This window comes from Streptomyces sp. NPDC026575 (assembly GCF_055567415.1).
Window position 1 is genome coordinate 54,173 of sequence record NZ_JBVHQM010000032.1, and the last position, 43,281, is coordinate 97,453.

The window sequence follows — 43,281 nt, forward strand, 5'->3', positions numbered from 1 at the left end:
CTCGACTTCACCCCCGCCCGACGGCGCCGACGGCCCGCCGCCGCACCGGGCGCACCGTCCGCGGTGCCCCGCGAACGCGCCGTCCCCGTCCTGTCCGCCACCCCCTCCGCCCTCGGCTCCTGGGCCCGGCTCGCCGCCGCCGACGCCGGTCTGTCGCTGCGCGGCGCGGCCTGCGTCGTCCGCGCCGACCACGGCGCCGAGCCCCCGGCCGGACCGCCGCCGGCGCCCGAGCCGGACGCGCCCTCCCGTATGGTCGGCGCGTTCGAACGGCAGGCATCGCCCGCCGCCCGGCTGCTGGCCGTCCACCTCTCGGCCGTGCCGCTGGCGCTGCCCGTCATCCAGCTCGTCCAGCGTGCGATGCTGCCGCAGACCGGACCGGCGGAGCTGGCGGAGGTGCTGCTCAGCGGCCTGGTGGCACAACTCGCCCCGGAGCAGCTGCCGTCGGGGGAGCAGGCCGCCGGCGGCCCGTGGTACGACTTCGTGCCGGGCGTGCGCGACGAGCTGCTCCGCCGGCTCAGCGCGGGCGAGGCCGCCCTGGTCCTCAAGCACTGCTCGCTCTACATCGAGCGCACCTTCGGCCGCAGCGCCCGCAACTTCCCGGCCGTGGCGGTCGCCATGCTCTCCGGCAGCGGCCGCGAGCCGGAGACCGGCCAACGGGCCGTGCCCGAACCCTTCGCCCGGGTCTCCGAACGCGTACTGCGCCGCTTCGAACCCGCGCTGCGCCCGCCCGACCGGCGGCCGTACGTCCCCGACGGCCCGGCCGCGGAAGGCGCGGCCCTCCTGGAGCGCTACGAACACGACCGCGCCGTCCGCGATCTGGTCGAGGCCGTCCGCCTGCTGCGCGCCGCCGCCGAACGCCGGCCGCAGGCCGGCACCGACCTCGCCCGCGCCCTGCTGCACGCCTGGGCTAAGTGGCGTCAGCCGGACGCCCTGGAGGAGGCCGAGCGGGTGGCCCGGGCGGCGGAAGGGGCGGGCGACGGCGACGACGCCGGGGAGGCCGAGCGCACCCGGGCGCTGATCGTGCTCGGCCGGGTCGCCCACGCCCGCGCCCGGGAACGCCGCCTGGCCGACGACCCGGACGGGGAGCGCACCGCGCTCACCGACGCCGCCCGCCGACTGCACACCGCCTGCGGGCTGATGAGCCTGCTCGACCCCCGCGTCCTGGAGAGCATGGTGCTGCGCACCGAAGTCCTGCGCCGCCTGGCCGCCCTGCCCGAGGTCCCCGGAACCCCGGTGGACGCGGCGGAGCCGTCGTCCGGCGACCCCCTCGACGAGGCGGAACGCTCCCTGACCACGCTGCTGGACCAGTGGCCCAGCGGCGAGCAGGTCCCCGGCGAGGTCTACGCCGCCCGCGGCGGGGTGCTGCTCGACCAGGCCCGCCGGGCCGCCGGCGACCCCGACGGGGCCCGCCCCGCCGACGCGCTCGCCGTTCGCGCCGCCGACGACCTCGACACCGCCACCGTCCTGCTCCGCCGCCGCGGCGACGGGGCCGACCGGCTGGTCTGCGAGACCCTGCTCGATCTGGCGGCGGCGCGCCAGATGAACGGTCGCGCGGGCCTGCCGTCCGTGCTGCCCACCCTCGAACGCGCCCGCGAGATGGCCCACGCACTGGGCGACGAGGCCCTGGAGGCCGACAGCCTGCGCCGGACGGCCGCCGCCCAGCGGGCCGTCCACACCCGAACCGGCGCGCCGGCCGCCCTGGACTCCGCGATCGCCGCGCTGGCGGCCGCGCTCCGTCTGACCGCTCCCGACTCGCCCGAGCACAGCGCGCTGCTCGCCGAACGCGGCGCGGCGCTGCTGCTGCGCGCCCGCCTGGAGCCCTCCGACGAGCCGGGCAAGCGGCTGGCCAACGAGGCGGTCCATGTACTGCGCGAGGCGCTGGCCAGGGTCGCGCCCCAGGACCCCGACCTCGGCAGCCACCGGCTGCTGTTCGGCCGCGCCCTGCGGCTGCGCTACGAACGCCAGCCCTCGCTCGCCGATCTGCACGAGGCCGACTGGATCCTGGAGCTGGCCGCCCGGGGCGCGGACGTGCCGGACGCGGTCTGCGCCGAGGCATGGCTCGAAGTGGGCGATGTCCAGCTGCTGTTGGACCGCCGCTTCGACTCCCGGGAACGGCACGACCGGGCCGCGGCGTGCTACCGTCGCGCCGCCGCGGCCGCCGGCCGGGCCGGCAGCGCCCTGCTGGCCGCCCGCGCCCACCACCGCCGTGGCGAGGTCCTGGAGGTCACGGCGGGCCCCCGCTCCGCGCTGCACGCCTACCGCGAGAGCTGGGAGCAGTGGCAGCGCGCCGCCGAGTCCACCGGCCCCGAGGCCCAGCGCACCCGCGCCCGGATGCGTGCCCTCGCCGACCCCGCCTGAGCGCCCGGTGGGGCCACCCCGGCCGGCCGTCTGGCCGTCCACCGTCCGACGTGTTTCTGTGGACAGCAGTTCGGGAACACCACCGTCCAGCCGGCCTGAGGAGAGCAGCGTGGCGACTACCCCCCGCACCGAACCGGCTGCGGCCGCCCCGTTCGAGCCGTCGGCCGAGCCGCTGCCGGATTTCTCCGGGGTCGACGTGGGCGCCCTGGCGGTCCGGACGGACCATGCGGTGCTGGGGGACGTGGCGGCGCTGCTGCTGCGCAACTGGCCCACGGGCAAGGACGCCGTGGCCTACTACGAGGACGGACCGGGCGCGCTCCTGCGGTGACGGGCCGAGTGGATCCCCGCGCCGTTCCGACGTGGGGCAGCGGGTTTTTGGGCAAACGCGCAAGGAAACCGGCCAGTTGTCGGCGTCTTTCGATTCTTTGATCGATGGCGGAGCCAAGTAACCAGACGGAGCCGAGTAACCGGACAACGGGCCGAAGCGGGCGATCGGAGACCGCCGACCGCACCTCGGCGAAGGCTGACGGGGGCAGGGGGGCGACGCCGTGGCGGGGGAGCAGACCGGCCGGAGCGCTGCCGTGCCCTTCCGGCAGTTCGTCCTGAAGGTCCACAGCCGCTGCAACCTCGCCTGCACCTACTGCTACCTCTACACCGGCCCCGACCACAGCTGGCGCGAGCGCCCCCCGACCGTCGCCGACGCCACCGTCCGGCAGACCGCCCTGCGCATCGCCGAGCACGCCCGCACCCACCGGCTGCGCGAGGTGCGCATCGATCTGCACGGCGGGGAGCCGCTGCTCACCGGTCCCGGCCCGCTCCTGGCCCAGGCCGCCGCCCTGCGCGCCGTGCTGCCCGCCGGCTGCACCGCCGAGTTCGGCGTGCAGACCAACGGCACCCTGCTCACCCGTAAGACCGTCGACACGCTCGGCGCCGCGGGCTTCCGGCTCGGCCTCAGCCTCGACGGCGGCACCCCCGGCCTCAACCGCCGCCGCCTCGACCACGCCGGACGGCCCTCCTGGCCCGCGGTCTCCCGGGCCGTGGGGCTGCTCAACGACCGGCCCGACGCCTTCGCCGGCATCCTGTGCACCATCGACATCACCGCCGACCCGGCCGAGGTCTACGGCTCGCTGCGGGCACTGGACCCGCCGATGCTCGACTTCCTGCTGCCGCACGCCAACTGGACCAGCCCTCCCCCGGCCACTGCGGGGAGCGGCCCCCGGCCCGGCCCCCTGGGCCCCGCCGGCCGCACCCCGTACGGCGACTGGCTGTGCACGGTCTTCGACCTGTGGTGGGACGGCGGGCCCGGACCCCGGGTGCGGGTGTTCACCGAGATCCTGGGCCTGCTCCTGGGCCGCCCCAGCTCCAGCGAGGCGGTCGGTCTCTCACCGGTCGTCGCCCTGGTCGTCGACACCGACGGCGCCATCGAGCAGGTCGACTCGCTCAAGTCCACCTACGAGGGCGCCGCCGCGACCGGCCTCGACGTCTTCCACCACACCTTCGACCAGGCCCTGGCGCACCCCGGCATGGCCGCCCGCCAGCGCGGCCGGGACGGGCTCGCCGCCCAGTGCCGGGCCTGCGCCCTGGTGGAGGTCTGCGGCGGCGGCAACTACGCCCACCGCTACCGCGCGGACGCCGGCGGATTCGCCAACCCGTCCGTCTACTGCGCCGACCTGGAACGGCTGATACGGCATATCGCCGCCCGCCTGGACGCCGCCGTCTCACCCAACTGCCGTGCCACGGACATGACCTGACGCACTGTCGTCATCTGGAGCGATACTTGGGCTATCGTGCGAAAGAACCAGGGCACGCCCCAGCCTCCGCACGCGCGCACCATCGCATCTCAGGGAGACGGTCGCATGGTCGATCAGTCCATTTCTTCTGGTTCTTCTGGTTCCGCCGGCACTTCTGGCCGGCCCGGCCCGGCCGGCTCCCGCGAGCACATCACCATCAGCTATGCGGGCTTCGCCCGGCCCTGGGCCGCGTGGATCTCCCACCAGCTGGAGCAGCAGGGCCACGGCACGACCCTGCTCCGCTGGGACCCCCAGGTGGACACGGCGCTGGCCGCCGAGCTGTCGGGGCTGCTGGAGGCCGAGGGCCGGCTGCTGATCGTGCTCGACGACTGGTACTTCCGGCTGGGCCCCAAGACGCAGGAGGAGTGGACGGCCGCACTGCGGGAGGTGGTGCCCCCGCACGCCGACCGGTTCGCCGCGGTGAGCGTGGCCACGCAGAGCCTGCCGGCCACGGCCTCCCTGCTGCGCCCCGCCGACCTGCGCGACCTGGACGCCCGCGAGGCCCACCGCCGGGTGCTGCACCGGCTGGGCATCGCCGCCCCGGCCCGGACCCCGGACGAGGAGGCCCCCGGCGAGCCCCGCTTCCCGAACAACCCGCCCGAGGTCTGGAACATCCCCCGCCGCAACAACCGCTTCACCGGCCGCGACCACGTCTTCGAAGAGCTGCACGGCAGGCTCGCCGGCCCCGGGGTGGGCTCGGCCCCGCCGCTGGAGACCCGGATCGCGCTCTACGGCACCTCCGGCGTCGGCAAGAGCCAGATCGCCGCCGAGTACGCCCACCGCTTCGGCAACGACTACGACGTGGTGTGGTGGATCAGCGCCACCAACCGCGGCGCCGCCCGCGAGCAGCTCGCCGAACTCGCCACCCGGCTCGGCCTGCCGGTCGGCCGGGAGCTGGGCGACCGCATCCGCGCCGTCCACGAAGCGCTGCGCGTCGGCCGCCCCTACCGCCGGTGGCTGCTGATCTTCGACAGCGCCGACGACATGGAGCAGATCGAGGACCTGATCCCCGACGGCCGCGGCCATGTCCTGATCACCACCCTCACCCGCGACTGGTCGGGGTCCGGCAGCGCCCAGGAGATCGAGGTGCTGCCCTTCAACCGGGTCGAGTCCGTCGCCTACGCCCGGCGTCGGGCACCCCGGCTCACGCCGGTCGAGGCCGATATGCTCGCCGAGTCCGTCCAGGACCTGCCGCTGCTGCTGGCCCAGACCGCCGCCTGGCTCGACGCCAACCCGATGTCCCCCAAGGAGTACATCGAACTGATCCGGCGCGGCGAGCCCAGCCTCGTCGGCATCCGGATCTCCTCCGACTACCCCATGGCCTTCCAGACGAGCTGGGCCATAACTCTCAACACCCTGCGCGAGCGCAGCCCCGCGGCGGTCGAACTCCTCAAGCTGTTCGCCTTCTTCGCCCCGGACGCCATCCCGGTCCCGATGCTCGCCAGGGCCCGCCGCGGCGATCTGCCCGAGCACCTCGCCGATCTGGCCGCCGAGCCGATCAGCTGGAACACCGCGCTGCGCCGGCTGACCGAGTCCACCGCCGTACGCCTGGACTACCAGGTCTCCCAGGACTCCGACCCGGCCGTGGAGACCGCGCAGATGCACCGGCTCTACCACCGGTTCCTGCGCAGCGACATGACCGAGGACGAGCGCGACCTGATGGCGGCCACCGCCTGCCGGGTGCTGGTCACCGCCGACCCGCAGAACCCCGCCGACACCCGCTACTGGGAGCGCTACGCCGAACTCATCCCGCATCTGGAGCCGGCCGGCGTCCTCGACAGCCCCGATGCGGCCGTCCAGCAACTGCTGCTCAACTGCGTCGAGTACCTACGGGTCCGCGGCGAGTACCGCATCGGCCTGCGGCTGTGCGAGCAGTTCATGTCCCGCTGGCGCACCCGCCTCGAACCCACCCAGCGCACCATGCTCGTGCTCACCCACCAGCACGCCAACATGCTGCGCCGGCTCGGCCGCTACCGCGAGGCCGAGGCGGTCGGCGGCGCCGTCGTCGACCAGCTCGCCGCCGAGCGGGACGCCTCCGACGCCGACCTGCTGCGCGCCCAGGACGGCCTCGCCGGCACGCTGATCGCGCTGGGCTCGTACGAGCAGGCCCACGAGCTCTTCGAAGCCGTCTGGCGGGCCTACGCCGCGCTGCTCGGCCCCGAGGCACCCCGCACCCTCTCCTCGCGGCACAACCTCGGAACCGTCCTCGCGCTGCTCGGCCGCTACGAAGAGGCCCTGGTCACCCACCGCGAGGTGCTCGCCTTCCGGGAACGCGAGCTGCGCGCACGCCACCACCTCACCCTCAACGCCGGCACCGCGTACGCCCGCACGCTGCGCCTGCTGGGCCGCTACCGCGACGCCACCTCCAGTCAGGAGCTCAACGCCCGGCTGCATCTGCAGGTGATGGGCGCGCACACCCCGCAGACCCTGCGCGCCGAGCACAACCTCGCGCTGTGCCTGCGGCGCACCGGCGAGGTGGCCCGGGCCGGCGCCCTGCTGGCCGACCTCGTCGAACGCTCCCGCCGGGTGCAGGGCCCGCGCCACCCCGAGACGCTGATGGTCCGCGCCGACCACGCCACGTTCCTGCGCGAGCACGGCGACCTCGGCCAGGCCCGGGACCTGGCCGAGGAGGTCGCCGAGCGCTATCAGGCGCTGGCCGGCGAGCGGCATCCGTACACCGTCGGCACCCTCGGGAACGTCGGCCTGGTCCGCGCGGAGTTCGGGGAGACGGCGGAGGCGCTGGACATCGCCGAACGGGCGCTGCACGGCATGACCCGGGCGATGGGCCCCGACCACCCCTGGACGCTGGGCTGCGCGCTGAACGCCGGCGCCGCCCGCAGCCGGGTCGACGACGAGGACGGCGCGGTGGAACTGGGCCGCGACACCCTGGAGCGGGCCAAGGCGACGCTGGGCGACGCCCACCCGATGACCCTCTCCGCGAAGACGGCGCTGGCCGAGGACCTGCGCGCACTGCGCCGCCGCGGCCAGGAGGCGGCGAAGCTGGAGCAGGAGGCGATCCAGCAGCTCTCCGAGACGCTGGGCGCCGAGCACCCGCACACCCTGTCGGCCCGGCGCCGTCGCCGCCCGTACTGGGACTTCGAACCGCAGCCCGTCTAGCGGGGACACGGCAGGACACACGGCAGGGCCCGCCCCCGCAGCAGCGGGGACGGGCCCTGTTCCGTACAGCGGTCCGTGACGCTTACGCGTCGAACACCTCGGCGACCAGCTGCGCCTGCTCCGCCTGGTGGCGCTTGGCGGAGCCGACGGCCGGGGACGAGGAGTGCGGCCGCGAGATGCGACGCAGGCGCTCACCGTGCGGGACGTCGGCGCCGACGGCCAGATCGAGGTGGTCGATCAGGTTGAGGCCGAGGAACGGCCAGGCACCCTGGTTCGCCGGCTCCTCCTGCGCCCACAGGTACTTCTCGGCGTTCGGGAACTTGGCGATCTCCGCCTGGAGCTCCTTGCCGGGAAGCGGGTAGAGGCGCTCGATGCGGACAATCGCCGTGGCGGCAGCATCAGCGTCGTTCGCACCGCGCTTGGCGCGCTCGGCCTCCAGGTCGTAGTAGACCTTGCCGGAGCAGAAGACGACCTTGCGGACGGCGCTCGCGTCCACCGCGCCGGAGGCGACCTGGGTGTCGCCGATGACGGGGCGGAAGCCGCCCGTGGTGAACTCCTCCGTCTTCGACGCCGCGGCCTTCAGACGCAGCATCGACTTCGGGGTGAAGACGACCAGCGGCTTGTGGTGCGGGTTGTGCACCTGCCAGCGCAGCAGGTGGAAGTAGTTGGAGGGGAGCGTCGGCATGGCGACGGTCATGTTGTTCTGCGCGCACAGCTGCAGGAAGCGCTCGATCCGGGCCGAGGAGTGGTCCGGGCCCTGGCCCTCGTAGCCGTGCGGGAGGAGCAGGGTGACGCCGGAGGTCTGGCCCCACTTCTGCTCGGCCGAGGAGATGAACTCGTCGACGACCGTCTGGGCGCCGTTGACGAAGTCACCGAACTGGGCCTCCCACATGACCAGCGCCTCCGGGCGGGCCAGCGAGTAGCCGTACTCGAAGCCCATCGCCGCGTACTCGCTCAGCAGCGAGTCGTAGACGTTGAAGCGGGCCTGGTCCTCGGAGAGGTAGAGCAGCGGGGTGTAGTCCTCGCCGGTCTCGCGGTCGATGAGGACCGCGTGGCGCTGGCCGAACGTGCCGCGGCGGGAGTCCTGGCCGGCGAGCCGGACCGGGGTGCCCTCCATCAGCAGCGAGCCGACGGCGAGGGTCTCGCCCATGCCCCAGTCGATGGTGTTGTCCTCGACCTGGGCCGCGCGGCGCTGCAGCTGGGGCAGCAGACGCGGGTGGACCGTGATGTGGTCGGGGATGTTGACCTGGGACTCGGCGATCCGCTTGACGACCTCCTGGGAGATCGCGGTGTCCACGAAGACCGGGAACTCGGCCTTGGGCTGCGGCACCTCGGGGACGGCCGGGGCCGTCGTGGCGTCGCGGACCTCGGTGAAGACCTTCTCCAGCTGGCCCTGGAAGTCCTGCAGCGCCTGCTCGGCCTCTTCCAGCGTGATGTCGCCGCGACCGATGAGGGACTCGGTGTAGAGCTTGCGCACCGAGCGCTTCTTGTCGATCAGGTCGTACATCAGCGGCTGGGTGAAGGCCGGGTTGTCCGACTCGTTGTGACCGCGGCGGCGGTAGCAGATCAGGTCGATGACCACGTCCTTGTTGAACGCCTGGCGGAACTCGAAGGCCAGCCGGGCGACGCGGACGACGGCCTCGGGGTCGTCGCCGTTGACGTGGAAGATCGGCGCCTCGATCATGCGGGCCACGTCGGTGGCGTACATGGACGAACGCGAGGACTCCGGGGCGGCGGTGAAGCCGACCTGGTTGTTGATCACTACGTGCACCGTGCCGCCGGTGCGGTAGCCGCGCAGCTGGGACATGTTCAGCGTCTCGGCGACCACGCCCTGGCCGGCGAACGCGGCGTCGCCGTGCAGCTGGATCGGCAGGACGGTGAAGTCCGTGCCGCCCTTGTTGATGATGTCCTGCTTGGCGCGGGCGACACCCTCGACGACCGGGTCCACGGCCTCCAGGTGGGAGGGGTTGGCGGTGAGCGAGACCTTGATCTGCTCGCCGTCCAGGCCGGTGAAGGTGCCCTCGGCGCCCAGGTGGTACTTCACGTCGCCGGAGCCGTGCATCGACTTCGGGTCGAGGTTGCCCTCGAACTCGCGGAAGATCTGCGCGTAGGACTTGCCGACGATGTTGGCGAGGACGTTGAGGCGGCCGCGGTGGGCCATGCCGATGACGACCTCGTCCAGGCGCGACTCGGCCGCGGAGTCGATGACCGCGTCCAGCAGCGGGATGACGGACTCGCCGCCCTCCAGCGAGAAGCGCTTCTGGCCGACGTACTTGGTCTGCAGGAACGTCTCGAACGCCTCGGCGGAGTTCAGTCGGCGCAGGATGCGCAGCTGCTCGTCGCGCTCCGGCGACTTGTGCGAGCGCTCGACGCGGTCCTGGATCCACTGGCGCTGCTTGGGGTCCTGGATGTGCATGAACTCGATGCCGGTGGTGCGGCAGTACGAGTCGCGCAGCACGCCCAGGATGTCGCGCAGCTTCATCATGGACCGGCCGGAGAAGCCGCCGACCGCGAACTCGCGCTCCAGGTCCCACAGGGTGAGCCCGTGCTCGGTGATGTCGAGGTCGGGGTGCTTGCGCTGGTGGTACTCCAGCGGGTCGGTGTCGGCCATGACGTGGCCGCGGACCCGGTAGGAGTGGATCAGCTCGAAGACCCGGGCGGCCTTGGTGACGTCGTCGTCGTGCGAGGCGTCGATGTCCCGCAGCCAGCGGACCGGCTCGTAGGGGATCCGCAGCGACTTGAAGATGTCGTCGAAGAACTCGTTCTCGCCGAGCAGCAGCTGGCTCATGACGCGCAGGAACTCGCCGGAGGCGGCGCCCTGGATCACCCGGTGGTCGTAGGTGCTGGTCAGCGTCATGACCTTGGAGACGCCCAGCTTGTTCAGGGCGTCCTGGGAGGTGCCCTGGAACTCCGCGGGGTAGTCCATCGCGCCGACGCCCATGATCATGGACTGGCCGGGCATCAGACGGGGCACCGAGTGGACGGTGCCGATGCCGCCGGGGTTCGTCAGCGACGCGGTGACTCCGGTGAAGTCGTCCATCGTCAGCTTGTTGTCGCGGGCCCGGCGGACGATGTCCTCGTAGGCCTGCCAGAACTCGAAGAACGAGAGCGTCTCGGCCTTCTTGATGGCGGCGACGACGAGCTGGCGCTCACCGCTCGGCTTCACCAGGTCGATGGCCAGGCCGAGGTTGATGTGCGGCGGCTTGACCAGCGTCGGCTTGCCGTCCTTCTCCGCGAAGGAGTAGTTCATCGACGGCATGGCCTTGAGGGCCTGCACCATCGCGTACCCGATGAGGTGGGTGAAGGAGACCTTCCCGCCCCGGGCGCGCTTGAGGTGGTTGTTGATGACGATGCGGTTGTCGAACAGCAGCTTCACCGGGACGGCGCGGACGGACGTGGCCGTCGGCAGCTCCAGGGAGGCGTTCATGTTCTTCGCGACGGCGGCCGACGGGCCGCGCAGCTGGACGTACTCGGGCGCGGCCGGGGCCTCGCCGTCGGCGGCCTGCTTGGCGGCCGGCTTCGCGGCGGCCTTGGCGGGGGCCGCCTTGGCCGGGGCCGGCTTGACGGGGGCCGGAGCGCTCGCGGCAGGCTTCGCCGGGGTGGCCGGCTGTGCTGCGGGCTGCGCGGCGGGGACCGGCGGCGTGACCGGGGCAGACGGCGCCGGGGCGGCCTGCGCGGGGGCCGCGGCCTCCGCGGGCTTGCTCGGCGCGGTGGCGCCGCCCGGCTTGTAGTCGGCGAAGAAGTCCCACCAGGCTCGGTCTACCGAGTTCGGGTCCTGGAGGTACTGCTGGTAGATCTCGTCGACGAGCCACTCATTGGGACCGAACGCGGCAGCAGGGCTCTTGCCCTGCCCCTCTTGGTCGGTCGAGATGCTCGAGCTGTTGGGGGACTGTAGCGACACGGCGGCAACCGCCCTCTTCCGCTTCCTAAGGTGGTGGACAGCGGGAATAAAGGCTACGCCTCTTGTGACCATTGGTGCAGTCCGGGAGGGCCACTCGTCGCGCACGTCACATTCCCGAAGGGGTTTCGGGGCATGACTTGGCGGGAAACACACGAGGTTTGCCCGTGTGCGGGTAGGGCTCACCGCCGTCGCACCCATGGGATGAGTGCTCCTACCACCGACCCTACGTCACCGAACGTCAACGCGGACGTCAGCTGCGCGCCGACTCCAGCCCCGGAAGAGTGACCCGGATCCGGCAACCCCGAGCGGATTCGGCCACGCCGATGCGTCCGCCGTGCAGATCCACCGCCCAGCGGGCGATCGCCAGGCCCAGGCCCGTACCGCCGTCGCTGCCGGGACCCGAGGGGGCCGGGCCGCCGCGGTTGAACCGCTCGAAGACCCGGTAGCGCTCGGACTCGGGGATGCCGGGCCCCTCGTCCTGCACCTCCAGCTCCAGGCTCTCCGGGCCCTCGCCGCGCCGGGCGTGCACCGTGACCCGGCCGTGGCGCGGGCTGTGCTTGATCGCGTTGTCGATGAGATTCGCCACGACCTGGTGGAGCCGCTCGGCGTCGGCGTGCGCGGTCAGCTCCGGCGGCGAGACGTCGAGGTGGAGGTGGACGTCCGTACGGGTGTGGGTGCCGGAGCCGGCCAGTCCGGACAGCGTGGAGGCGCCGCGGCTCATATTGGCCTCCTTGAGCACCCCGGACAGATACGGCCAGACCTCGAAGCGCCGGGCGTGCAGCGGCACCACGCCGTTGTCCAGCCGGGACAGGTCCAGCAGGTGCTCGACCAGGCGGCCCAGCCGCTCGGTCTGCTTCAGCGCCGTGCGCATCGTCTCCGGATCGGGCTCGCAGACCCCGTCGACGACGTTCTCCAGGACGGCGCGCAGCGCGGCGATGGGGGTGCGCAGCTCGTGCGAGACGTTGGCGACCAGCTCCTTGCGGTGGGTGTCCACCGCCTCCAGGTCGGCCGCCATCCGGTTGAAGGCGTTCGCCAGGTCGCCGAACTCGTCGCGGCGGGCCGAGCGCACCCGGCGGCTGTAGTCGCCGTGCGCCATCGAGCGGGTGACGTCCGTCATCTCGCCCAGCGGGGCGGTCAGGCTGTTCGCCACGAACTGGGTGAGCAGCAGCGAGGCGATGATCGAGAAGATCGTGATCACCCGCAGCTCGGTGGCCGAGTGCATCGCGACGAACACCAGCAGGGTGGTGATGATCACCGAAACGCTGACCAGCGCACCGAGCGCCGCCTTGACGGAGCGGTACGGGTCCAGCGGGCGCAGCGCGTCCCAGACCTGCTGCCACAGCTCGCGCAGGGGCTGCTGCCACCGCTTCATGCGGCCGGAGTCTCCAGCGCGTAGCCGACCCCGTGGACCGTGCGGATGCGCTCGGCGCCGATCTTGCGGCGCAGCGCCTTGATGTGGCTGTCGACCGTACGGGTCCCGGAGGCGTCCGCCCAGTCCCACACCTCGGCCAGCAGCTGCTCACGGGAGAGCACCGCGCGCGGCGTGTTCGCCAGGCAGACCAGCAGATCGAACTCGGTGGGCGTCAGATGGACGTCCGCGCCGCGCACCCGGACCCGGCGCTGGGCGTGGTCGATCTCCAGCTCGCCCAGCCGCAGGATGCCGCTGCGGGGGGTGTGGGCGGCCAGCGCGGCGCGCTCGACCCGGCGCAGCAGGACGTGCACCCGGGCGGCCAGCTCGCGCATCGAGAACGGCTTGGTCATGTAGTCGTCGGCGCCGACGCCGAGGCCGACCAGCATGTCGGTCTCGTCGTCGCGGGCCGTGAGCATCATCACCGGCACCGGGCGCTGCGCCTGGACGCGGCGGCACACCTCCAGGCCGTCGAAGCCCGGCAGCATCACATCGAGGACCAGCAGATCGGGCTGCCATGCCTCGGCGGTGTCCACGGCGGCCGGGCCGTCCGTGGCCGTCTGCACCTGGAAGCCCTCGGCGCGCAGCCGGGCCGCGATGGCGTCGACGATCGTCGGGTCGTCCTCCACGACCAGTACCCGGCGCTGGGCGCCCGGCGTGGCGGCGGCGCCGCCCTGCGTTGTCTGAGTCTGGTCCATCGCCCGCCCCTGCATGTCCCTGCGTGGTCGCGTACTAGCTGGGCAGCAGCGTACGGGCATGGTGTGACTGTCGGCTACGCGCCCTTCCGCGCGAGGTGGACCACGTCGGGGACGCCTCGGACAACGGGGATCTCTTCCGTACGTACCTCGCTGAACCCGGCATTTCGCAGGGCCTCCTCGAAGGCCGGCGAGGGCTGCGCGGACCATATGGCGAGCACTCCGCCGGGCGTGAGGCGGTCGCGGCAGGCGGCGAGTCCGGTGGGGGAGTAGAGGCTGTCGTTGTCCTCGGTGACGGTCCAGTCGGGGCCGTTGTCGATGTCCAGGCACAGCGCGTCGTAGGTGGCCTCGGGGCCGGTCCCGCGGCGCAGATGGGCGACGAGGTCGGTGTGCAGGATCGCGCACCGCGGATCGGCCAGTGCGGCCGCCGAGACGGCCGACAGCGGGCCGTCGCGGTGCCAGTCGATGACCGCCTCCTCGCGCTCGACGACGCTGATCCGGCCCCATCTCGGCTGCTCGGCGGCCCTGGCCAGGGAGAAGCCGACGCCCAGGCCGCCGATCAGCACCGAGGGCCGCTCGCGGTCGGCGGGGAGCCCGTCCAGCGCGGCGTCGATCAGCAGCCGTTCGGACCGGCCGTCGGAGGTGTCCATCAGGAAGCAGCCGTTGGCGATGATCTCGTAGATCACCGGGGTCGCGGGGCCTTCCGGTCCTGCCGGTCCGGTGGGGTCCTTGGCCCGCTGCCGCAGCACCACCTCGCCGTACGGGCCCTCGCGCCGGTCGATCGTGCGGGGGGCCGCTGCGGGGTCGGCCGTCTGCTGCGGAGTAACGGAAACCATGGCGCCCATGGTGGCCAACACGCCCCGCGCCGGGCAACGCGATACGGGGCGGGTGGGCCGCCGGGACCCTGACGCGGGTGCCGCGACGGCAGTTGTCTGGTGTGAGGCATATCACTCTCACAACTTCCTCATGGGTTGAGCAGGCAGGGTGGTCCGCGACGTTGTGCACAGCAGAACGAGCACGCACCGCCCGGGGGAGATGGGGCGTGGCTCACCGGATGAGCCATGGACTGGGAGGGACCGCCAAGTGAGCTGGCTGGGAACCGCCGGAGGGGCACGGGCCGATCGGGGCCCGGGCGACATTGCGGGAGCCGGTGCCGGGCCGGCGGCCGAGCGGCTGCGCCGGGCGAGCACCGGGCCGGCCGCCGAGCGGCTGCGCCGACGGGTCTGGCGGCTCCTCCCCACCCCCACCGGCACCCCCTTCACCCTCGGCTACGCCGTCCTGCTCGCCGCCACCTCCCTCTTCGCCGAACACGCCGACCCCCACCTGGTCTCCGAACTGCTGCGGGGCTCCAGCACGGACGTCGTCCACCTGACCAAGGCCCCGCTGCTGGTGCTGGCCGCCAGCGCCCTGTGGATAGCCGGCGGACTGACCTCCGCCTACGCCCTCGCCTTCCTCCTCGTCCTGACGGCCCTGGAGCGGCGGATCGGCGGACTGCGCAGCGCCGCGGTCTTCTTCGGCGGCCATGCGCTGGCCACCCTCGCCACCGAGGTGCCGGTGGCCTTCTCCGTCGCCGCCGGGCAGCTGCCGGAGAGCTCCCTGCACCGCCTCGACTACGGCATCAGCTTCGGCGTGATGACCTGCACCGGAGCCCTCGCGGGCCTGCTGCCGGCCTGGGCGCGCTGGCCCCTCCTGGCCGGCGTGGGCTGCCTGGCGCTGACCGATCTGCTGGCCTACCTGGACCCGATGACCGACTGGGGGCATCTGCTGTCCCTCGCCCTGGGCACGGCCTGCTGGCCCCTGCTGCGCCGCTGGCGCGCCTGCCGCACCGGCCCTCGGCCGCTCCTCGGCGACCTGGGGCATCCGGCGCTGCGCGGCGTGCGGACCTACTGACCCCGGCGCGACGGGCCCGGAGCCGGTCCGGTGGATCGGCCCCGGCGCCGGGTCAGCCAGGGGCCGCATTTCCGGACCGCATCTCCGGACCACCGGCACCCGCCCGCACCCCCTCCTAGCCGAGCCAGACGAGCACGGCGTCCCCCTGGTCCGCCGCCGCACGGAAGAACGGACGCAGCGCGTCGTAGTGCTCGCGCACATAGTCCAGGGGCTCGCCGCGCTCCCACACGATCGACGGATACACCGCCGCCAGGGCGAGGTCCTCCGGGCCGACGCCGGCCGTCAGCTCCGCGCCGGATATCTCCGCGAGCGCCTCGGCGGCGACCCGCACCCGCTCGGCGGTGAGGTAACGAGGCGGGCCGTAGCCCCAGTCGTCGGCCCCCGGGACGTCCGCCTCCCCGTACACGATCTCCACCGGGAAGGCCGCCCGGCGCAGCAGGAACCCGAGGGCGTCCCAGGCTTTGTCGACGTCCAGGCAGCGGGCCGCGGCCGGCTCCGCGGGCTGCCCGGCTTCCTCTTCCATCCGCCCGATGACCAGCTTGAACGCCCACTCGGGGTCGTCGAGGGCGCGGTCGAATTCGGCGGGGGTGACGCGTGCGAACTGTCCGATCATGCTCATGGATCCGAGGCTAGGGGCGACCACTGACAACGCCCGGCGGCCGGCGCCGCGTTGGCGGCCCGCCGGCGCCCCGCGGCGAGCGAAACCGGCCGGCCGCTGCCACCCGTCCGGGCCTGGGAGAATGGACCTCCCTTCCAGGCGCCGCCCCGTGCGGCGCACGCCGGCCGCAGGAGTATCCGCACCGTGTCCCCAGACCGCGCGCCCGAGCGCAAGCAAGCACATCCGGACACTGTCGAGCTGGGCCTGCAGTCCGACTGCGGCAGCTGCTTCGGGCTGTGCTGCGTCGCGCTGCCGTTCGCGGCCTCCGCGGACTTCGCCCTCGACAAGGAGGCCGGCCGGCCCTGCCCCAACCTGCAGACCGACTTCCGCTGCGGCATCCACACCGACCTGCGCAAGCGCGGCTTCTCCGGCTGCACCGTCTTCGACTGCTTCGGCGCCGGGCAGAAGGTCTCCCAGGTCACCTTCGGCGGACGGGACTGGCGGCAGGCACCCGGCACCGCCCGGCAGATGTTCGACGTGTTCCCCGTCATGCGGCAGCTGCACGAACTGCTCTGGTACCTGGCCGAGGCGCTCACCCTCCGGGCCGCCCGCCCCCTGCACGCCGACCTGAGGGCCGCGCTGGAGAAGACCGAACGCCTCACCCGCGGCAGCGCCGAGGAACTCGCCGCGCTGGACGTGCCGGCCCACCGGGGCGAGGTCAACGCCCTGCTGCTGCGCACCAGCGAGCTCGTACGGGCCAAGGTCCCGGGCCGCAAGAAGGAGCGGCGGGGCGCCGACCTCATGGGGGCCCGCCTCAGGGGCGCCGACCTCCAGGGCGCCAACCTCCGCGGCGCGTACCTCATCGCCGCCGACCTCAAGGGCGCCGATCTGCGCCGGGCGGATGTGATCGGCGCCGATCTGCGCGACGCCGACCTCAGCGGCGCCGACCTCACCGGCGCCCTCTTCCTGACCCAGGCCCAGCTGAACGCGGCCCGGGGCGACTCCACCACCAAGCTGCCCGAGACGCTGACCCGCCCCACGCACTGGTAGCCGGGCACCAACCCGCGCACCGGTAGCCCGGCACCCGCCCCGCGCACCGGTATGCCGGGCGCCCCCCGGCACCCGCCCCGCGCACCGGCAAGCCGGGCGCTCCCCGACGCCTGCCCCGCCGCGATCGCTCACAGCGAACGCGCGCGGGGAACAACTCCCCACCCCTCCGCATTGAGTGGGTAAAGCTCAACTTGATTGCCGAAGGGGAGATCATGGCTTCGACGTCCACATCGCTCACCCTGCCCGTGCTGCCGCTCGACGACGAGGTCGTGCTCCCCGGCATGGTGGTGCCGCTGGACCTGTCCGACGCGGACGTCCGCGCCGCGGTGGAGGCCGCACAGGCCGCCGCCACCTCGGGTAACAAGCCGCGGGTGCTGCTTGTGCCCCGCATCGACGGCACCTACGCGGGCATCGGCACGCTCGGGCGGATCGAGCAGGTCGGCCGGCTGTCCGACGGCGACCCCGGAGCGCTGATCCGGGGCCTGGGCCGGGTGCGGATCGGTTCCGGCACGACCGGCCCCGGCGCCGCACTGTGGGTGGAGGGCACGACCGTCGACGAACAGGTCCCCGATCCGCTGCCCGGGGCCGTCGCCGAACTCGTCACCGAGTACAAGGCGCTGGCCACCAGCTGGCTGCGCAAGCGCGGTGCCTGGCAGGTCGTCGACCGCGTCCAGCAGATCGAGGACGTGCCGGCGCTGGCCGACAACTCCGGCTACTCGCCCTTCCTGACCACCGAGCAGAAGGTCCGGCTGCTGGAGACCACCGACCCGGTCGCCCGCCTGAAGTTCGCCACCGAGACGCTGCGCGACCACCTCGCCGAACAGGACGTCGCCGAGTCCATCGCCAAGGACGTCCAGGAGGGTGTCGACAAGCAGCAGCGGGAGTTCCTGCTGCGGCGGCAGCTGGAGGCGGTCCGCAAGGAACTCGCCGAGCTGAACGGCGACCCGGAGGACGAGAGCGACGACTACCGAGCCCGGGTCGAGGCCGCCGACCTGCCCGAGGACGTCCGCAAGGCCGCCCTCAAGGAGGTCGACAAGCTGGAGCGGGCCAGCGACCAGAGCCCCGAGGGATCGTGGATCCGCACCTGGCTGGACACCGTCCTCGAACTGCCGTGGAACGAACGGACCGAGGACGCCTACGACATCGCCGGCGCCAAGCGGGTGCTGGACGCCGACCACGCCGGCCTGGAGGAGGTCAAGGAGCGGATCACCGAGTACCTGGCCGTCAGGAAGCGACGGGCCGAGCGCGGCCTGGGGCTGGTCGGCGGCGGGGCCAAGGGGACCGCGCCCGGTGAGTCCGGCAAGGGCGGCGGTGGACGACGGGCGGGCGGCGCCGTCCTGGCACTCGTCGGCCCGCCCGGCGTGGGCAAGACCTCGCTCGGCGAGTCCGTCGCCCGCGCCATGGGCCGCTCGTTCGTCCGGGTCGCGCTCGGCGGCGTCCGCGACGAGGCGGAGATCCGCGGCCACCGCCGTACGTACGTCGGCGCGCTGCCCGGCCGGATCGTCCGCGCCATCAAGGAGGCCGGCTCGATGAACCCGGTCGTCCTCCTCGACGAGATCGACAAGGTGGGGTCCGACTTCCGGGGCGACCCGGCGGCCGCCCTCCTGGAGGTACTGGACCCGGCGCAGAACCACACCTTCCGCGACCACTACCTGGAGGTCGAACTCGACCTCAGCGACGTGGTCTTCCTGGCCACCGCCAACGTCCTCGAAGCCATCCCCGAGCCGCTGCTGGACCGGATGGAGCTGGTCCGGCTGGACGGCTACACCGAGGACGAGAAGGTCGTCATCGCCCGGGACCACCTGCTGCCGCGCCAGCTGGAGCGGGCCGGCCTGGAGCGGGACGAGGTGGCGCTGGAGGACGACGCGCTGCGCCGGCTGGCGGGCGAGTACACCCGCGAGGCGGGCGTACGGAATCTGGAGCGGGCCATCGCCCGGCTCCTGCGCAAGGTCGCCGCCCAGCACGAACTCGGCGAGCGGGAGCTGCCGTTCACGATCGGCGTGGAGCAGCTGCGCCCGCTGATCGGGCGGCCGCACCACACCCCCGAGTCCGCCCAGGACCCGGCCGAGCGGCGGACGGCCGTCCCCGGAGTGGTCACCGGCCTCGCGGTCACCGGCGCCGGCGGCGACGTGCTCTACGTGGAGGCATCGCTCGCCGATCCGGAAACCGGTGCGTCCGGGCTCCAGCTGACCGGCCAGCTCGGCGACGTGATGAAGGAGTCCGCGCATATCGCGCTGTCGTTCCTGCGCTCCCATGGCGCGGAGCTGGAGCTGCCGGTCGCCGACCTCAAGGAGCGCGGAGTGCATCTGCACGTACCGGCGGGCGCGGTCCCCAAGGACGGGCCGAGCGCGGGCGTGACGATGACGACGGCGCTGGCCTCGCTGCTGTCGGGCCGGCAGGTCCGGCCGGATGTGGCGATGACCGGTGAGATCTCGCTGACCGGGCGGGTGCTGCCGATCGGCGGCGTCAAGCAGAAGCTGCTCGCGGCGCACCGGGCCGGGATCACGACGGTGATCATCCCCAAGCGGAACGAACCGGACCTGGACGACGTCCCGGCCGAGATCCTCGACTCCCTGGAGGTCCACCCGGTCGCGGATGTCCGCCAGGTGCTGGAGCTGGCGCTGACACCGGCGTCCAACGGTGCCGTGCCCGAAATCCCCGTCGCGGCCTGAGCCGCGCGCGGGGAGAGGGGGCGGGCCCCTGCCGCACGGGCTGTGCGGCAGGGGCCCGTCGGCGCGTACGGCCCGGGCGTGGAGGGGGCCGTACGCCCGCGCAAGGACCGTCGGCCGGGTGCGCTCAGCCGTTCGCCAGCGCCTGCAGCCGGTCGTAGGCGCCGTTGAAGCGGTTGTGGTCACCGACCGTCGGGCCGGTCGAGGTGTACTGCCAGATGGTGTGGAAGCCCCAGCCGGCCGGGAGTTCGCCGACCGAGGAGCCGTAGCGCGGAACCCACAGCGGATTGACGGCCCCGAAGGCGGACGAGTTGCCGGTGCACTGCTTCCACCAGCCGGTGGAGGTGTAGATGACCGCGTCCCGGCCGGTGCGCGCCTTGTAGGTGGCGAACCAGTCCTTCATCCAGTTGACCAGGCCGGCCGCGCTCAGCCCGTAACAGGTCGCGCCGTAGGGGTTGTACTCCATGTCGAGCGCGCCGGGCAGCGTCCTGCCGTCCTTGGACCAGCCGCCGCCGTGGTCGACGAAGTAGTTGGCCTGGGCGGCGCCGCTGGAGGTGTCGGGCGTGGCGAAGTGGTAGGCGCCACGGATCATGCCCACGTTGTAGGAGCCGTTGTACTGCTGCGCGAAGTACGGGTTGGTGTAGCTGGTGGACTCCGTCGCCTTGACGTAGGCGAAGCGGGCGCCGCTGTTCCAGAGCGTCGACCAGGCGACGTTGCCGTTGTGGCTGCTGACGTCCACGCCCTCGACGGACGCCGCGAGCGAGGCCGCCGGCGGGGCGGTGCCGATCGCGGTGCCCTCGTGCCTGGCGATCTGCGAGCCGGCCCAGTCCTGTCCGGGGTGGGTCGGTTCCGGCGCGCGCCGCGGAGCCTGGGCGCCGGCGGCGGACGGCCGGCCGAGAAGGAGGGCGAGAATCGCGAGAAGGGCCCCGACCACGGTCGCGAGGGAGCGTGCGGGGCGGTGGGGGAAGCCGGATCTGAGCACGGTCATACGTGTCTCCGGAGATCTCGGTGGGTGACCTGAGGGGGATGATCTGACGGCATGACGCAGACGCGATGACACGGAGGTGCGGTGTGCATGACGCGCGGCGGAACCTTTGACGCCGACCGGGCCGCTTGGTGTGGTCATGCCAGGTATCACGATACGCGCGTAGACCGATGAGGCAAAAGAGGGTTGCCGGGCTGCCGTTGGTCTAATCCTGCGAAATACTGGCCGAGCTGCGGCTTCGGCCGCCGAGGGCGGAAACTTTCAGATGAGGAAAGCGGGAATGGGCGCTGACGTGCACAACACCGGAGCCGGCGGTACCGCGGCGGACTGCGAGCCGACTGGTGAGGACCACGTATTTCTCGCCCTGGAACGGGAATTGGCGGTATTCCTCCGCCGTGCCCGGGCCTCGTCCGGCGAATTGGCCCGCGAGGTGCATCCCGATCTGGAGCCGTCCGCATACGGGCTCCTGCTCCGGCTGGCCGACGCCGGCGCGCAGCGCGCCACCGACCTCGCCGGCTTCTTCGGGGTCGGCAAGGCCACGATGAGCCGCCAGCTGCACGCCCTGGAGAAGCTGGGGCTGGTCGCCCGCGAGCCGGACCCGGCCGACGGCCGCGCCGTCCTCGTCCGCATCACGGACGAGGGCCTCGCCCGCTTCACCCGCGTCCGCAACGGGCGCCGCGCCCAGTACGCGCGCCGGCTCGCCTCGTGGGACCGCGCGGAGGTGGCCGAACTCGCGCGGCTGCTGCATCGCTTGAACACGGAGCAGGAGGGCGAGGAGGGGTAGGGGGCGAGGGAGGCGGGGGGTAGGGGTCGTCGAACGCATTCCGTAGGGGATGCGAGCGCCCCCTGCGGGGCCACAACGTGGTGGGGGCGGGGGATGTTCCCGGAGGGGGGTTCTCCCGGAGGAGACATTCCCGGGCGTTGCTCAGGGCGCCACGTAGATCACCGCCGCGTCGTCCCGGGCCTTGCCGCGGGGATGGGTCTCGCACTTCGGGTCCGCCGCCTCGGCCGCCCGGACCTGGTCGACGAGGGACTGCGGGCCCTGCTCGGCCACCACGTCGACGCAGTCCTTCCAGGAGCCCTGCCGGAAGACCTCGACCCAGCGGCCCGCGCCGTCGGTGAGCGCGGTCAGCGAGCGGACCTCGGCGCGCGGGGTGCTGCCGCTCACCGCGCGGGCGGCCACCGACGGATCGGCGGCCGCGGTGAAGAAGCCGCCCTCGGCGTTGCGCAGCGCCTCGACCGCGCGGCCGTACGCCCGCCCCGCCGCGGCCCGCTCCGCCGAACCGCGGGGCAGCGCCCGCACGGCGGCGCGCTGGGCGCGGACCGCAGGCGGCAGCTCGTCCAGCCGCGGGTCCAGCACCGGATGCACCGAGCCGTCCACCCGCTCCAACAGGAGCACCGAATCGGACAGGACGAGATGCTCGACGGTGGCCTCGGACCACCGCGCGGCCACCACGGTTGCCTGCGGAGTGCGGACGTGAGAAAGGTCACAGGTGCCGCGATGCTCGTCGGCCGTCCGGGAGATGGCGGCGGCCAGCACCTCAGGGAGTGTCATATCCCGGCGTGAAACCGACAGTTCGAGCAAGGCGCCACCGAGTCGCGCGGTGAACCACGGCACCGTGTGCACGCATCCGTAGTCCTCGGCGGGCGGTGTCACCCCGTCCAGAAGGACCAGGACTCCGCCCTGGCCAAAGGCGGGCAGGGCGACCGATGCGTAGTCCTCGTTTGGGCGTTGGGGATCACCCGGCTCGGTGGCGAGTTCGATGCGCATGGCCGCAAGTCTGCCGGAGGCCGCGGCGCTGCCCCGCTTACCGGGCGCTCCCGGCGGCGTCGGCGTACGGGCAGGTCAGCGGCGTACGGAAGGTATGGACCAGGGAGCCGGCGGCGTGCGGGCGGGCATCTTTCCAGGACCGGCACGCATCTCCAAACCCGTCCGGGCCGTGGGCCGGTCCGCCGCGGAAATCGGTGGCGCCGGGAAGTTGATGGTCAAACTGCAAGTGATGTTCACTCGTTCAGGTGGCCAGGCATGTGTTGCCGGGCCACTGCGCGACGCCGGTGGAAGGGTCGTTGCCCGGTCAAGGGCGGGGCCAGGACGTTCATCGCGACGCGCAGAGCCGGACTGTTTACCCTTCGCGGAAGTGTGTGCTGCTGCGGTGTGCGCGCAGGTCCGCCCCGCGAGCGGCGAGCGAACCGGGTCCGCGACGCCATACGGCGTGGGCAGGCGAGACAGGAATGCGAGCAGCGGTGCGGAAGATGCGGCTTCGGGGCGGCGCAGGGAAGCCGGGTTCACCGGCCGGTTCGGTCTCGGGACCGGGCAAGGGTGCGGGCGCGACGGGCGGGGACGACCTCTCGGGGCGGCGTCCGGCGCGGGTGCGCAACCGGCTCGTCGGAGCGGTGGCCGTGGTCGCCGCCGCGGTCCTCGGCGCCGGCGCCCCCGGCCTCGCCACCACGGCCGACAACGCCCACGACAGCCAGCAGCTGGTCGACCTCGCCGAGTTGAACGCCCGGGCGATCGCCCTCGCGCACTCCCTCGCCGACGAGCGCGACGCGCTGACCGCGCACGCCGCCGCACCGGCCGGCCGCAAGGGCGCCAAGCCCGGCGCATCCGGTGCATCCGGTGCCCACGGCGGCCGCACCGGCGGAGCCGGCAGCGCACGGACCGGCCGCCCGACAACCAACGGCGTGGGAGCCAACGCCACCGGAGCCAACGCCACTGGAACCAACGGGACCGGCACCAACGGCACAGGAGTCAACGGCACAGGAGTCAACGGCACCGGGAACGGCGCGACTGCTCCCGACGCCGCCGCTGCCAACGCCACCACTGCCCACACCGCCGCGGCCGACGCCGCCGTGTCCGGGCGCACCGCCGTATCCGCCGACGCCTCCGCGGCCTTCGAGCCCCAGCGTGTCCGCGTCGACCGGCAGATCGGCGAGCTGCGCGCCGAGGCCCAGGACGCCTCGGGCGACACCCAGGTCTACGCGGCCGCCGCCAAGCTCCTGGCCGAGCTCCCGCAAACCCGTCACAGGGCGCTGTCCGGTACCGATTCGGCCGAGCAGGTCTACCACGCCTATACCGAGGTCATCCAGGCGCTCGGCGCGATCGGCGACACCATCGCCCGCCACCTCCCCGCCCGCGCGGACTCCGCCGACGCCGACACCCGCGCGCTGCCCGCCCTCGGCCGCCTCACCGACCAGGCCGCCGGCACCCGCGCCCTGCTGCTCGCCGGGCTCGGCGCGGGCGGCAGCCGGCCCCAACTGACCGCCCTCGCCCAGGTCGCGCACATCCGCGCCCAGGGCGCGCTGGGCGACTTCCGGCAGACCGCCGGCCAGGGCGCCCGGGACCGCTACGAACGCACCGTCACCGGCGCCGACATCACCGCCGCCGAGCGCTATCTGACCCGGCTGACCGACCAGCCCCGCCTGGACGCCGCGGACCTGCGGCTCAACCGCCAGAAGGTGGCCCAGACCCTCACCACCCGCATCGGGCTGATGCGGGGCGTGGAGTCGGCCATGGCCACCGCCGACATCGAGCGGCTCGGTGCCCTGCGCGACGACGATGTGAACGAGCTGGAGATCCGCATCGGCCTGGAGGCGCTCTGCCTGCTGCTGGCCGTCGGCGCCGGCGTCTGGGCCGCCCGTACCCTGACCCAGCCCCTGGCGGCGCTGCGGATCGGCGCCAAGCGGGTGGCCGGCGACCCCGCGCAGGAGGAGCCGATCAGCTACAAGGGCCGCAACGACGAGTTCGCCGCCGTCGTCCGGTCCGTCAACGCACTGCACGCCCAGGTGGGCGAGTCGGCGCGGCGCACCGCCGAACTGGAGGGCGAGCGCAAGCGGCTGGTCGGCGGCCGGCAGCGGCTGGTCGCCGAGCGCGAGGTGCTCCAGGAGCAGAGCGCGTCGCTCAAGGCGGAGGTCGCCGATCTCACCGAGCGGCTGGCCACCGCGCAGACCGGCGTGCACGGCCGGTTCGTCAACCTCTCGCTGCGCACCCTCGGCCTCGTGGAGCGCCAGCTCGCCGTCATCGAGTCGCTGGAGGAGGGCGAGCGGGACCCGGAGCGGCTGGAGACGCTGTTCAAGCTGGACCACTTCGCCGCGCGGATGCGCCGCAACAGCGAGAACCTGCTGGTGCTGGCGGGCGCGGAACAGCACGGCAACGGCCACCAGGGCCCGGTCCCGCTGCTGGACGTGCTGCGCGCCGCGGTCAGCGAGATCGAGCGGTACGACCGGGTACGCATCGAGTCGCTGCCGCCGCACGCGCAGGTCGCCGGGTTCGCCGCGGACGACCTCAGCCATCTGGTCGCCGAACTCCTGGAGAACGCCACCGCGTTCTCCCCGCCGGACGCCCATGTCGAGCTCTCCGGCTGGCTGATGGAGAGCGGCGAGCTGATGCTCTCGGTGCAGGACGAGGGCATAGGGATGACCGCGGAGCGGCTGGCCGAGCTCAACGAGCGGCTGGCGGACGCCGAGGCCGCCTCGTCCTCCGAGACCGTCGACGAGGCCCTGGGACTGGGCCTGTACGTGGTGGTGCGGCTGGCCGCCCGGCACGGCGTCCGGGTCCAGCTGCGCGACGCCAAGCAGGGCGGCGTCACGGCCGTGGTCGTCCTGCCCGGCTCGATACTGCCCACCCGCCCGGCCCCCTCGCCCGCCACGACGGCGCCGCGCGAGGCGGCGCACACCCCCGTGCTGCCCGGCTCGGTCGCCGAGGCGAACTCCAACACCCTGCAGACGAGGGTGCCGCGGACGGAACCGGCGGCGGCCGGGCCCACCGCCGAAACGGACGCCGACCGGGACGCCGACCCGGACACCGACCCGTTGGTCGCCGCCGCCGAGCGCGCCATCGACGCGGCCGAGGCCACCACCGGCGACGACGCGCACACCCGGACCGAGGACGAGGCGAGCCCGGCCGTCGAGTCGCCGGCCCAGCCCGTGGCGGGCGGCTCCGCGCCCGTGGCCGCCGATCCGTACGCCATCGGCCCGGACCAGCACACCGGCCCCGAAACGGATCCGGCACCCACGGACCCGGCGGCCAGGAACGCAGCAGCCGAGGACGCGGAAGCCGAGGACCCGGCAGCCGAGGCCACCGACGCGGCAGCCGAGGCCACCGACCCGGCCCCCGCCGCGACACCGGAGAAGCGGCGGACGACCAAGGGGCTGCCCAAGCGCACGCCGCACATCGTGGCGCAGCGCCCGGCGCCCGCGGCCCCGCGCAAGAGCGGTACGGCCGGTGCCGAGGCGCTGCGGCGCCGGCTGGGCGGATTCCAGCAGGGGGCGCAGGACGGCCGGCGCGAGGTCGAGACCGAGATCGCGGAGCGTACAGGGGACCAGACCATCCCACAGACCGACACCGACGGAGCGGGGGCCCCGGGAGAGAGCCGGATTGCCGAGGAGGCACACGATTGATGGCGCAAGCGCCCCCCACTCACGGAAAAGGACTGAGCAGCCAGGCACAGAACCTGCACTGGCTGCTGACGAACCTGGTCGACGAGGTGCCGGGCATCCGCTCGGTCGCAGTGGTCTCCTCCGACGGCCTGCTGCTGCTCAGCTCCGACCCGGACCGGACGGCGGCCAGGGCGCGGCCGGACGGCGATAGCGGGCCCAGAGGGTCCAGTGCGGACCTGGCCACCATCGTGTCCGGGCTCGGCAGCCTCACCCACGGCGCCGCGAAGCTGATGGACGGCGGGGACGTCCGGCAGACGATGATCACCATGGACGAGGGCAGCGTGTTCGTCATGGCGATCAGCGACGGCTCGCTGCTCGGTGTGCACGCCGCCCCGGACTGCGACATGAACGTCGTCGCCTACCACATGGCGCTGTTCGTCGGCCGGGCCGGCCATGTCCTCACCCCCGAACTCCGCAGCGAACTGCGCAAGTCGATGGAGGACGCCCAGTGAGCAACCCCAAACTCCCGATACGCGGCGGGGACCGCAAACCCGCGCGGGTGCGGCCCTATTCGCTCACCGGCGGGCGGACCCGCTTCGGCCATGTGCTGCTCGTCGAGACGTTCGTGGCCGCGCTGGAGGCCCCCGAGGAGCGGCGCGAGCTGACCGGCGGCGGCTGGGCCGAGCGGGTCATGCCGGAGATGCGGGCGATCGTCGAAGTGTGCCGCCGGATGCGCTCGGTCGCGGAGATCTCCGCGCTGCTGAAGATGCCGCTGGGCGTCGTCCGGGTCCTGCTCAGCGACCTCGCCGACCAGGGAAGGATTCGCGTCTACGGCACCGGGCACCCCTCCGGCCGGCCCGAACGCGCGCTGTTGGAGAGGGTGCTGGGTGGACTTCACAGGCTCTGACACGACATCGGCCGGATCGACGGCGACGGCCCCCTCATCGACGGCGACGGCTCCTTCGACGGCTTCTTCCGAGGACCGGGCCGAGCCCTTGGCCACGGCCGACGAGGCCGGTCTGCAGAGCTGGCAGACCGACCGCTCGCGGGCGCCGATCGCCACCAAGATCGTGGTGGCCGGCGGCTTCGGCGTCGGCAAGACCACCTTCGTCGGCTCGGTCTCGGAGATCACCCCGCTGCAGACCGAGGCGATGATGACCCGGGCCAGCGAGGACACCGACGACCTGACCGCCACCCCGGAGAAGACCACGACCACGGTCGCGATGGACTTCGGCCGGATCACCCTCGACCAGGACCTGGTGCTGTATCTGTTCGGCACGCCCGGACAGCAGCGGTTCTGGTTCATGTGGGACGACCTGGTGCGCGGCGCGATCGGCGCGATCGTGATGGCCGACACCCGGCGCCTGGAGGACTGCTTCCCGGCGCTGGACTACTTCGAGAGCTGCGGACTGCCGTACATCGTCGCGGTCAACCACTTCGAGGGCACCGAGGAGTACGCCGTCGAGGACGTCCGCGAGGCGCTGACCGTACCGCCCCGGGTACCCGTCGTGATCATGGACGCGCGCCGGCGGACCACGGTGGTCGCCTCGCTGCTCGCGCTGGTCGGCCACGCGCTGGAGGAAGCGCCGGAGTAACCGGGCCCGCCCGCGGTCCCGCCCCAGGGGCCGCGTTCCACCCCCCACGCCTCACCCCGAACACCGCAGTAACAGAGAAGAGCGCCGCCATGCGGAAAGTACTCATCGTCGGAGCCGGCCAGTCCGGGCTCCAGCTCGCCCTCGGTCTCCAGTCCAAGGGCTACGACGTCACCCTGATGTCCAACCGCACCGCCGACGAGATCCGCTCCGGCCGGGTCATGTCGACCCAGTGCATGTTCGACACCGCCCTGCAGCACGAGCGCGATCTCGCGATCAACTTCTGGGAGAGCCAGGCGCCGCGCATCGAGGGCCTGGGCGTCTCGGTCGCCGCGCCCGGCAGCCACGCCGAGCCCGGCGGCTCGCAGCGCGCCATCGACTGGGTCGGCACGCTGGAGGGCTACGCCCAGTCCGTCGACCAGCGGGTCAAGATGGCCGGCTGGATGGAGACCTTCGCGCAGCGCGGCGGCCAACTCGTCATCCACGGCGCGGCCGTCTCCGACCTGGACTTCTTCGCCGGCCGCTACGATCTGACGCTGGTCTCGGCCGGCAAGGGCGAGCTGGTGTCCATGTTCGGCCGGGACGCGGCCCGTTCCCCCTACGACACCCCGCAGCGCGCACTCGCCGTCGCCTACGTCCACGGCCTGGGCCCGCGCCCCGAGCACCCCGACTTCGACGCGGTGCGCTGCAACGTCGTCCCCGGCGTCGGCGAGCTCTTCGTCATGCCGACGCTCACCACCTCCGGCCGCGCCGACATCCTCTTCTGGGAGGGCGTCCCCGGCGGCCCGCTGGACGTCTTCCAGTCGGTCAAGGACCCCGACGAGCACCTGGCCACGACACTGGAGCTGATGGAGAAGTTCCTGCCCTGGGAGTACGCCCGCGCCACCAAGGTCGAACTGACCGACGCCAACGGCACCCTGGCCGGCCGCTACGCCCCGACCGTGCGCAACCCCATCGGCCGGCTCCCCTCGGGCGGCCTGGTCCTCGGCGTCGCCGACGTGGTCGTCGCCAACGACCCGATCACCGGCCAGGGCTCCAACTCGGCCTCCAAGTGCGCCGCGTCCTACCTCGCCTCCATCCTGGAGCGCGGCGAGGAGCCCTTCGACGAGGACTGGATGCGCGCCACCTTCGACCGCTACTGGGACACCGCCCGGCACGTCACCAAGTGGACCAACGCGATGCTGGCCCCGCCGCCGGAGCACGTACTGGACATCCTCGGCGCGGCCGGGCAGCTCCAGCCCGTCGCCGACCGCTTCGCCAACGGCTTCGACGACCCGTCCGACTTCGAGAACTTCTTCTACGACCCGGACGCCGCACGGGCGTACCTCGCGTCGCACGGGTGACCCGAGGGCTGTCCGGCAGCCCCTGAGCGGCGGTCACTTGGTCCAGGGCCACTTCCGGCGGCCCTGGACCTCCCGCTGCTCCTCCGGGACGTACTCGTACTTCCAGCCGCTCGGCAGGCCCAGGCGGCTCACACGGGCCGGGACGCGCCGGTAGACGTGCAGCGTCGGCGGCCGCCCGTCGTCGTTGGGCACTGGGATCTCATAGGTCTTCGGCGGCTGACCGGTCATGCCGACCAGCACCGGCAGCACCCGGCCGTCCAGGGGCCCGCCGACGAAGGGCGTGTTCTCGCTTCGCACGCCCCCAGTCTTTCACCACCGGAGCGCAGCCGCTGGTCACAGCAGGTGTGCGGCGTCGCTGACGACGGGCAGGATGCGCCGGGACAGATCGCCGACCGGGCCGTCGGCGGTCTCCAGCTTCAGCGCCGCCCGGGTCACCCGCGCGGTCTGCGGATCGCGGGCCGCGGTCGCGGTCAGCAGCGCGATGAAGTGGTCCACCAGCCAGTCCCGCAGCTCGTCGAGGGCGGGCTGCTTGTCCTCGTCGAGCCAGATCAGCGAGGCGCCCTCGACGGCGGTGAGCCACATCCGCACGGTCATCCGCAGCCTGACGCCCGGCTCCGGCTCGCCCAGATGCCGCAGGATCTGGTCGGCCGCGGCGCGCCGCACCTCGTCCACGATCGCGGACGTACGGGAGGTCTCCACGACGCTGCCGCCCTGGAGCAGCGCGCTGAAGCCGGCGTCGTGCTCGTCGACGAACGCCAGATAGCGGTCGAGCGCACGGGACAGCCGCCGGGTGAGCGGGCCGGTCTCGGGCTCGGCGAAGCAGCGCTCCAGGATGTCGGCGGCGCTGCGCAGCGCCGCCTCGTACAACTGCTGCTTGCCACCGGGGAAGTAGCGGTAGACCAGCGGCCGCGAGACCTCGGCGGCGGTGGCGACATCGTCCAACGAGACGTCCTCGGGCGCGCGCTGGGCGAAGAGCCCGAGCGCGGCGGCGAGCAGTTGGCTGCGGCGCTGCTCGACGCTGAGCCTGCGATAGGCGGGTCGGGGTACTGCTGGGGCGGTGCCGCTGCCGTTCATGAACAGCAGCGTAACCGGCCCGGATGTCGGCTCGTACAGGTGCTCGGGTCGCGGACGGGGCATGCCGAGCGCTTCAGGCCAGCAGCCCCGAACTGCGCCACAGCCTGCGGCCCACACCGCGCAGCACACCGATCTCGTCGAGGAAGTCGGTCAGCCGCCGGGCCCCTGACTGCATCACCTCGCGGCGGTGGCCGCTGGCCTTCACCTGGGCGACGGCCTCCCGCTTGTCCAGCCCGACGTTGGTGTAGACGTCGGGGTTGACGAAGGCGAGGGAGAAGACCCGGGCCGCCTCGCCGGAGCTGATCCGGGTCAACTCCCGCTCCCAGCGCGGCGCGGTGACCATCTGGCGGCGCAGCTCCTCGCGTGCGTAGCGGACATGGCGGGCCTCTTCGACGACATGGATCCGGGTCACCCCGCGCACGAGGGTCTGCACCCGCTCGTCCGGGAAGGTCAGCCGCTGCATCCAGTCCAGGATCTCCTCGCCGAGCAGGGTGCAGGCGAACGAGCCCGGGGTGGTGGAGACCGTCTTGAGGATCCGGGCGAGGTTGTGGTTGAGGCGCGAGACGGGGTACGTGGGCGCGCCGCCCCGCTGGATCATGCGGGCGAACATCTTGGAGTGCCGGCACTCGTCGGCGATCTCGGTGAGCGCGTAGCGGACATGTGCGCTGGTGACCGGCTTGTCGTAGATATGCCGTACGAGCAGCTGCATCAGGATGATCTCGAACCAGATGCCCAACGAAGCGAGCGAGGCGGCCTCGTGCCGGGAGAGGTCCTGCTGCTGCTCCAGCGACATCTTCCGCCACAGCGGGGTGTCGTAGAGCGAGACCAGCTCCGGCGGCCAGAACCACTTGCCCTCTTCGAGGGGGGCCTCCCAGTCGAGTTCGGCGTCGGGGTCGAAGGAGTGCCTGGCGGAGGAGTCGAGCAGCCGCTCGGCGACCTGTTCCCGGTCCTTGAGCAGGCCGAGGGCGTCCCGCAGGACTTCGGTGTCCGTCGCGGTCATGGCGGTGGGCGCGCTCGTCATCTGGCTACCTCGCTAGTGGGTTACCGGCGGTCAGCTCTTATGAGACTGCTTGTCAGCAAGCTCGTCAATCCCCTGTGCGCGAGTTATTGACCCGTGAGTAAGAAACGTGTGAGCCTGCCAACCATCGTCCAGGGCAAGGTGTTTGGCGAGCCGAGGAGGCGCCCGTGTCGACCCGAGAGCTCTATGTGCAGGACCCCGGCGACCCGCTGTGGCAGGTGCCCGCCTCCGGCGCGGCCCGCTTCAGCTGGGAGTACGGCGCCGGTCGCGACCGGCTGCTCGCGCTCTACCAGAAGGGCAAGGACAAGCAGTGGGACGCCGCCCTGCGGATCGACTGGGACCTGGAAGTGGACCCCACGGATCCGCTCGGTACGCCCGATGAGTCCATGTCCCTGTACGGCACCAAGTACTGGGGCAAGATGACCGAGAAGGACCGCGGTGATCTGCGCCGGCACTACACCGCCTGGCAGTTCAGCCAGTTCCTCCACGGCGAGCAGGGCGCCATGGTCTGCGCGGCGCGGATCGTGGAATCCGTCCCGGACCTCGACGCGAAGTTCTACTCCGCCACCCAGACCATGGACGAGGCGCGGCACGCCGAGATCTACAGCCGCTTCCTCCAGGAGAAGATCGGGATGCTCTACCCGGTCAACGACAGCCTCCAGACGCTGCTCGCCGACACCCTCAAGGACTCCCGCTGGGACATGCCGTACCTCGGCATGCAGGTGCTGATCGAGGGCCTGGCGCTGGCCGCCTTCGGAATGATCCGCGACACCACCGACAAACCGCTGCCGAAGCAGATCCTCACGTACGTCATGCAGGACGAGGCCCGCCATGTCGCCTTCGGCCGGATGGCCCTGCGCGACTACTACAAGCAGCTCACCGACGCCGAACTCCGCGAACGCGAGGAGTTCGTCATCGAGGGCTGCTACCTGATGCGCGACCGGCTGCGCGGCCTGGAAGTCCTCACGAACTTCGGCATTCCCCCCAAGGAGGCCGCGGAATTCACCGAGCGCTCCGAATTCCTGCACCTCTTCCGGAAGCTGCTCTTCAGCCGCATCGTGCCCTGCGTGAAGGACATCGGCCTGTGGGGCGAACGCCTCCAGCGCGCCTATGTGGACCTGGGCGTCTTCGACCTGGGCGACGCCAACCTCGATCTGCTGATGGCCCAGGACGAGGAGTTCGCCGACAAACTGGACGCGGAACGCTTCGCCGCCGAGGAGGCGGCCCGCACGGCGGAGGTCGCGGACGCGATCGCACGGGGCGAGGCGGAGGACTGACCGGCCGGGGCGGAGCCTTCGTGCGCCTGCCCCGTTCCCGGCGCCTCAGTTCAGACGCCGGAACACCTCCGTGCAGACGATCCAGCACACCACCACACCGGCCAGCACCGCGAACATCCGGCGAGACCGGCCCCGCCACCCCCGGACCATGACATACAGCCCCGCGTACGTACCGAGGAGATTCACCACCGGAATCCACAGCAGCCCCGGATTCCTCACCGCCGCAACCCAGAGGAAGGCCCACGGGGCCAGCAGCCCGATGACCACCAGCGCATACTCATAGAAGCGCTGCTTCCAGGGCGGCAACCCCTCCCGCGGGATCGGATCACCCATGTCGGGGAGCTCTGGCTGGGTCATGCGGTCCTCCCTGGTGCTGCCCGGCCGGCTAAACGGCCCGGTTGTCGTAGCCCGAGCCGGGTACCGGAAAGTTGTTGACGGTATTGAACGCCACTCCGAGAGAGCCTTGAATCGCACCGGTCGCGGCACTGGCGATCTTCATCGCCTGGCCGAGCCTCGCCGTCGCCTCGCCCCACCGCTCCATCACGCGCACGATCTGGAGAGCAGACATGGCGTAAAAGGGTGCGGCCGCCGCGGCGCCGACGCCGGTGGCCAGCGCCGCATCCCCGGCGATGAAGTTGAGCAGCGCCTTGAGGCCGAGGTCCAGCACGTCCACGACCATGCCCTTGTAAAACTCTCCGAAGGCGTAGACGGCGCCGGAGATCTCGAAGTAGTTGTCCTTGAGCGAGTGAAAGGTCTCTTCGAGTGTGAGGAGCTTGTCGCCGAGTTCATCGAAGTACGCGTACGCGGCGTCTGCGGAGTTTCCCTGCCAGGCCGCGTCCAGTTCGATGTTCCCCGCCTTGACGTTCCGGGAGATCGTCGCGGAGAGATCGGCCAAGGATCCCCACACGTCGGAGCAGTCGAGGAAGGACTCCCAGTCTCCCGCCGACCAGTTGACGAAGTCCCCGAGCGGGTCCCATCCGGTCATCGCCTTGATGAACTCAAGGGTCGTGGCGGAAGGGCTGGCGAAGTCGAGCAGCGTGCCGAACCCCTTCTCGAAGGGGTGCGCCTCGAACTCTCCTGCCCAGTCGGCCACATACCCGTCACCGCCCCCCGGGGGCTTCAGATGCGAGCCGGCGTCTTCCTTGTCCGCGAAGTTCGACGACGGGCCCTTCGCGCCCTTGGCGTCCCCGCTTCGATGGGGCCTGCTCTTCGGATACGTGGCGTCGATTTTGCGGGCCTGCTCCTCATCGGTCGCCCGGTAGTACTTGGCGGATTTCGTCAGTTCGTGTGACGAGGCGTCGAGGATGCGCCGAAATCCGTTGAGGCACTTCTTCGCGGCGTCCAGGTGCTCTTGGTGCGGGCCGTATACGGTCTGCCAGAGATCTCCGACCGAGTCCTCGATGTTGGCGTTCTTCTGCATGAAGTCGACGCCCGCATCGACGTCGTCGCTCGCGCGCGATATCAGCTTTGCGTAGCCGTCCAGGTCGGCGGGTTCTACCGCGAAACTCATGATGTCCCGATCCCCCTCGGGGTCTTCGTCCTGTGCATGGAAACCGCCGCCAGGGCGACTGCGGTGTACGTTCCCGACTGGCGCGAGAGCGCGACACCCTTTACTGCAGCGACCAGCCTTTTCCGCTGTGGCGTCCGGCAGCGTGCGGGTTCCGGTGTTGCGCCGCGCGGCGCTCCTCCGCGATGTCGCGGCGTTCGTCCTCCAGGGCTCGTTCGCCCTCGGTGGCACGGGCGTGGCGCTCGGATTCGGACATCTCGTTCCATTCCTTTTGGAATGGCTCCGACTTCTCCAGGAGAGCGTCGGTGTATCCCGGGGTCCGGGCGGCCTCGCGGAGGCCGATGCGCCCGGTGAGGACCTCCTGGGCCATCTCCTTCATCGCGTCGCCGGCTCCGCCGCGGGCAATCATCTCAAGAGACTTGCGCAGCGCACGCGCCTCTGCCGGATCCCTCGCGACATCCATGAACTCCGACTCGTCCACGTGTTTCTGAGGCTCGCTGGACATGGCTCTCCCCGCCGTGCGAATGCGATTTCCGCCAACCGTACCGGAAGCAGTGGAAAGCGGCGTGCCGTTCAGTGGTCTCGCGGAGAAAACGCAGGATGTCCCGGTATACGCCATGGTGATGCGATGCATATCTGGATATGCGGTTCGTAAAGACAACGTAATGTCGGGGTGTACGGGAATTTCGGCGCTTCCGCAGGGGTGGCGGGAGCGAAGAAAATCACCGCCGGAGTATCCGCAGTACCTACCCCCGCCTGCCCGACCGCGCCAGCCACCGGCCCTCGTGCCGGGACACCTCGATCGGGCGGCCGAAGCAGGCCGTCATACGGGCGCCGGTCAGGACCTCCTCCACCGGGCCGCGGGCCTGTACCCGGCCGTCGCGCAGGAGGAGGGCATGGGCGACGGACGGGGACAGCTCCTCCAGGTGGTGGGTGACCGTGACGGTCGCCAACTCGGGGCGCCCCAGGGCCAGCCGGTGCAGCGCGTCGATCAGGTCCTCGCGGGAGGGCAGGTCGAGCGCGTTGAACGGCTCGTCGAGCAGCAGCAGCGAGGGGTCGGCCATCAGCGCGCGGGCGATCAGGATCCTGGCCCGCTGGCCGCCCGAGCACACCCCGTAGGGGCGGTCCGCCAGCTCCTTGCAGTCCAGTTCGGCGAGCAGCTCGTGCGCCCGCTCGCGGGTGGCCGGGTCGTACTCGCGCCACAGCGGCTGCACGGTGCCGGTCGCGCCGGTCAGCACGACGGTGTGGCCGGTCGCGTCCTGCGGCACCTTCTGCGCGCTGGAGACCAGGCCGATGACGGCGCGCAGCTCGCGGACGTCCACCGAGCCGAGCCGGTGGCCGAGCACCTCGACGGTGCCGACGGTGGGGAACATCAGCGCGCCGATGAGGCGCAGGACGGTGGTCTTGCCGGCGCCGTTCGCGCCCAGCAACGCCCAGTGCTCACCGGACCGCACGGTCCAGTCGACGGCGTCGAGGATGACCTGTCCGGTGGTGGAGCGGCGGACGCCGACGCCCTCCAGGGCGGCGATCACGCGCGCTGCTCGCGCAGGGGAAGGTTGCGGGCGGTCCGTAGGAGTCATCGCCGCAGAGTAGCTGTGTGGGCCATCTTTCCGGGCGGGCGTCCGCTGTGTGGACCCGCGGCCCGGGGAGGGCAGGCTCAGCGCAACCCCAACAGGCCCCGCACCCGGGCGTACTTCGCCGTCAGCCGCTCCCGCGTCGGCGCGTCCAGTACGGCCAGCCGGTCCGGATCGGCGTTGTGCGCGAGATCGGACTCCTTGACCAGCAGCGCACCGGGCGTGGCCAGAATCCGCGCGGTGTACTCCTCGACCGGCTCACCCGCCCGCTTGGTGACCGCCAGGACCATCGCCTTGGTCGCCTCGCCGAGCGCCGCCCCGGCCAGCCACTCCCGGCTCAGCGCACCGTCCTCGACCGCGTCGTGCAGCCAGGCCGCGGCGATCTGCTCGTCGCTGCCGCCCCGCGCCCGCACGCCCGCGGCGACCGCCGCCAGATGCTCGGTGTACGGGCGGCCGGCCTTGTCGGTCTGCCCCGAGTGCGCCCGCCGGGCCAGCGCCTCCACTTCGGCCAGTGACAGCAGCGGGGCGGGGGCGGGGCCCGGTGCGGCGGCGGAGGAGGAGTGCGGGGGAACGTCGGCCATACGGCCATTGTGACGCGGGTACCTGTCAGCGCGCCGCCGCCATCACCGCCCGGGCGATCGGTGCCGCACTCCCCCCGCCGCTGATGTCCGCGCGATCGGCGGCCGCGTCCTCGACGACCACCGCCACCGCCACCGTCGGCTCGTAGCTGTCCCGCTCGCGCGCCCAGGAGATGAACCAGGCATACGGCGTGCCCTCGTTGTGCGGACCGTGCTGGGCGGTGCCCGTCTTGCCGCCGACCGTCAGGCCGTCGACGGCCGCCTGCCGGCCGCTGCCGTGCTCGACGACGTCGATCATCATCTCCTGGAGCTGCTGCGCGGTGGCCGGGCCGACCACCTGGCGGGTGGGCCGCTGCGGACCGGCCGCGATCATGACACCGCCGGGGTCGGTCACCTTGTCGACGAGGTACGGCGGCGTCAGCTGCCCGCCGTTGGCGACCACCGCCGCGACCATCGCCATCTGGAGCGGAGTGGCGGCGGTGTCGTACTGCCCGATGGCGGAGAGCGCGACCTGTGCGGGATCCATCCGCGTGTCGAAGGTGCTCGGCGCGACCGGCGAGGGGATGCGCAGCCGCCGGTCGTTGAAGCCGAACCGGTGGGCCGTCGCCGCCATGCCGCGCAGCCCGACCGCGTTCCCCAGCCGCGCGAAGACGGTGTTGCACGAGGCCCGGAAGGCGTAGGTGAGGGGGGCGTCCTCGCAGCCCTCGGCCGCGTTGCCGAGCAGGGTGGAGCTGCCGGGCAGCGGATAGGGATCGGGGGAGTCCGTAGGGGCGTCGATATCGGTGACCAGGCCGCTCTCCAGCGCGGCCGCCGCGGTGACGACCTTGAAGGTGGAGCCGGGCGGGTAGGTCTGCTGCAGCGCCCGGTTGAGCATCGGCCGCTGCGCGGCGGCGTTCAGCCGGCGCCAGGCATCGCTCACCGGCGCGCCGTTGCCGGACAGCTCACCCGGCTCGTACGACGGCGTACTGACCAGCGCCAGGATCCGCCCCGTACGCGGTTCGATCGCGGCCACCGCGCCCTTCTTGCCGCCCAGCCCGGCGTACGCGGCGCGCTGCATCCGGGGGTTGATGGTGGTGTGCACATCGCCGCCCCGGTGGCGGGCCCGGGTCAGCCGGTCCCACCAGGGGAAGGCGGCCAGCCGCGCATCGGCGCCGGAGAGGATGCCGTCCTCGGCCCGCTCCAGCAGCGAGGTCCCGTAGGTCTGCGAGGAGTAGCCGGTGACCGGGGCGTAGAGCGGGCCGTCGGTGTACGTGCGCTCGTAGCGCAGCCGCCCCCGGCTGTCCCGGGACCCGGTGACCGGACGGCCGTCGACGAGCAGCTCACCGCGCGGCTCCTCGTAACGGGCGATCGGCACCCGCCGGTTGGCCGGGCTGGCGCCGTAGTGCTCCGCCTCGACGATCTGCACCCGCGCGGCGTTGACCAGCAGGGCGAACAGGAGCAGCAGGCAGAACGCGGCGGTGTGCCGGATGCAGCGGTTCAACGGACGGCCTCCCAGTTCCCGCTGCCGCCCGCCACCTCGCTCCCCTCCGGCCGGGGCGCCCGCGCCCGGTCGCTGATCCGCAGCAGCAGCGCGACGATGATCCAGTTCGTGACGACGGACGACCCGCCCTGCGCGAGGAACGGCATGGCCATCCCGGTCAGCGGGATCAGCCCCATCACCCCGCCCGCGATGACGAAGACCTGGAGGGCCGGCAGCGCCGCGAGCCCGACGGCCAGCAGGCTGCCGAACGCGTCGCCCAGCCCCAGCGCGGCCCGGTAGCCGCACGCCACCACCAGGGCGTACAGCAGGAACAGCGCGGTGAGTCCGGCCAGCCCCAGCTCCTCACCGAACGTCGCGAGGATGAAGTCGGACTTCATGGCGAAGCCGATCAGGGACGAATGGCCCTGGCCCAGGCCCGTGCCGAGCACCCCGCCCGCGGCGAAGGCGAAGAGCGACTGGGCGAGCTGCCCGGGTCCCTCGCCCGCCGCGATACCGGCGAACGGGTGCTGCCAGTCCTCGACCCGGCCGTGCACATGCGGCTCCAGCGTGCCGACCGCGGCCGCCCCGATCCCGGCCAGCAGCAGCCCCACCGCGATCCAGCCGGTCCGCCCGGTCGCCACGTACAGCAGCACCACGAAGATCCCGAAGAACAGCAGCGAGGTGCCCAGATCGCGCTCCAGGACCAGCACGGCCACGCTGATCAGCCAGATCGCGGCGATCGGCCCGAGCACCCGGCCGGCGGGGAGCTGGAGCCTGGCCACCCGTTGGCCGGCGCGCGCCAGCGCACCGCGGTTGGCGGCGAGATAGGCCGCGAAGAAGACCGTGATCAGCACCTTCGCGAACTCGCCGGGCTGAATCGAGAATCCGTCGACCCGGATCCAGATCTTCGCCCCGTTGACGGCGGGAAACGCGATCGGCGCGACCATCAGGAGCAGCGCCAGCGCCGCGCAGTGGTAGGCGTAGCGCTGCAGGGTGCGGTGGTCGCGCAGCAGCACCACCACCGCCATGAACAACAGCACCCCCACCGTCGACCACATCAGCTGGGTGGGCGCGGCGTGGTCGGCCGGGGTCTCCAGATCGAGCCGGAAGATCAGCACCAGCCCGAGCCCGTTGAGGAGTACGGCCGTGGGCAGCAGCAGCGGATCGGCGTACGGGGCGCGCAGACGCACCGCGAGGTGCGCGAGCAGCGCCAGTCCGCCGAGCCCGGCGCCGTAGCGGACCGCACCGCCCGGCAGGGCGTGCCCCTTGGCCAGCCCCACCACGAGGTAGCCGCAGACGCTGATCAGCACGGCGCCTACGAGGAGGGCCAGTTCGATTCCCCGCCGTCCCGGCGGTAGCGGCAAGGGTGGGGGAGTGTCCGCCGGGCGCGCCGTGGCGGCCGCCCTTGCCGTTGCCGTCATGTCTGGCAACGTAGCAAGCGGCGGCCGCTATTTCCGTTATGCCGGATACGGCGTTCGGGGCGTCGGCACCGGGCCGCCCCGCTTCAGCACCAGCGGGGCTCGTCCCCGTCGTGCACGATGTCGCGCTGCGAGGACCAGGCGTACGAGTGGTCGCCCAGCTTGTACCAGACGGGGTTGCCCTTGACGCGCTGCCCGTTGACCCGGCAGGCGATCTCCACCACCGTCCCGTACCGCTTCGAGCCGATGACGCGGTAATGGGTGCTCGGGCCCGTACGCACCACGAGACCCTGCTTGGCGACGACCCGGCCCATGCGCATGGGGACGGTGGAGTCCTCGCCGTCACCCCCGTCGGCGCCCGCCGCCAGTGCCGGTCCTGCCGTCAGGGCGCCGGCCAGCGCCCCGGAAAGGGCACACAGAGCGAAGCTGCCGGACTTCGACCGCAAAAACATGCGCTTCGGAAACATGCGCTTCCTCCTGCGAAAGGGAGAGTCCTGCGAAAAGGGGGAGTCGAAAACGAGTGGGGTTCACCGGGCGTCAACGGGACGGACGGATCGGTACCTGTGGACCGCTGTCACGCGCCGCGTCCTGTCGCCTACCTCGCACTCATCTCACGCTAAAGAGGCTCCGAAGGGTCCGCAACTTGTCACGGTACGTAGCAGTCGCACTCGGGGGTAGCACCCCCGTCCCCGGCGTCAACCCGCCCCCGCGAGCGCCCGGTTGACGGGTCCGGGCCGGTGTGCGTCGGGCTGCCGGAGGCGTTGTTCAGCCCTCACCCCTCTCCCTCCCGCCGCGCGTTGACGCGGGACTGGCCGCCTGGCCCGACGGCCGTTCCTGGGGCCGTTCGCGGTCCGGATCGCCTTCCGCTCCACCGCCGGGACCGCCGCCCGGACGCATGCACCTGCTTCCGCATCCCCTCTCGCGAACCACTCCCGCGCCCGCGCCCGCCGCATACGAGCAGTGGTCACTGCCGGCAACCGCCGCGGCCCGCCTCCCCGCCCGCCTCCGTGTCCGCCTCCCGGCGGGCATACCCAGGGGAGGAATCAGGGTCGACTCAGGGGTCCCCCAGGGGCGACCCGGGTTGTTCCGTGAACGCGGTCAATGGCAGTTTGTAAACTCTTCCCGACCGAATAGAAGAAGGCCGAACTCGTCACGCTGATGCGGACGACCTAAGGCACCGGTCGATGGCATGGACCCGCGCCATGACCACCGCAAGCGAGGGGCTATGGCGTACGACACACCCGTCCGCGCCGAGTGGGTCCCGTGCTGTCCCGGCCGCCTTGGGGCGCCGAGTGCGGGTGACCGTCCCCCTCGACGAAAGGCAGTATGAGCGTCATGACGACTCTCCGTTCCCGGATCATCGCCTGGGCCGGCCGCATGTATCTGGCGAGAACACAGAAGAAAGGCTTCGACCTGTCTCGAATGTCTTTCTTGCCCGAGTCTGTCCTGATGCCCTTGCGTCGCGAGGGGCTCGACCCCGTGGGCGATTTGGCGGCCGTCCGGGAGCAGGAGCCGATCAGCAGGCTTCCGGTGCCGATAGCCGCCAACGTCTGGCTGGTCACCGGATACGACGAGGTCAAGGCGGTGCTGGGGAAGGCCAATGCCTTCAGCTCGGACTTCACCAACCTCGTCGGCAAGGCCGGCGCCGGCGCCGAACAGAACCCCGGCGGCCTCGGATTCGCCGACCCGCCGGTGCACACCCGGCTCCGCCGGCTGTTGACCCCCGAATTCACCATGCGCCGCCTCGGCCGGCTCACACCGCGCATCCACGAGATCGTCGAAGAGCGCCTCGACGCCATGGAAGAGGCGGGTAAGAACGGCGACCCGGTCGACATCGTCCACTCTTTCGCGCTGCCCATCCCCTCCCTCGTCATTTGCGAACTCCTCGGCGTCCCTTACGAGGACCGCGACGACTTCGAACGCCTCAGCGCGGCCCGCTTCGACCTTTTCAGCGGGGCGAACGCATCCTTCGGCGCCATATCCGAATCGCTCTCCTATTTCCGGGACATCGTCAAGAAGCAGCGGGAGAATCCGGGTGACGGCCTGCTGGGCATGATTGTCAAGGAGCACGGCGACTCGGTCAGCGACGAGGAACTGGCGGGCCTGGCCGACGGCGTACTGACCGGGGGCTTCGAGACCACCGCCAGCATGCTGGCGCTCGGCGCCCTGGTCCTCCTCCAGGACCCGAAGCACTTCGCGGCCCTCCATGACGGCGACGAGGTCGTCGACCGCTATGTCGAGGAGCTGCTGCGCTACCTGACCGTCGTGCAGGTCGCCTTCCCGCGCTTCGCCCGCGAGGACCTGGAGATCGGCGGTGTGCAGATCGCCGCGGGGGACGTGGTGCTGTGCTCCCTCAGCGGAGCCGACCGGGACGGCAAACTGGGTCCGGACATGGAGCAGTTCGACCCCTCGCGCAACGTTCCGTCCCATCTGGCCTTCGGCTACGGAATCCACCGCTGCGTGGGCGCCGAACTCGCCCGGATGGAACTCCGCGCCGCCTACCCCGCCCTGGTCCGCCGCTTCCCGCACATGCGCCTCGCCGCCGATCCGGCGGACCTGGCCTTCCGCAAGCTGTCGATCGTCTACGGCATCGAGTCCCTCCCGGTCCGCCTGGACGGCTGACGCTCCCGCCCCCCCCGCAACCCGGGCCGGACCGGCCCGGGACCACGGCCACGGCCCCCCCACCCCCGTCTCGCACGGCATCGTTCCGGCGGCATTCCATTACAGCGGGAACCTGGAGGCGGCACGTCGTGGCCCGAGCCTGGGAATCCGACCCGTCGGCGTCATGCGTCGGACGCCTGGGAAAGTCGGTGGAAGAACCGGGCAATTCCCAGGGCAGGGAGCAGTACCCGGACATCTGGCGGCTCAGCAACGGCGATATCGCCGTCATAGGCCGCGATATGACCGACCACTACACTCCCCGCCTGACCGAAGGCGTGACAATCGGCCCAGACGAACGACTCGTCGTCATCCCCGCAAACATGCTCACCACCGCGAAGCCGGACCTCCCCGATGCCTGACGCTCACCTTCCGGCACTCCCCGCCCATCGTGGTCAACGACTCGGCAACGACGAGTATCTGGCCGATTTCCGCACCCGGGACGCCGCCATCCGCTGCGCCTGTTCGAGGAGGGCCGCGACAATCTGCGCGGGATCCAGGCGGACGAAGAGGCCCATGGCTCGTCCTTCCACCGCGTACGCGTCGTCGAGGAGCCGCTGACGCCGTACGTGCAGTGGGAACTGCACTCGCTCCGTCGCACCGCTGCCGCCGCCCCCGGCGGCCTGACCCGGAAAGGACGCACCCCTCGGCATGCCGGCAGGAGCCAACGGGCGGTCCGGAGATTCGCTCAACGAACTCTCCGGGGAGCCTCACGATGTCGTCCAGGCCGGGAACGCCTCCGGTGGCATCCACTTCCATCAGACGTCGAGACCGCCTGACCGTCCCCGGACCGTCCCTCGGCAGCTCCTGGACGACCTCGTAGGGGCCCATCTGCTGGAGCAGAGCGGCCCCGACCGCTTCCAGTTCCACGAGTGTGGAGATTCCGCCCCACTGATCTCCAGTGCGGAAAACCCCGGAAGTCGACCCTCTTGTTCGATCGGACAACGAGAAAGGGCGGGAGTCAGTGAGACTGACTCCCGCCCTCTTCTGTCGGCATCCGCCCGGATCACGTACGAGCTTTCGTAGGTGAGGTGGCGAGTGCCCCCGGCAGGATTCGAACCTGCGCACACGGCTCCGGAGGCCGTTGCTCTATCCCCTGAGCTACGGGGGCGTTGCCGCTGTTTGTGCGGCGACGGGTAGAACCCTACCAGCTCTGATGGGGTGTTCATGAACAGGATTTGCGGGAGGCGGGGGAGGGGCACGGGCGGTCCGCCGGGCGGGGCCGTAGCGCATGTGCGGGGTGTGTCGGCGGGGGTCGGGGAAAGGTCCCCCGCATGGGGGCGGAAGTGGGCAAAACCGGGACGGCGCCGCAGGTGGGCCCCTAGTCTCATGGTTGTGCCTGGCTTGTCCGGTCGGATCCTGGTTGTCGACGACAACAAGGTGATCCGGCAGTTGATCAGGGTCAATCTCGAGCTGGAGGGCTTCGAGGTCGTGACCGCGGCTGATGGTGCCGAATGTCTGGACGTCGTGCACCACGTAAGACCCGATGTCGTGACCCTCGACGTGGTGATGCCGCGGCTCAACGGTCTGCGTACCGCGGCGCAGCTGCGCTCCGATCCCCGGACGTGGGACATCCCGATCGCCATCGTCAGCGCGTGCACGCTGGGCGAGGTGAACAACGGTGAGTCGGTCGGGGTGGACGCCTTCCTGGCGAAGCCGTTCGAGCCGACCGAGCTGGTGCGGACCGTGGGGAAGCTGGCGCGCGAGGGCCGGCAGCGGGAGCGCGGGCCCGAGGGCGGGGTGGGCGAGGACGACAGCGGCGGGGGCGAGGACGGGGAGAGTGATCGGGGCCGGGTGGGGATGGTGGAGGCGGGCGGCGGTGAATCGGGGCCGGTGGTCCGCCCCGGCGGTTAGGGCCTGTCCGATGGGTCCTGGCCGGGCCCGCGGCGTCTGGCACGGCACCTCGCGGCGTTGCCGAATCATCCCGATAGCTCCGCTATCGAGAC

Annotated in this window: 37 protein-coding genes and 1 tRNA gene (1 of these 38 running past the window's edge); 18 read left to right on the top strand and 20 right to left on the bottom strand. The window is 72.0% G+C overall.

Annotated elements, in window-relative coordinates; all coding sequences use genetic code 11:
- The 4 genes from ACZ4NB_RS32790 to fxsT all read left to right on the top strand — a co-directional run.
- Positions 1 to 2,358, top strand: partial view of an SAV_2336 N-terminal domain-related protein gene (locus ACZ4NB_RS32790; RefSeq protein WP_467666674.1) — the 3' portion only. Its footprint begins 999 nt before the window's first position; only the last 2,358 of its 3,357 coding nucleotides appear in the window; its start codon lies beyond the left edge, outside the window; the stop codon is at positions 2,356 to 2,358.
- Between the two features lie 109 nt (positions 2,359 to 2,467).
- Positions 2,468 to 2,686 (top strand): YxD-tail cyclophane-containing RiPP peptide, encoded by a 219-nt coding sequence (locus ACZ4NB_RS32795; protein ID WP_467666675.1) that lies wholly within the window; start codon positions 2,468 to 2,470, stop codon positions 2,684 to 2,686.
- Between the two features lie 220 nt (positions 2,687 to 2,906).
- Entirely contained in the window at positions 2,907 to 4,109 is a 1,203-nt protein-coding gene (locus ACZ4NB_RS32800) for an FxsB family cyclophane-forming radical SAM/SPASM peptide maturase (protein ID WP_467666676.1), read from the top strand.
- A gap of 105 nt (positions 4,110 to 4,214) precedes the next feature.
- On the top strand, positions 4,215 to 7,265 hold the full coding sequence (gene fxsT / locus ACZ4NB_RS32805; protein ID WP_467666677.1) for an FxSxx-COOH system tetratricopeptide repeat protein: 3,051 nt from the start codon (positions 4,215 to 4,217) through the stop codon (positions 7,263 to 7,265).
- 82 nt (positions 7,266 to 7,347) lie between these two features.
- Here fxsT and ACZ4NB_RS32810 read toward each other — a convergent pair whose 3' ends face one another.
- The 4 genes from ACZ4NB_RS32810 to ACZ4NB_RS32825 all read right to left on the bottom strand — a co-directional run bounded on the left by ACZ4NB_RS32810 (position 7,348) and on the right by ACZ4NB_RS32825 (position 14,105).
- Complete coding sequence (locus ACZ4NB_RS32810; protein WP_467666678.1) at positions 7,348 to 11,166, bottom strand: multifunctional oxoglutarate decarboxylase/oxoglutarate dehydrogenase thiamine pyrophosphate-binding subunit/dihydrolipoyllysine-residue succinyltransferase subunit; 3,819 nt, start codon at positions 11,164 to 11,166, stop codon at positions 7,348 to 7,350.
- A gap of 250 nt (positions 11,167 to 11,416) precedes the next feature.
- Positions 11,417 to 12,538 (bottom strand): sensor histidine kinase, encoded by a 1,122-nt coding sequence (locus ACZ4NB_RS32815; RefSeq protein WP_467666679.1) that lies wholly within the window; start codon positions 12,536 to 12,538, stop codon positions 11,417 to 11,419.
- Entirely contained in the window at positions 12,535 to 13,272 is a 738-nt protein-coding gene (locus ACZ4NB_RS32820) for a response regulator transcription factor (protein ID WP_399149532.1), read from the bottom strand. The genes ACZ4NB_RS32815 and ACZ4NB_RS32820 overlap by 4 nt, the downstream gene beginning before the upstream one ends.
- Before the next feature lie 74 nt (positions 13,273 to 13,346).
- Positions 13,347 to 14,105 (bottom strand): spermidine synthase family protein, encoded by a 759-nt coding sequence (locus ACZ4NB_RS32825; protein ID WP_467666680.1) that lies wholly within the window; start codon positions 14,103 to 14,105, stop codon positions 13,347 to 13,349.
- A 247-nt stretch (positions 14,106 to 14,352) separates the two neighbouring features.
- Between ACZ4NB_RS32825 and ACZ4NB_RS32830 the strand changes: the two genes are divergently transcribed.
- The gene (locus tag ACZ4NB_RS32830; protein ID WP_467666681.1) at positions 14,353 to 15,159 is read left to right on the top strand and encodes a rhomboid-like protein; all 807 of its coding nucleotides are present in this window, start codon (positions 14,353 to 14,355) and stop codon (positions 15,157 to 15,159) included.
- Positions 15,160 to 15,274: 115 nt separating this feature from the next.
- On the opposite strand, the gene ACZ4NB_RS32835 is transcribed toward ACZ4NB_RS32830, so the two are convergent.
- A complete protein-coding gene (locus ACZ4NB_RS32835) occupies positions 15,275 to 15,778 on the bottom strand; it encodes a YfbM family protein (protein WP_467666682.1) in 504 nt (167 codons plus the stop codon).
- Between the two features lie 183 nt (positions 15,779 to 15,961).
- Here ACZ4NB_RS32835 and ACZ4NB_RS32840 point away from each other — a divergent pair, with 183 nt between their 5' ends.
- Positions 15,962 to 16,807 carry a pentapeptide repeat-containing protein gene (locus tag ACZ4NB_RS32840; protein WP_467666683.1) on the top strand — a complete coding sequence of 282 codons (846 nt, stop codon included), beginning with the start codon at positions 15,962 to 15,964 and terminating at the stop codon, positions 16,805 to 16,807.
- Positions 16,808 to 17,019: 212 nt separating this feature from the next.
- Positions 17,020 to 19,479 carry an endopeptidase La gene (lon, locus tag ACZ4NB_RS32845; RefSeq protein WP_467666684.1) on the top strand — a complete coding sequence of 820 codons (2,460 nt, stop codon included), beginning with the start codon at positions 17,020 to 17,022 and terminating at the stop codon, positions 19,477 to 19,479.
- 124 nt (positions 19,480 to 19,603) lie between these two features.
- Here the strand turns inward: lon and ACZ4NB_RS32850 are convergent, their stop codons facing one another.
- Complete coding sequence (locus ACZ4NB_RS32850; protein ID WP_467666685.1) at positions 19,604 to 20,464, bottom strand: lysozyme; 861 nt, start codon at positions 20,462 to 20,464, stop codon at positions 19,604 to 19,606.
- A gap of 277 nt (positions 20,465 to 20,741) precedes the next feature.
- Here ACZ4NB_RS32850 and ACZ4NB_RS32855 point away from each other — a divergent pair, with 277 nt between their 5' ends.
- Complete coding sequence (locus tag ACZ4NB_RS32855) at positions 20,742 to 21,245, top strand: MarR family winged helix-turn-helix transcriptional regulator (RefSeq protein ID WP_393493411.1); 504 nt, start codon at positions 20,742 to 20,744, stop codon at positions 21,243 to 21,245.
- Between the two features lie 141 nt (positions 21,246 to 21,386).
- Here the strand turns inward: ACZ4NB_RS32855 and ACZ4NB_RS32860 are convergent, their stop codons facing one another.
- Positions 21,387 to 22,232 (bottom strand): hypothetical protein, encoded by an 846-nt coding sequence (locus ACZ4NB_RS32860; protein ID WP_467666686.1) that lies wholly within the window; start codon positions 22,230 to 22,232, stop codon positions 21,387 to 21,389.
- Between the two features lie 461 nt (positions 22,233 to 22,693).
- Here ACZ4NB_RS32860 and ACZ4NB_RS32865 point away from each other — a divergent pair, with 461 nt between their 5' ends.
- The 5 genes from ACZ4NB_RS32865 (at position 22,694) to ACZ4NB_RS32885 (ending at position 28,772) form a co-directional block, all read left to right on the top strand.
- Positions 22,694 to 25,858: a sensor histidine kinase gene (locus ACZ4NB_RS32865; protein WP_467666687.1), complete on the top strand. Its 3,165-nt coding sequence runs from the start codon at positions 22,694 to 22,696 to the stop codon at positions 25,856 to 25,858.
- On the top strand, positions 25,858 to 26,349 hold the full coding sequence (locus ACZ4NB_RS32870) for a roadblock/LC7 domain-containing protein (protein ID WP_467666688.1): 492 nt from the start codon (positions 25,858 to 25,860) through the stop codon (positions 26,347 to 26,349). The genes ACZ4NB_RS32865 and ACZ4NB_RS32870 overlap by 1 nt, the downstream gene beginning before the upstream one ends.
- The gene (locus tag ACZ4NB_RS32875) at positions 26,346 to 26,744 is read left to right on the top strand and encodes a DUF742 domain-containing protein (protein WP_467666689.1); all 399 of its coding nucleotides are present in this window, start codon (positions 26,346 to 26,348) and stop codon (positions 26,742 to 26,744) included. The genes ACZ4NB_RS32870 and ACZ4NB_RS32875 overlap by 4 nt, the downstream gene beginning before the upstream one ends.
- An 88-nt stretch (positions 26,745 to 26,832) precedes the next feature.
- A complete protein-coding gene (locus tag ACZ4NB_RS32880; protein ID WP_467666690.1) occupies positions 26,833 to 27,432 on the top strand; it encodes a GTP-binding protein in 600 nt (199 codons plus the stop codon).
- An 89-nt stretch (positions 27,433 to 27,521) separates the two neighbouring features.
- Positions 27,522 to 28,772, top strand: a complete 1,251-nt coding sequence (locus tag ACZ4NB_RS32885) for a styrene monooxygenase/indole monooxygenase family protein (protein ID WP_467666691.1) — start codon at positions 27,522 to 27,524, stop codon at positions 28,770 to 28,772.
- 33 nt (positions 28,773 to 28,805) lie between these two features.
- On the opposite strand, the gene ACZ4NB_RS32890 is transcribed toward ACZ4NB_RS32885, so the two are convergent.
- The 3 genes from ACZ4NB_RS32890 to ACZ4NB_RS32900 form a co-directional block, all read right to left on the bottom strand.
- Complete coding sequence (locus ACZ4NB_RS32890; RefSeq protein ID WP_393493394.1) at positions 28,806 to 29,069, bottom strand: hypothetical protein; 264 nt, start codon at positions 29,067 to 29,069, stop codon at positions 28,806 to 28,808.
- Positions 29,070 to 29,105: 36 nt separating this feature from the next.
- A complete protein-coding gene (locus ACZ4NB_RS32895) occupies positions 29,106 to 29,846 on the bottom strand; it encodes a TetR/AcrR family transcriptional regulator (protein WP_467666692.1) in 741 nt (246 codons plus the stop codon).
- A gap of 73 nt (positions 29,847 to 29,919) precedes the next feature.
- Positions 29,920 to 30,867, bottom strand: a complete 948-nt coding sequence (locus ACZ4NB_RS32900) for an AurF N-oxygenase family protein (protein ID WP_467666693.1) — start codon at positions 30,865 to 30,867, stop codon at positions 29,920 to 29,922.
- 164 nt (positions 30,868 to 31,031) lie between these two features.
- On the opposite strand from ACZ4NB_RS32900, the gene ACZ4NB_RS32905 reads away from it, so the two are divergent.
- The gene (locus ACZ4NB_RS32905; protein WP_467666694.1) at positions 31,032 to 32,141 is read left to right on the top strand and encodes a ferritin-like domain-containing protein; all 1,110 of its coding nucleotides are present in this window, start codon (positions 31,032 to 31,034) and stop codon (positions 32,139 to 32,141) included.
- A 45-nt stretch (positions 32,142 to 32,186) separates the two neighbouring features.
- Here ACZ4NB_RS32905 and ACZ4NB_RS32910 read toward each other — a convergent pair whose 3' ends face one another.
- The 8 genes from ACZ4NB_RS32910 to ACZ4NB_RS32945 form a co-directional block, all read right to left on the bottom strand.
- The gene (locus ACZ4NB_RS32910; RefSeq protein WP_467666695.1) at positions 32,187 to 32,498 is read right to left on the bottom strand and encodes a hypothetical protein; all 312 of its coding nucleotides are present in this window, start codon (positions 32,496 to 32,498) and stop codon (positions 32,187 to 32,189) included.
- A gap of 28 nt (positions 32,499 to 32,526) precedes the next feature.
- On the bottom strand, positions 32,527 to 33,651 hold the full coding sequence (locus tag ACZ4NB_RS32915; protein WP_467666696.1) for a type VII secretion target: 1,125 nt from the start codon (positions 33,649 to 33,651) through the stop codon (positions 32,527 to 32,529).
- Positions 33,652 to 33,751: 100 nt separating this feature from the next.
- Positions 33,752 to 34,129 carry a hypothetical protein gene (locus ACZ4NB_RS32920; protein ID WP_467666697.1) on the bottom strand — a complete coding sequence of 126 codons (378 nt, stop codon included), beginning with the start codon at positions 34,127 to 34,129 and terminating at the stop codon, positions 33,752 to 33,754.
- Positions 34,130 to 34,394: 265 nt separating this feature from the next.
- On the bottom strand, positions 34,395 to 35,228 hold the full coding sequence (locus tag ACZ4NB_RS32925) for an ABC transporter ATP-binding protein (protein ID WP_467666698.1): 834 nt from the start codon (positions 35,226 to 35,228) through the stop codon (positions 34,395 to 34,397).
- Positions 35,229 to 35,305: 77 nt separating this feature from the next.
- On the bottom strand, positions 35,306 to 35,803 hold the full coding sequence (locus ACZ4NB_RS32930) for an HD domain-containing protein (protein ID WP_467666699.1): 498 nt from the start codon (positions 35,801 to 35,803) through the stop codon (positions 35,306 to 35,308).
- Positions 35,804 to 35,828: 25 nt separating this feature from the next.
- Complete coding sequence (locus tag ACZ4NB_RS32935) at positions 35,829 to 37,280, bottom strand: penicillin-binding transpeptidase domain-containing protein (protein WP_467666700.1); 1,452 nt, start codon at positions 37,278 to 37,280, stop codon at positions 35,829 to 35,831.
- On the bottom strand, positions 37,277 to 38,680 hold the full coding sequence (locus tag ACZ4NB_RS32940) for an FtsW/RodA/SpoVE family cell cycle protein (protein WP_467666701.1): 1,404 nt from the start codon (positions 38,678 to 38,680) through the stop codon (positions 37,277 to 37,279). The genes ACZ4NB_RS32935 and ACZ4NB_RS32940 overlap by 4 nt, the downstream gene beginning before the upstream one ends.
- 83 nt (positions 38,681 to 38,763) lie before the next feature.
- Positions 38,764 to 39,144, bottom strand: a complete 381-nt coding sequence (locus ACZ4NB_RS32945) for an SH3 domain-containing protein (protein ID WP_393493372.1) — start codon at positions 39,142 to 39,144, stop codon at positions 38,764 to 38,766.
- Between the two features lie 859 nt (positions 39,145 to 40,003).
- On the opposite strand from ACZ4NB_RS32945, the gene ACZ4NB_RS32950 reads away from it, so the two are divergent.
- A complete protein-coding gene (locus tag ACZ4NB_RS32950; protein WP_467666702.1) occupies positions 40,004 to 41,299 on the top strand; it encodes a cytochrome P450 in 1,296 nt (431 codons plus the stop codon).
- Positions 41,300 to 41,487: 188 nt separating this feature from the next.
- A complete protein-coding gene (locus ACZ4NB_RS32955) occupies positions 41,488 to 41,697 on the top strand; it encodes a hypothetical protein (protein WP_467666703.1) in 210 nt (69 codons plus the stop codon).
- 33 nt (positions 41,698 to 41,730) lie between these two features.
- On the opposite strand, the gene ACZ4NB_RS32960 is transcribed toward ACZ4NB_RS32955, so the two are convergent.
- Positions 41,731 to 41,922 (bottom strand): hypothetical protein, encoded by a 192-nt coding sequence (locus ACZ4NB_RS32960; RefSeq protein ID WP_467666704.1) that lies wholly within the window; start codon positions 41,920 to 41,922, stop codon positions 41,731 to 41,733.
- Between ACZ4NB_RS32960 and ACZ4NB_RS32965 the strand changes: the two genes are divergently transcribed.
- Positions 41,830 to 42,114: a DUF6879 family protein gene (locus tag ACZ4NB_RS32965; RefSeq protein WP_467666710.1), complete on the top strand. Its 285-nt coding sequence runs from the start codon at positions 41,830 to 41,832 to the stop codon at positions 42,112 to 42,114. The genes ACZ4NB_RS32960 and ACZ4NB_RS32965 overlap by 93 nt on opposite strands.
- 260 nt (positions 42,115 to 42,374) lie before the next feature.
- On the opposite strand, the gene ACZ4NB_RS32970 is transcribed toward ACZ4NB_RS32965, so the two are convergent.
- Positions 42,375 to 42,446, bottom strand: a tRNA-Arg gene (locus tag ACZ4NB_RS32970).
- Between the two features lie 218 nt (positions 42,447 to 42,664).
- Here ACZ4NB_RS32970 and ACZ4NB_RS32975 point away from each other — a divergent pair.
- Complete coding sequence (locus tag ACZ4NB_RS32975; protein ID WP_467666705.1) at positions 42,665 to 43,189, top strand: response regulator; 525 nt, start codon at positions 42,665 to 42,667, stop codon at positions 43,187 to 43,189.
- The last annotated feature ends 92 nt before the right edge of the window (positions 43,190 to 43,281 follow it).

Bases quoted from the DNA above. Each gene is read 5' to 3' on its own strand.
- ACZ4NB_RS32940 (WP_467666701.1), bottom strand. From the start codon at position 38,680: ATGACGGCAACGGCAAGGGCGGCCGCCACGGCGCGCCCGGCGGACACT.
- ACZ4NB_RS32815 (WP_467666679.1), bottom strand. From the start codon at position 12,538: ATGAAGCGGTGGCAGCAGCCCCTGCGCGAGCTGTGGCAGCAGGTCTGG.
- ACZ4NB_RS32825 (WP_467666680.1), bottom strand. From the start codon at position 14,105: ATGGTTTCCGTTACTCCGCAGCAGACGGCCGACCCCGCAGCGGCCCCC.
- ACZ4NB_RS32915 (WP_467666696.1), bottom strand. From the start codon at position 33,651: ATGAGTTTCGCGGTAGAACCCGCCGACCTGGACGGCTACGCAAAGCTG.
- ACZ4NB_RS32885 (WP_467666691.1), top strand. From the start codon at position 27,522: ATGCGGAAAGTACTCATCGTCGGAGCCGGCCAGTCCGGGCTCCAGCTC.
- ACZ4NB_RS32895 (WP_467666692.1), bottom strand. From the start codon at position 29,846: ATGAACGGCAGCGGCACCGCCCCAGCAGTACCCCGACCCGCCTATCGC.
- ACZ4NB_RS32855 (WP_393493411.1), top strand. From the start codon at position 20,742: ATGGGCGCTGACGTGCACAACACCGGAGCCGGCGGTACCGCGGCGGAC.
- ACZ4NB_RS32950 (WP_467666702.1), top strand. From the start codon at position 40,004: ATGAGCGTCATGACGACTCTCCGTTCCCGGATCATCGCCTGGGCCGGC.
- ACZ4NB_RS32975 (WP_467666705.1), top strand. From the start codon at position 42,665: ATGGTTGTGCCTGGCTTGTCCGGTCGGATCCTGGTTGTCGACGACAAC.
- ACZ4NB_RS32850 (WP_467666685.1), bottom strand. From the start codon at position 20,464: ATGACCGTGCTCAGATCCGGCTTCCCCCACCGCCCCGCACGCTCCCTC.
- lon (WP_467666684.1), top strand. From the start codon at position 17,020: ATGGCTTCGACGTCCACATCGCTCACCCTGCCCGTGCTGCCGCTCGAC.
- ACZ4NB_RS32925 (WP_467666698.1), bottom strand. From the start codon at position 35,228: ATGACTCCTACGGACCGCCCGCAACCTTCCCCTGCGCGAGCAGCGCGC.
- ACZ4NB_RS32945 (WP_393493372.1), bottom strand. From the start codon at position 39,144: ATGTTTCCGAAGCGCATGTTTTTGCGGTCGAAGTCCGGCAGCTTCGCT.
- ACZ4NB_RS32910 (WP_467666695.1), bottom strand. From the start codon at position 32,498: ATGACCCAGCCAGAGCTCCCCGACATGGGTGATCCGATCCCGCGGGAG.
- ACZ4NB_RS32860 (WP_467666686.1), bottom strand. From the start codon at position 22,232: ATGCGCATCGAACTCGCCACCGAGCCGGGTGATCCCCAACGCCCAAAC.
- fxsT (WP_467666677.1), top strand. From the start codon at position 4,215: ATGGTCGATCAGTCCATTTCTTCTGGTTCTTCTGGTTCCGCCGGCACT.
- ACZ4NB_RS32870 (WP_467666688.1), top strand. From the start codon at position 25,858: ATGGCGCAAGCGCCCCCCACTCACGGAAAAGGACTGAGCAGCCAGGCA.
- ACZ4NB_RS32930 (WP_467666699.1), bottom strand. From the start codon at position 35,803: ATGGCCGACGTTCCCCCGCACTCCTCCTCCGCCGCCGCACCGGGCCCC.
- ACZ4NB_RS32865 (WP_467666687.1), top strand. From the start codon at position 22,694: ATGCGAGCAGCGGTGCGGAAGATGCGGCTTCGGGGCGGCGCAGGGAAG.
- ACZ4NB_RS32900 (WP_467666693.1), bottom strand. From the start codon at position 30,867: ATGACGAGCGCGCCCACCGCCATGACCGCGACGGACACCGAAGTCCTG.
- ACZ4NB_RS32835 (WP_467666682.1), bottom strand. From the start codon at position 15,778: ATGAGCATGATCGGACAGTTCGCACGCGTCACCCCCGCCGAATTCGAC.
- ACZ4NB_RS32820 (WP_399149532.1), bottom strand. From the start codon at position 13,272: ATGGACCAGACTCAGACAACGCAGGGCGGCGCCGCCGCCACGCCGGGC.